50 protein-coding genes, 2 rRNA genes and 2 pseudogenes (2 of these 54 cut by a window edge) are annotated in these 57,671 nt (G+C 29.4%); 3 read left to right on the top strand and 51 right to left on the bottom strand.

The window, feature by feature from the left end:
• From NMG68_RS00475 to ptsP, 16 genes are all read right to left on the bottom strand, one after another.
• On the bottom strand, positions 1 to 1,878 hold the 5' portion of the coding sequence (locus NMG68_RS00475) for an AAA domain-containing protein (RefSeq protein WP_255034755.1). The gene continues 1,515 nt to the left of window position 1, outside the view; only the first 1,878 of its 3,393 coding nucleotides appear in the window; it begins with the start codon at positions 1,876 to 1,878; the stop codon falls past the left edge of the window.
• A gap of 21 nt (positions 1,879 to 1,899) precedes the next feature.
• Positions 1,900 to 6,408, bottom strand: a complete 4,509-nt coding sequence (locus tag NMG68_RS00470; RefSeq protein ID WP_255034754.1) for a PolC-type DNA polymerase III — start codon at positions 6,406 to 6,408, stop codon at positions 1,900 to 1,902.
• Between the two features lie 17 nt (positions 6,409 to 6,425).
• Complete coding sequence (locus NMG68_RS00465; RefSeq protein ID WP_255034753.1) at positions 6,426 to 7,244, bottom strand: site-2 protease family protein; 819 nt, start codon at positions 7,242 to 7,244, stop codon at positions 6,426 to 6,428.
• Between the two features lie 3 nt (positions 7,245 to 7,247).
• Positions 7,248 to 8,354, bottom strand: a complete 1,107-nt coding sequence (locus tag NMG68_RS00460) for an NAD-dependent epimerase/dehydratase family protein (RefSeq protein WP_255034752.1) — start codon at positions 8,352 to 8,354, stop codon at positions 7,248 to 7,250.
• A gap of 19 nt (positions 8,355 to 8,373) precedes the next feature.
• Positions 8,374 to 9,525 carry a phosphatidate cytidylyltransferase gene (locus NMG68_RS00455; protein WP_272416697.1) on the bottom strand — a complete coding sequence of 384 codons (1,152 nt, stop codon included), beginning with the start codon at positions 9,523 to 9,525 and terminating at the stop codon, positions 8,374 to 8,376.
• Positions 9,525 to 10,076: a ribosome recycling factor gene (gene frr, locus NMG68_RS00450; RefSeq protein WP_255034751.1), complete on the bottom strand. Its 552-nt coding sequence runs from the start codon at positions 10,074 to 10,076 to the stop codon at positions 9,525 to 9,527. The genes NMG68_RS00455 and frr overlap by 1 nt, the downstream gene beginning before the upstream one ends.
• Positions 10,077 to 10,085: 9 nt before the next feature.
• Positions 10,086 to 10,796 (bottom strand): UMP kinase, encoded by a 711-nt coding sequence (pyrH, locus tag NMG68_RS00445; protein ID WP_255034750.1) that lies wholly within the window; start codon positions 10,794 to 10,796, stop codon positions 10,086 to 10,088.
• A gap of 20 nt (positions 10,797 to 10,816) precedes the next feature.
• The gene (tsf, locus tag NMG68_RS00440) at positions 10,817 to 11,695 is read right to left on the bottom strand and encodes a translation elongation factor Ts (RefSeq protein WP_255034749.1); all 879 of its coding nucleotides are present in this window, start codon (positions 11,693 to 11,695) and stop codon (positions 10,817 to 10,819) included.
• A 48-nt stretch (positions 11,696 to 11,743) separates the two neighbouring features.
• The gene (uvrA, locus tag NMG68_RS00435; protein ID WP_255034748.1) at positions 11,744 to 14,593 is read right to left on the bottom strand and encodes an excinuclease ABC subunit UvrA; all 2,850 of its coding nucleotides are present in this window, start codon (positions 14,591 to 14,593) and stop codon (positions 11,744 to 11,746) included.
• On the bottom strand, positions 14,593 to 17,208 hold the full coding sequence (locus NMG68_RS00430) for a hypothetical protein (RefSeq protein ID WP_255034747.1): 2,616 nt from the start codon (positions 17,206 to 17,208) through the stop codon (positions 14,593 to 14,595). Before NMG68_RS00430 ends, uvrA begins: the two co-directional genes overlap by 1 nt.
• A gap of 8 nt (positions 17,209 to 17,216) precedes the next feature.
• Positions 17,217 to 17,546: a thioredoxin family protein gene (locus NMG68_RS00425; RefSeq protein WP_255034746.1), complete on the bottom strand. Its 330-nt coding sequence runs from the start codon at positions 17,544 to 17,546 to the stop codon at positions 17,217 to 17,219.
• Entirely contained in the window at positions 17,533 to 19,494 is a 1,962-nt protein-coding gene (locus NMG68_RS00420; protein ID WP_255034745.1) for an FtsK/SpoIIIE domain-containing protein, read from the bottom strand. Before NMG68_RS00420 ends, NMG68_RS00425 begins: the two co-directional genes overlap by 14 nt.
• A 17-nt stretch (positions 19,495 to 19,511) precedes the next feature.
• A complete protein-coding gene (locus NMG68_RS00415) occupies positions 19,512 to 21,239 on the bottom strand; it encodes a ribonuclease J (RefSeq protein ID WP_255034744.1) in 1,728 nt (575 codons plus the stop codon).
• A gap of 79 nt (positions 21,240 to 21,318) precedes the next feature.
• A complete protein-coding gene (gene rpsO, locus NMG68_RS00410; protein WP_255034743.1) occupies positions 21,319 to 21,591 on the bottom strand; it encodes a 30S ribosomal protein S15 in 273 nt (90 codons plus the stop codon).
• Positions 21,592 to 22,026: 435 nt separating this feature from the next.
• Positions 22,027 to 22,572: a sigma-70 RNA polymerase sigma factor region 4 domain-containing protein gene (locus NMG68_RS00405; protein ID WP_255034742.1), complete on the bottom strand. Its 546-nt coding sequence runs from the start codon at positions 22,570 to 22,572 to the stop codon at positions 22,027 to 22,029.
• A gap of 81 nt (positions 22,573 to 22,653) precedes the next feature.
• A complete protein-coding gene (ptsP, locus tag NMG68_RS00400; RefSeq protein ID WP_255034741.1) occupies positions 22,654 to 24,390 on the bottom strand; it encodes a phosphoenolpyruvate--protein phosphotransferase in 1,737 nt (578 codons plus the stop codon).
• Positions 24,391 to 24,469: 79 nt separating this feature from the next.
• On the opposite strand from ptsP, the gene NMG68_RS00395 reads away from it, so the two are divergent.
• Positions 24,470 to 25,285 (top strand): hypothetical protein, encoded by an 816-nt coding sequence (locus NMG68_RS00395; RefSeq protein ID WP_255034740.1) that lies wholly within the window; start codon positions 24,470 to 24,472, stop codon positions 25,283 to 25,285.
• On the opposite strand, the gene NMG68_RS00390 is transcribed toward NMG68_RS00395, so the two are convergent.
• The 4 genes from NMG68_RS00390 to lysS form a co-directional block, all read right to left on the bottom strand.
• On the bottom strand, positions 25,241 to 26,296 hold the full coding sequence (locus tag NMG68_RS00390; RefSeq protein ID WP_255034739.1) for a hypothetical protein: 1,056 nt from the start codon (positions 26,294 to 26,296) through the stop codon (positions 25,241 to 25,243). The two genes, NMG68_RS00395 and NMG68_RS00390, sit on opposite strands and share 45 nt — an antisense overlap.
• A 108-nt stretch (positions 26,297 to 26,404) precedes the next feature.
• On the bottom strand, positions 26,405 to 27,154 hold the full coding sequence (locus NMG68_RS00385; protein WP_255034738.1) for a DUF2470 domain-containing protein: 750 nt from the start codon (positions 27,152 to 27,154) through the stop codon (positions 26,405 to 26,407).
• An 11-nt stretch (positions 27,155 to 27,165) separates the two neighbouring features.
• Positions 27,166 to 28,299 carry a J domain-containing protein gene (locus tag NMG68_RS00380; protein WP_255034737.1) on the bottom strand — a complete coding sequence of 378 codons (1,134 nt, stop codon included), beginning with the start codon at positions 28,297 to 28,299 and terminating at the stop codon, positions 27,166 to 27,168.
• 83 nt (positions 28,300 to 28,382) lie between these two features.
• Complete coding sequence (gene lysS / locus NMG68_RS00375; RefSeq protein ID WP_255034736.1) at positions 28,383 to 29,861, bottom strand: lysine--tRNA ligase; 1,479 nt, start codon at positions 29,859 to 29,861, stop codon at positions 28,383 to 28,385.
• A gap of 95 nt (positions 29,862 to 29,956) precedes the next feature.
• Between lysS and NMG68_RS00370 the strand changes: the two genes are divergently transcribed.
• On the top strand, positions 29,957 to 33,433 hold the full coding sequence (locus NMG68_RS00370) for a hypothetical protein (protein WP_255034735.1): 3,477 nt from the start codon (positions 29,957 to 29,959) through the stop codon (positions 33,431 to 33,433).
• Between the two features lie 41 nt (positions 33,434 to 33,474).
• Here the strand turns inward: NMG68_RS00370 and rrf are convergent.
• The 26 genes and pseudogenes from rrf to rpsJ form a co-directional block, all read right to left on the bottom strand.
• A 5S ribosomal RNA gene (gene rrf / locus NMG68_RS00365) occupies positions 33,475 to 33,579 on the bottom strand.
• 67 nt (positions 33,580 to 33,646) lie between these two features.
• A 23S ribosomal RNA gene (locus tag NMG68_RS00360) occupies positions 33,647 to 36,550 on the bottom strand.
• Positions 36,551 to 36,945: 395 nt separating this feature from the next.
• On the bottom strand, positions 36,946 to 37,911 hold the full coding sequence (locus tag NMG68_RS00355) for an L-lactate dehydrogenase (RefSeq protein WP_255034734.1): 966 nt from the start codon (positions 37,909 to 37,911) through the stop codon (positions 36,946 to 36,948).
• Positions 37,912 to 38,075: 164 nt separating this feature from the next.
• The gene (gene map, locus NMG68_RS00350; protein WP_255034733.1) at positions 38,076 to 38,828 is read right to left on the bottom strand and encodes a type I methionyl aminopeptidase; all 753 of its coding nucleotides are present in this window, start codon (positions 38,826 to 38,828) and stop codon (positions 38,076 to 38,078) included.
• A gap of 4 nt (positions 38,829 to 38,832) precedes the next feature.
• A complete protein-coding gene (locus NMG68_RS00345) occupies positions 38,833 to 39,480 on the bottom strand; it encodes a nucleoside monophosphate kinase (protein WP_255034731.1) in 648 nt (215 codons plus the stop codon).
• Positions 39,474 to 40,958: a preprotein translocase subunit SecY gene (secY, locus tag NMG68_RS00340; RefSeq protein WP_255034730.1), complete on the bottom strand. Its 1,485-nt coding sequence runs from the start codon at positions 40,956 to 40,958 to the stop codon at positions 39,474 to 39,476. The genes NMG68_RS00345 and secY overlap by 7 nt, the downstream gene beginning before the upstream one ends.
• A gap of 11 nt (positions 40,959 to 40,969) precedes the next feature.
• Entirely contained in the window at positions 40,970 to 41,413 is a 444-nt protein-coding gene (rplO, locus tag NMG68_RS00335; RefSeq protein WP_255034729.1) for a 50S ribosomal protein L15, read from the bottom strand.
• A 15-nt stretch (positions 41,414 to 41,428) separates the two neighbouring features.
• Entirely contained in the window at positions 41,429 to 42,085 is a 657-nt protein-coding gene (gene rpsE, locus NMG68_RS00330; protein WP_255034728.1) for a 30S ribosomal protein S5, read from the bottom strand.
• 13 nt (positions 42,086 to 42,098) lie between these two features.
• Positions 42,099 to 42,458 carry a 50S ribosomal protein L18 gene (gene rplR / locus NMG68_RS00325; protein WP_255034727.1) on the bottom strand — a complete coding sequence of 120 codons (360 nt, stop codon included), beginning with the start codon at positions 42,456 to 42,458 and terminating at the stop codon, positions 42,099 to 42,101.
• A 6-nt stretch (positions 42,459 to 42,464) separates the two neighbouring features.
• Positions 42,465 to 43,016 (bottom strand): 50S ribosomal protein L6, encoded by a 552-nt coding sequence (rplF, locus tag NMG68_RS00320; RefSeq protein WP_255034726.1) that lies wholly within the window; start codon positions 43,014 to 43,016, stop codon positions 42,465 to 42,467.
• An 18-nt stretch (positions 43,017 to 43,034) separates the two neighbouring features.
• Positions 43,035 to 43,436: a 30S ribosomal protein S8 gene (gene rpsH / locus NMG68_RS00315; RefSeq protein WP_255034725.1), complete on the bottom strand. Its 402-nt coding sequence runs from the start codon at positions 43,434 to 43,436 to the stop codon at positions 43,035 to 43,037.
• 21 nt (positions 43,437 to 43,457) lie between these two features.
• Positions 43,458 to 43,643, bottom strand: a complete 186-nt coding sequence (locus NMG68_RS00310; RefSeq protein WP_255034724.1) for a type Z 30S ribosomal protein S14 — start codon at positions 43,641 to 43,643, stop codon at positions 43,458 to 43,460.
• Entirely contained in the window at positions 43,636 to 44,193 is a 558-nt protein-coding gene (rplE, locus tag NMG68_RS00305) for a 50S ribosomal protein L5 (protein WP_255034723.1), read from the bottom strand. Before rplE ends, NMG68_RS00310 begins: the two co-directional genes overlap by 8 nt.
• Complete coding sequence (gene rplX, locus NMG68_RS00300; RefSeq protein ID WP_255034721.1) at positions 44,193 to 44,522, bottom strand: 50S ribosomal protein L24; 330 nt, start codon at positions 44,520 to 44,522, stop codon at positions 44,193 to 44,195. The genes rplE and rplX overlap by 1 nt, the downstream gene beginning before the upstream one ends.
• A gap of 9 nt (positions 44,523 to 44,531) precedes the next feature.
• Positions 44,532 to 44,906 carry a 50S ribosomal protein L14 gene (gene rplN, locus NMG68_RS00295; protein ID WP_255034720.1) on the bottom strand — a complete coding sequence of 125 codons (375 nt, stop codon included), beginning with the start codon at positions 44,904 to 44,906 and terminating at the stop codon, positions 44,532 to 44,534.
• Positions 44,907 to 44,932: 26 nt separating this feature from the next.
• The gene (rpsQ, locus tag NMG68_RS00290; protein ID WP_255034719.1) at positions 44,933 to 45,190 is read right to left on the bottom strand and encodes a 30S ribosomal protein S17; all 258 of its coding nucleotides are present in this window, start codon (positions 45,188 to 45,190) and stop codon (positions 44,933 to 44,935) included.
• A 5-nt stretch (positions 45,191 to 45,195) separates the two neighbouring features.
• Entirely contained in the window at positions 45,196 to 45,648 is a 453-nt protein-coding gene (rpmC, locus tag NMG68_RS00285) for a 50S ribosomal protein L29 (RefSeq protein ID WP_255034718.1), read from the bottom strand.
• Positions 45,641 to 46,063: a 50S ribosomal protein L16 gene (gene rplP / locus NMG68_RS00280; RefSeq protein WP_255034717.1), complete on the bottom strand. Its 423-nt coding sequence runs from the start codon at positions 46,061 to 46,063 to the stop codon at positions 45,641 to 45,643. The genes rpmC and rplP overlap by 8 nt, the downstream gene beginning before the upstream one ends.
• 105 nt (positions 46,064 to 46,168) lie before the next feature.
• Positions 46,169 to 46,846, bottom strand: a pseudogene (gene rpsC / locus NMG68_RS00275) (30S ribosomal protein S3); the annotation flags it as partial.
• Positions 46,847 to 46,953: 107 nt separating this feature from the next.
• Positions 46,954 to 47,283, bottom strand: a pseudogene (gene rplV, locus NMG68_RS00270) (50S ribosomal protein L22); the annotation flags it as partial.
• Between the two features lie 10 nt (positions 47,284 to 47,293).
• Positions 47,294 to 47,557 (bottom strand): 30S ribosomal protein S19, encoded by a 264-nt coding sequence (gene rpsS, locus NMG68_RS00265; protein ID WP_255034714.1) that lies wholly within the window; start codon positions 47,555 to 47,557, stop codon positions 47,294 to 47,296.
• A gap of 22 nt (positions 47,558 to 47,579) precedes the next feature.
• On the bottom strand, positions 47,580 to 48,431 hold the full coding sequence (gene rplB, locus NMG68_RS00260; protein ID WP_255034713.1) for a 50S ribosomal protein L2: 852 nt from the start codon (positions 48,429 to 48,431) through the stop codon (positions 47,580 to 47,582).
• Between the two features lie 45 nt (positions 48,432 to 48,476).
• Positions 48,477 to 48,800, bottom strand: a complete 324-nt coding sequence (locus NMG68_RS00255; RefSeq protein WP_255034712.1) for a 50S ribosomal protein L23 — start codon at positions 48,798 to 48,800, stop codon at positions 48,477 to 48,479.
• Positions 48,801 to 48,802: 2 nt separating this feature from the next.
• Positions 48,803 to 49,432 carry a 50S ribosomal protein L4 gene (rplD, locus tag NMG68_RS00250; protein WP_255034711.1) on the bottom strand — a complete coding sequence of 210 codons (630 nt, stop codon included), beginning with the start codon at positions 49,430 to 49,432 and terminating at the stop codon, positions 48,803 to 48,805.
• Positions 49,433 to 49,470: 38 nt separating this feature from the next.
• Entirely contained in the window at positions 49,471 to 50,169 is a 699-nt protein-coding gene (gene rplC, locus NMG68_RS00245; protein ID WP_255034710.1) for a 50S ribosomal protein L3, read from the bottom strand.
• A 26-nt stretch (positions 50,170 to 50,195) separates the two neighbouring features.
• A complete protein-coding gene (gene rpsJ, locus NMG68_RS00240) occupies positions 50,196 to 50,561 on the bottom strand; it encodes a 30S ribosomal protein S10 (RefSeq protein WP_255034709.1) in 366 nt (121 codons plus the stop codon).
• Positions 50,562 to 50,805: 244 nt separating this feature from the next.
• Between rpsJ and NMG68_RS00235 the strand changes: the two genes are divergently transcribed.
• The gene (locus NMG68_RS00235) at positions 50,806 to 51,702 is read left to right on the top strand and encodes a DUF5378 family protein (protein WP_255034708.1); all 897 of its coding nucleotides are present in this window, start codon (positions 50,806 to 50,808) and stop codon (positions 51,700 to 51,702) included.
• Between the two features lie 32 nt (positions 51,703 to 51,734).
• Here NMG68_RS00235 and NMG68_RS00230 read toward each other — a convergent pair whose 3' ends face one another.
• From NMG68_RS00230 to uvrB, 5 genes are all read right to left on the bottom strand, one after another.
• Complete coding sequence (locus NMG68_RS00230) at positions 51,735 to 52,421, bottom strand: PhoU domain-containing protein (protein WP_255034707.1); 687 nt, start codon at positions 52,419 to 52,421, stop codon at positions 51,735 to 51,737.
• 6 nt (positions 52,422 to 52,427) lie between these two features.
• A complete protein-coding gene (gene pstB / locus NMG68_RS00225) occupies positions 52,428 to 53,405 on the bottom strand; it encodes a phosphate ABC transporter ATP-binding protein PstB (RefSeq protein ID WP_255034706.1) in 978 nt (325 codons plus the stop codon).
• Entirely contained in the window at positions 53,398 to 55,353 is a 1,956-nt protein-coding gene (pstA, locus tag NMG68_RS00220) for a phosphate ABC transporter permease PstA (RefSeq protein ID WP_255034705.1), read from the bottom strand. The genes pstB and pstA overlap by 8 nt, the downstream gene beginning before the upstream one ends.
• Positions 55,353 to 56,447 carry a substrate-binding domain-containing protein gene (locus NMG68_RS00215; RefSeq protein WP_255034704.1) on the bottom strand — a complete coding sequence of 365 codons (1,095 nt, stop codon included), beginning with the start codon at positions 56,445 to 56,447 and terminating at the stop codon, positions 55,353 to 55,355. The genes pstA and NMG68_RS00215 overlap by 1 nt, the downstream gene beginning before the upstream one ends.
• Before the next feature lie 109 nt (positions 56,448 to 56,556).
• A protein-coding gene (gene uvrB / locus NMG68_RS00210) for an excinuclease ABC subunit UvrB (RefSeq protein ID WP_255034703.1) crosses the window boundary here: on the bottom strand, positions 56,557 to 57,671 show its 3' portion. 877 nt of this gene lie beyond the right edge of the window; only the last 1,115 of its 1,992 coding nucleotides appear in the window; the start codon falls outside the window, past its right edge; its stop codon occupies positions 56,557 to 56,559.

Genomic DNA, 57,671 nt, shown 5'->3' with positions numbered 1-57,671 from the left:
ATAAACATCAACATCAGAGGTATAGTTTTCTTGAAGACCATCTAAAGCATTTTGTGCTCAATTTAATTTACTTAAAAAAACGCCTGAATGATTTTGCACATATCAAGAATTAAAATATTCTTTTTGACGTTTCTTAATATTAATTTCAATATTCTTTAGAATAGTTCTTTTAGTTGTTTCAGATTTATATGGTTCTAATTCAATAAACCTATTAATCTGTTGAGTTACCAACTTGCAAGATTCAATCAGTTTTTCATATGGTTTGAATAAAAAAGGAACACGGTAATGTTCTTTAACAATTCCTTTTTTAGCATATAGATGAATAGCATACATCAGTGTTCTGATGTCATCTGGATCATTTTGATAAATCTTAAGAAATGTAGAAAAAGTACTAGCTTTTCATTTGGTATCAATTTCGTTATATAAAGCAATATACTCGCGATGTTTTTCCATTCACTCTTCGCTTGTATAAGTTCTCACTCAATCATTAAATCGAACAAAATCATCGATTTTAATATGTTCAACATCCAATGGTTCAAAACCTAAAATCAAACTCAAGAAAGAATAACTATAATCACCTGAGCTGATTTCGTAGTTATATATTTTTTGGATTATGTTCGACATTTCATAATACTGTTTTAAGTAGTTTTTATCGAACTTTGCAGGTGGTGTGTTTAAAACATTATCATAATAGTTTTCCACAAAGTATTTTTCGTAATTAGAAAACTGACTATAAAATTTACCTGCTTCTTTGTTTAAATTTGGGATGTATAATGCCAGGTTTTTAAACTTTCCTAAACGGTTATATACAACTTCCATTGCTGTCGCTTTTTCTGTAACAAACAATGCAGTTTTATTTCTAAGAGCAATATTAATTAAAATATTCAGGATCGTCTCAGACTTCCCTGTACCAGGAGGACCTTCGATAACAACATCACCTTCAAGAGCATGTTTAACAGCTAATTGTTGATAAAAATCTAAATGCGATACTAAATAAATATCACTTAATGAATATTCATTAGCAAACTTTTCGTGGTTAAATAAAAGGTCTTTTTTATTATTAAAAGTTTCATCAATAGCACCTGGATCATTAACCAATATTTCTGTAAAATCTTTTAATAATTTATCGCCTTTTACGTCAAAAACACCTAAAACAACATTATTTAAAATATTGTTTACAGCGCCATTTTCACTTCATTTTTGAACGAACTCTTTTTTAGTTATATTTTGAAAACGATAAAGTTCGTTCGTTGGCATTTTTTTAAATCCAATATCTAAGGATCTAAAGATCTCAATTGCTTGATCAACATCTAATTTCGATTGATCATAATTGTTTTCAAACAAGATCCCCCGCTTATTTGTTTCAACAGCAAGTATTGTTGTGTTAATTAAGAATTCTGACCTATTGATTGATAAGATAATTTTTTGATACTGATTAACTTGTTTTAATTCAACTTCTGCGTATAATAACGGCGCTTTATAGCTATCACCTCATTGGTTACAACCTTCAATAATTGGCAACCCAATAAATAAGGAAGCATCACCTGTTTCTCTTTGTTGTTTCTTAATTTTTTTATGCAACTTACTAAATTCATTTGTATAGTACTTATACAATTCTCTAGAATTATCAAATTCAAAAAGTCGCATCGCATCTTCATCAGATAATTCTTTTAGTTTTTTTAAATCTAATTCTAAATGATCGTTGCTATTAAGATATGTAATGATCCCTTTTATTGAGAGATCAAAGATATTAGAAGTAGCCTTTAGTAATTCTGCAATATCCATTATAGAACTACTAGTAGAACCAATTCAAAAGCTCTTTGATTTAGTTTTATCGTTAATAAGTCGATTCTTTAATCAAGTTCAATCAGAAGCCATAAATTTTTATTATTATATATTTTAGTATAACCGAATTTTTTCATCCGGCTTCAAGTCGCCAAATACTTTGTACTCAGTGAAATAATCCCAGATTTTTTTTGATAATTTACATCTTGTTTTTAAATCTGCTTGAGATTTAAAAGCGCTTTCGTTACGACTTTTAACAATCAGTTTAGCAATTTCTTCACCTAGTCCTGGTATTACATTAAATGGTGGATAAATTTTGTTATTTTTAACGACAAAATTTAATGCATCTGAATGTTCTAAACTTACTTGTTCTAATTTAATATTACGTTGCAACATTTCAATATACACTTCATAAGTTGATAAAAGATCTTTTTCTTTTTCGGTAACTTTGAAAGCGGCATTAGTATTATTTCGTCGTGATTTTTCAATTCGTGTTGATATATCTTTATGCAAGCGCATAACTTCATTAATGCCACCAGTAACACAAGGAAGAATATCATGTTCTTTGATTTTAAATGAAAAGATTGCAGCATAAAACACTAAAGGATGATGAAGTTTAAATCACGCAATTTTTCACGCCATTAAAACATAAGCTGTTGCATGGGCTTTAGGGAACATATACTTAATTTTATTACAAGAATCAATGTAGTCTTCAGATACCTTAAATTCTCGCATGATTTCTTCGTATTGAGGTTTTAACTTCTTACCCTTACGCACATCTTCCATAATGCTAAATGCGATTTTTTTATCGATACCAATCGAACTTAAATAAGTCATAATATCATCACGACAAGCAATAACTTCATTAAGCTTATAGTTCTTTTCAAGAATTAGATCAGCAGCATTGCCAGCTCAAACATCTGTTCCGTGACTTAAACCAGAAACTCTAATTAAATCAGCAAAAGAAGCTGGTTTAGCTATCTTTAAAATGTCTCTTGTAATTTTAGTACCAAACTCCGGAATACCTAAAGCACCTGTCGCATTCGCTAAAATGTCGTTACCACTAAAATCTAAACAGTGTTCTAAATTAAATAATGATAAAACATCTTTATCATTATTAGGAATGTCTTCTGCTTTAACATTAGTTACATCATATAAAAACTTAAGAATTGTCGGGTCTTCTTGAGATAAAATATCTAGTTTTAATAAAGTATCATGAAGGTATTCATATTTAAAGTGAGAAGTTTTTCAATTAGAACTTTTATCATCTGCAGGATAGTTAATTGGACAAAAATCTTCAATTTCCATATCCTTAGGAAAAACTAAAATACCTCCAGGGTGTTGTCCTGTTGTTCTTTTGATTTCAGTTATTTCGCTAGCATACCAATCAGTTAAACGATCGATATCTTCAGGTCGATTTAGTTTTTCGAAATAATCGTACACGAATTTACGTGCAGTTTTTTCTTGCATGGTTGAAATCGTACCGCTTCTAGCTGTGTGCGATTCACCAAACATTTCCTTAACATAATCATGAGCTTTTAATTGGTAAAGACTTGAAAAGTTTAAATCAATATCAGGAATCTTTTCTCCATTGAACCCCATAAACGAGGCAAACGGAATATTGTGCCCTTCACCTTTCATTTCCCCATCGCAAGAAGGATTAATACAAGGTTTATTAACAAGATCATATCCGTCATCAATATCATTAATAAACTCGGTTTTTTTACACTTTTTGCAATAATAATATGGTTCTAATGGATTAACTTCTGAGATACCAGCTAATAACGCTACAATTGATGATCCTACTGAACCTCTCGAACCAACAATATAACCATCATCGTTAGATTTTTTAACTAGTAAATGTGCTAATCAATAAACAATTCCATAACCATTACCAATAATTGCATTTAATTCATATTCAATTCTCGATTTAATGATTGGATCAATTTGTTGACCAAATAATTCATCAGCTTTATCCCATACTAATTTTTGTAGTTTTTCATCAGATCCTTCAATCTTTGGTGGATGTAATTTTTGAGGGTATGGCAATAATTTATCGTCATCAAATAATTGCGAGATTTTCGCTCCATTTTGATGAATCAGTTTAGCTAAAATATTTGGTTCTTTGATGAAGTTAAAATCATTATAAACTTCCATTTTCTTACGTATATGTAAGTATGGTGTAATTAGTTCTCTTCTATTTTTATCTTCTAGTTCACGATCATAGAAATGGTGCAATCTTTTACCAGCCATCTCTGTGGTAATTAAGCAGTCATAAAATTTCTTCTGTTCTTTTCTTAAATAATGCGCTAAAGAACTAAATGTATATAAGATGTTTTCTTGTTCGCAGATCTTAATAATTCTATTAATAAGATCATAAACATGTTCTTGTTCAATATTACCTTTTGAAATTTCTTTTCTAAATAAAGAAGGTAAGGGAATCTGAACAAAATTATGATTTTTAATGATTTTTACAAGATTTTCTTCTGTGTCATATTTAGCAGCATGCACAATGTGACCATTAAGCGGATGAGATGAAACCAAAATATCGTCTTCGTATTTTTTAATATCAGATCAAAATAATTTAGGGGTTCCATAAAATTGATCTGTTGATGCTAAACTAACAAGTTTATATAATGCTTTCAAACCTTTTTGGTTCTTTGCATATAATAATGCTTTTCTAGCCCGAATACGATTAAATAAATTTTCATTTAATAAAGAATTAGATTCTTCTTGATCGTTTGAATCTGTTTTTTTGTTAACTTTTAAATTAGCAATATCATTAACTAATTTTTGTTTATCGTTTAAATCTAATAATGATCTTCAATTCTTAGCATAAACATTACTAAGCATAGCTATCAAACATTTAGATAAAACTTCGGTATCGTAATTAGCTCTGTGAGCTGCTTCCTTGTCATATTCGACATCTAGTTTTTTTGATAAGTTTTCTAGACTATATCTTTGATAACGGTATAGTTGATATGCTAATCTTAGGGTATCAAGCATTGGGTTATCAAGCTTGCCTAAATTGTATTTATCAAGTTTAGTATTAACTCAAATAAAGTCGAAATCAATACCGTTGTGAGCAACTAAAACATCGTTTTTTTGGATGAAATTCATGAACTGGTTAAGAACAGTTTTTTCATCTTCAGCATCAGCTAGATCGCTATCTTTTATCTTAGTCAAGTTTGTAGTTAATTCTGATAACGGTTTTTCATTTTTAATGAATTTTTCAAACTTATCTAGGACAGTAAATTCTAGTTGATTATTTGTTTTGTTAAGCGATGTTTTAATTCTTGTTGCACCGATTTCAATAATTTGCTCATAATAAGCATTTAAACCAGTTGTTTCAATATCATAAACAACAAAAGTAAGATCTTCAAGATTAAGATCTTTGTTGTTTTTTACAATAAATTCCGTATCGTCAAAGACATCAATTTCCAATCCATAATGAACTTTGATTTCAGGGCTTAATTTAGTTTTTCATGACACTAAATCAGGGAAGGATTGTACTACACCAGTATCAGTAATTGCGATGTCTTTAATTTGATTTTCTTCGCAGAATTTTTTCAAATCATTAACATCGTTAAGTCCGTCATGAGCACTCATTTTAGTGTGAAAGAAAAATTCATGACGGTCAGTATAATCTTCTGGCGTTGGTTTTAATCATTCAGGTACATCAGCTTTTTCTAAACGTTCAATATATGTATATAATTTTTGATCGCGAGAACTTCGAACTCTTACTTGAATTTTTACTCAATCACCAACTTTAAATTGATTAATATAATCGCTAGATAAATAATTAGCATTTCATAAAGAATCAAAAATTAAAATCGCACTATCTCTATCAGCTAGTCCGATTTTAATTCTTCTAAAATTTGGATTTTCGACATAATTAATCTGATAAATTTTAGCTCATAATGTTGTTAATGAAGTTGGTTCATTTTGATCAAATTCTATTATTGGTGTAATCTCAGAACTGTCAGGAATTTTATTGTATTCAATACATTCTTCTAGACTTGGGTATTTTGGTTTTTCTTTGCTAGTAATTTTTCTTGCTTGCGTCATCACTAATTCTTTTTGTTTTTCTTTTAGTTGTTTTTTATTAGCTAATTCAAGATCAAAACGAGATGTTAGTTTAATATCATGAAAACCTAATTTATCAAGGTAATCTACTATCTCATTATTTGATTCATCAAACATTGCTTTCATGTTTTGATTAGCAAAGACAATTTCATGCGTCCTATCATCAATACATTCGATTTTTTCCAAGAAAAAAGCAGGCTTGTTTTTATAACGACATATATCCTGAATACAGTTTTGTATTAATTCAGGAGTTCATAATGATTGTTTAATAGCAAAGTTAATGAATAGATAATATTCATTATTGGTATTTGTGTATAAGTTTGTTAAGCGAACTGCTTCTTCGTATAATTCTGGTGTTAATGGTTTTTTTAAAAAAAAGACCAATTCTATGGTCCTTTTAGACTTAGAAAGAGTGTGAATTGATTCTTCTGCGTTTAGTCTTAAATAATTAAGTAGTTGCTCAGATACAGAAAAGAATTTATTAAGTCAATTAATAGTGAAATGAATATCATGAACTTTGCTTTCGGTTTTATTCATTTTATTTATCCCCTTCTCTATCCGACTATTATTAAATTAATTATACTTCCCAGCGAAACTCAGATAACTAAAACAACACCAATCATTGTTGTTCAAGTTCATACTTTTTCATTCATTTCTTTTTTAGCAATTCTTTGATAAGTATATTGAAGAATCTTTGATCCATCTAATGGCGCGATTGGTATAAAGTTGAATACAGCAGTAGCTCCATTGATCGAAATCAATGTTGTTAATAATTCTTGGTATGATGCTGTTCTTGATGAGAATTTAATAACATCACCAGCGCCACCCATAGATCCGCCTCCTGTGTTTAATCCAGGTTTTCATGCTTCATATAAAACAAATCCTTTACCAATATTAATAAAAATATCTTTAAAGAATTTTGCTATCGCTAAACTCTGACCTTTAAATATTGTTTCAAATATCGCTAAGAAAAAACCAAAGGCAAAAAAATTAAAGATAATTCCACCAACCATTATTAATATTTGTTTTCAATAAGCAACTTTTTCTAATGAATAAGTACCTTTAGGTCTAGGCATTAAATAAAAGTTGTAATTCCTAGCATTTGGATCATCAATATAGGCTTGTTTAAGTTTATCGCTTTCAAGCATGACAAAAGCTCCAGCTAAAATCATTCGAAAACTAAAAATCATCTTCTTTTTACGAAGATAAAAAGAAAATAATACAGGACCTATGCCGATTGAGAATTCTTTAATATGCACTTTAAATATTTTAGCAAAAACATAGTGCCCTAGTTCGTGAATTGTTAAAGTCACTATGATCGAAAATATTAGTATAAGAATTAGCAGAGCTAAATTTGCGTAATATGAAATCATCTTTTATTTGCTTAAATGGGAGTATTTAGTTGATATCTCTTCTTTAATTTTAAATATTAAATCGTTTATTTGCCAAATATCATCAATTTTTTTATGTTTGTAGTTTCAATAAAAATCGATAATCAATTCAGATATTTGTAAAAAATTGATTTTGTTGTTTCTAAATAAGTTTAAAGCGAATTCATTGATACAAACTAAAACAGCACCTCTTGTAGTGCTTGGATTTTTTAATATATCATAAGCAATTTTAAATACAGGATATTGTTCAAAATCAATTTTTTCAAATTTAATCTGTTTTTGATAAATATCTAACTCTCTTACAATATTATTTTTATTGTTAAATTGAGTTAGTGCTGATTGAATTGATCAACGCATATCATTTGTACTAGCGTGTAAATGAATCGAATTATCTTGATAAATAACTCCCGCATGGATTGTCGATGTTTTTTCTACTACTGGAGTAATTTTAGCGATTTGAAACAAATGATACGCTTCAACAATTTCATAAACTTTATTGATAAAAGTAGCTGAATTTATCGAAATTTCTTCACCCATATTTCAATTTGGATGATTGATTGCATCTTGATATGTAATCTTTTTTAACTCAGATTTAGGTAAATTAAAATACCTTGAACCAGATGCAGTAATAATCAATTCTTTGATCTGTTTTTTATTTGTATTTTTAATTAAATCGTACAACGAAGTATGTTCAGAATCAATTGGAAAAATATTAGTTTTAGCGTTCTTTTTGATTAAGTTTAATTGTTTACCAGCGATTATTAAAGATTCTTTATTTGCTAGTAATAAATCTTTTTTCTTGCTAAGAGTAATTAATGAAGCTTCAATTCCCGCCGAACCATTAATTGCGTTAATAACAACTTTTGGTTTAGATTTATCAATTAATTCAATTAAGTCACTTTTTATGTTTTTGTTATGTTTATTATCACTATGACATAAAACATAGCCTGGATTTAATTGATTAATAATATTTTTTGCTTCAGAATGGTTTTTATAATAAGAAAAACCAACAAGCTCATAATTCAATCGACAAATAACATCAATTGCTTGTTTTCCAATTGAACCTGTAGCTCCAAGTACTAATACTTTCATATGATTATATTTATATTAATTAACTTACAAATATTCTAAAAATCATGAAAGCAATAAACACAAAACAAACACTATCAAAACGATCTAAGATGCCACCATGACCTTTTAGTATTGTTGAATAATCCTTTATTTGGTATTGTCTTTTCACATAAGAAAAATATAAATCACCAAGAATTGAAACAATTGATAAAAAGAAAATCATTAAAGCTACAAAGAATCATCAGAATCAAACAAATCTTTGGCTTTGTCAGTAAGTTGTTAAATAATAAATGTTAGCTATTAAATTATTTGGATCAACTTTATCAAGTGTAGTTTGTGATTCAGCTGCATTTTTTATAAATATCGGAATATTATATAGCACTGTAACAAACAACATTATTAATAATGTTGTAATTAATCCATAAATTGCTCCACCTCAAGTTTTATTAGGACTTATGTTGGGAACCATTTTGGTTTTACCAAATCTTTTACCAAATGCATAAGCAAAAGAGTCGTTCATACTTACTAATAATAGTAAGTATAAGAATGTAGTTCAACCATTATTTAATACTGTATAGGTAATTCCATAAATTCCACAAGAGAAAAAGATTCATAATCCAAATGCGTTTATTATGTCTTTTTTGTTGAAGCGATTAACTTTTTTTAACAAGTATAAGATTAATACAAAGTGGGTTATTACCATCAACCCCATTAATCCTAAGAAACTAAAATCAACCGATCCGCGGTAATTATTAAGTCATTCTAAAGATACATGAATCTTACTTGGTATATTATCAAGATCTTGATAGATGTTATGAAATTGTGTAATCGCTATGTTTGTAAATGTAATAACTAAATAAAATACTGAATTTACACCGATAAACCAATAAATAATTTTCTTATTAGTCCTGTAAAAAACATCGCCAATTTCTTTAATTCCCAAAAAGAAAGCAAGGAAAATAATTAAAGTACTAAAAACACTAAATGTTGTTCTTATCAATGCATTTTTAAGACTATCAACCAGGACGCCATTTTGTATAACAGGATAAAATGGAGATCAATCGTTATTATAATCAGCTAAAGCGCTAAAAAGCATCAATAAAATATAAAAACAAACAATAACAATAGCAATCATTATTCTACTGTTCTTGTTTGTTGTTCGGTTTTTAGTTTCTTGAATTCCTACATTCATTATAGGCTTAGTAAATCTTTTTCTTTTTTAGTTAAAATTGCATCAATTTGATCAATATATTTCTTGGTAATCTTTTCGATTTCACCCTCGAAAAACTTGTTCAAATCTTTATCAGCTATCTTGTCTGATTTAAGTTTATTAAGCGTATCTCTACGAACAAATCTAACTTCTTGTTTCGCTTTTTCACCAATCGCTTTAGCTTTTTTAACGTTTTCTTTTCTATTCTCTTCAGTTAGTTGAGGTAATTTAATGCGAATCTTATCACCATCAACAACCGGAGTTAAGTTTAAATTAGCTTTTAATAAAGCAGATTGAATTGGATTTACTTGAGATTTTTCGTATGGTTTAATTAAAATTTCTCTTGGTTCAGGAATTGATAAGTTAGCCATTTCAATTAATGGTGTTAATTCGCCATAATATTCAGCTTTAACATCATCAAGAATTTTAAGGTTAGCTCTTCCTGAACGAATTTTTGATAATTCACTTTCTAGTCAAGAAATTTTAGCATCAGCTTCTTTTTCAAAAAAATCAGAATAAATTTTAAATTCCATGTTTAAAAGTTAGTTTGTAATTGTTGTGTGTTTGTTTTTATTATCAATTGTTTTAATAATCGATTGATCAGCTTCGATATTAAAGATTAATAATTTTAAATTATGATCCATAGCCAAACTAAAAGCAGTTAGGTCCATGATTCTTAATTCTTTAGCTAACGCATCTTTATAAGATATTTTCTCAATAAATGTTGCGTTCTTGTCAATCTTAGGATCAGCAGTATAAACCCCATCAACACCATCCTTGCCAATCAGCACCATATCTGCATTAATTTGAATTGCTCTTAATACAGTTGCGGTATCAGTTGTGAAATGCGAGTTACCTGTTCCACCTGAGAAGAAGGCGATTTCACAATCGTTAAATATCTCAGATAAGCTTTTTGGGTTTATTTCTTGAGTTAAACCTTTAACTTCTAAAGCTGATAAAACTTTTGTTTTTAAACCTAATGATTGTAATTTAGATTCTAAAAGCGATGAATTAATAACAGTAGCCAACATACCGATATAATCAGCCTTGTTTATTTCAACACCAAAATCCTTCGCTAATTTTCCACGAAAGATATTACCACCACCTACAATCAATCCAATATTGTATTTTGATGATAAAGTTTTTAATTGGTTAGCCAAACTATTAATCTTGTCATAAGAGTAACAATCACTGCTGTTTTTATCTTGAAGCGAAGCTCCACTAATTTTAATAATTATGTTTGGCTTTTTCATCGTCTCTTTAAACCTCAATCTTATTTCATTTGAGCTTTAACTTCGTCCGCGAAGTTGCTAGCAGCTTTTTCGATACCTTCACCAACTTCAAATCTAACAAAGCTTAATAATTGAATATTTTTAGCTTTTGCAGCTTCTAAAACAGTTTGTTCTTGGTTGATTAAGAATTTTTGGTTTACTAAACAAACTTCTTCAAGGATTTTTTGAATTCTACCTTCAACAATTTTTTCTATGAAGTTAGCTGGTTTACCTTCTGCTAAAGCTTGTGATTTAGCGATTTCTTTTTCTTTTTCGATGAAATCAGCAGCTACATCATCTTTAGAAAGGAATTTTGGATTAGATGCGGCAATATGCATAGCTACATGTTTTAAGAATTCTTTATCATCAGTTTTAGAAGTTTCAATAATTACACCAATGCGATTGTTTGAGTGTAAGTAGATACCCAATGAACTGTTAGATTGTTCTTTGATGATTTGAACTCTTCTTAAAGAAATCTTTTCACCAATAATAGCTGTTAAATGAATTTGAGTTTCAGCAACAGTTGAACCACTTGCTAATTTTAATTTTTCAATTTCAGCAACATCTGTTATTCCTGTTTCGTGAATTAAATCAATTAATTCATTAGAAAATGCGATAAATTGATCATTTTTAGTAACGAAGTCGGTTTGCGAATTGATTTCTAAAACAGTTGCTTTTTGATCAGCTAATTTTAATTTAATTACACCTTCAGATGCAACATTATCAACCTTTTTAGCTGCTTTAGCAATTCCGTTTTCTCTTAATCATTTGATTGCTTGATCGATATCATTATTAGTAGCTTCTAGAGCTTTTTTGCAATCCATAAAACCAGCTTGAGTGCTAGCTCTTAATTGTTTAATTAATTCTGTAATTGATGCCATAATTTCACTAGTACATATTATAACATTTTAATAAAAATGAACTATCTGTTAATTTTTCATAATTTTAGCTAAATATTTAGCTGTATAAGATGAATCAGTATATTTGTCCACTAACTCTTGCGGCGTACCTGTACATACAACATAACCGCCTTCATCCCCGCCATTAGGCCCTAGATCAATCACATGATCAGCTACCTTAATTAAATCTAAGTTATGTTCAATAACAATCACTGAATCACCATTTTCAACCAAACGATTTAAAACGATTAATAATTTTTTAATGTCGTGAGAATGAAGACCGGTTGTCGGTTCATCTAATACATAAATTGTTTTGCCAGTTGCTTTTCTTTGGAGATGCTTAGCTAATTTAATTCTTTGCGCTTCGCCACCTGATAATTCTGTGGCATTTGTTGATAATTTTAAATATCCAAGACCAACATCACACATCAATTGCAGCTTACGATAAATTGATGGAGTCGATTTAAAGAATTCCAAAGCTTCTTCACAAGACATTTCTAAAACATCGTAAATTGATTTGTTTTTATATTTAATTTCAAGAGTTGCTTCATTGTATTTCTTACCATTACAACTAGTACATTTAACATAAACATTTGGTAAAAAATGCATTTCAATACATTTAACACCATCACCTTGACAATCATCGCATCGTCCACCAGAAACATTAAATGAAAATCTTGATTTTGTATAACCTCGAGTTTTAGCTTCAATAACATTAGCAAACACTTCTCTAATGTCATCAAACACACTGACATAAGTAGCCGGATTTGAACGAGGAGTTCTACCAATTGGATCTTGAGATACTTTTACAATCTTATCAATTGAATTAATACCAATTAATGATTTATATTTGCCTACTTCAACATGCTTATTAAATAAAGCTTTTTCAATTCCGTTAACTAAAGTTTGATTAACTAAAGTTGATTTACCACTACCAGAAACCCCAGTAACCACAACAAACTTATTTAAAGGGAATTCAACATTAATATTTTTTAGATTATTAGCACTAGCACCTTTTATAATAATTTTTTGACCGTTGCCTGAATGAAGTTTTTTAGGTATTTCTATAGTTTGTTTTTTAGATAAATATTGACCAGTTAATGAATCAGGATTTTGTTTAACTTCATCAACTGTTCCAGCTGCCACAATCTTACCACCATAAATACCAGCACCAGGACCGATATCAATAAGATAATCAGCAGCTAGCATTGTATCTTCATCATGTTCAACAATAATCAAACTGTTACCTAAATTCTTCATAGAAATTAAAGTATCAATTAGTTTATCATTATCTTTTTGGTGTAAACCGATTGATGGTTCATCTAATACATACAAAACTCCAGATAGTCTAGAACCTATTTGAGTTGCCAATCTAATTCTTTGAGATTCACCACCTGAAAGTGTTGCAGCATTTCTTGATAATGTTAGATATTCTAAACCAACATTAATCAAGAAATGTAGTCGATCTAAAATTTCTTTTAGAACGAATTTGGCAATCTTAGCTCTTTCTTCATTGAATTCTAAACCTAAGATAAAATCTAATTCCTTTTTAATGTTTAGATCTGTAAATTCAACAATATCTAAACCACCTATTTTTACGCTTAATGCTGCTGGCGATAATTTTTTACCATCACAAGTTTTGCACTTTTGTTGTGATGTATATTTTGAATAATAATCACGAGCCATTGAGCTATTAGTTTCTAGATGTCTTCTCTGAATTAATTTAGCAATTCCTTCAACATAATCAAGTTTTGAACTAACACCATTTTTAGATTCAATTATGATTTCGATCGGTTCGTCTGAACCCTCTAATAAATAATTAATCTCTTTTTTGGTTAGATTTTTAATTGGTGTATCTGGATCGATATCGTAGTGTTTTATTATCGAAGAAAAACGTTGTCAATCTTGCGATGAAGTATTAACTGTATTCTTGAAATAATCAATACCACCTTCGTTAATTGATAAATTTTTATCAGGGATAATTTTATCAACATCAGGTTCAAAAGTGAAACCTAACCCTTTACAGTAATCACAAGCACCAACAGGGCTATTAAAAGAAAATAATCTAGGTTCAAACTCAGGAATATTAAACCCGCATTGATCGCAAGAATGGTTTAAAGAAAATTCATATTTGCTGTCATCTGTAATGATATGAATTAAACCATTACTTACATTTAGAGCGGTTTCAATAGCATCAGTTATTCTTAATTTTGTTTGGTTATCTTTATTTAAAACAATCCGATCGATAATAATACTAATATTATGTTTTTGGTTTTTATCTAATTCTATTTTGTCATCAAGACTATAAACTTGACCATCAACCAAAACACGCATAAAACCTTGCTTGTGATATTTTTCGAATTCATTTTTAAAAGTACCTTTTTGCAGTTTAACAACAGGCGCTAAAATTTGAAGTCTAGTATTTTCTTCTAAATCTAGAACTTGGTCAATAATTTGTTTAATTGTTGTGGTTTTAATTTTACCGTGACCATTGACACAATAAGCATCACCAACTCTTGATCATAATAATCTTAAAAAATCATATATTTCAGTAACCGTACCAACTGTTGATCTTGGGTTATGAGAGGTTGATTTTTGATCAATAGATATTGATGGCGATAATCCTTCAATTGAATCAACATCTGGTTTATCATTGTTACCTAAAAATTGTCTTGCATAAGGCGATAATGATTCTAGATATCTTCTTTGACCTTCAGCATAAATTGTTTTGAATGCTAAAGAAGATTTACCACTACCTGATAAACCAGTAACTACAACTAATTGATTTTTGGGGATATCAATGTTGATATTTTTTAGATTGTTTTCTCTAGCACCAACGATGCTTATATAGTTAGATGTATTTTTCTTAGTTTTTTGCATTAGAACTCTTTAGTCCCTAAGTCGTTCATTAATTGGATATCAGAATCATTTAGAATAATTGCTGTTTGCGATTGATTTTGATATTTAAGTAATAATCCTTTAAACACATTGTACTCATGTTTGGTATTCAACTTAAAATTATGAACAAATAGAAGCCTTGGTAATTTTACAAATTTTGATAATAAATAAACTGTGATTGCGTCTGAACTAGATAAAAAAGAAAGGTAACTATAGTTAATTTCTTCGCTAATTCCAACATCTTTATAAGAACGGTAAAGATATAATTCAGTTAGAATTTTACGCAATTTTTTTGAATGATATTTTGTCGGTTTTCAATCAATAAATATATTGTAAATGTATTGTCATCGATTAATAATAGCTAAGTAATAATTCAACTTTGAACTAATCGTTTTAATATCAATTGCATTCTTAGTTTTTAAAAGTTTCTTTTTATATAAAACACGGTTTACTAATCGAACATTTTTATACAAGGTTTTAATCGTATTTCTTAACTTATTAAAACGATCAAAGTTCTCTCTTTTTTCATTAATTAAATTATTCGATAAATACTCTTTTTTATATTCCTCTTTTCGAACTTTATTAACTTTAATTAATTCTTTAATTGAATTGATTTTTTCTTCGATTTCTTTTTTATATTCATCTAAATTTAGTTTGATATGAGTGTTTGACTCTAAATCAGATTTAATATCTAAAAAATTTTGAACAATGTAGTTTTCATATCTGTTAGCAATAGCTGAATTAATCTTATTATTACTATCCAAATAATCTTTATATTCTTGTTTGAATTTTTCTTTTAACGTTTGACTATAACTCTTAACATCGAAATTAATCTTAGGGAAATTAGTTAAGCTATCTGTTTCAATTTCAATCTCGTCAATGAACTTTTTAATTTGACTTCAAATTAATCTTGTAGCCCAACGAATATTAATTAAATTACTATAAGAACTTACCAACGGACTCATTTGGTAAGACTTCATAAAATCTAATGTTAATTTAAAACCAAAAGCGTTAATGTAAAAAATTGTAGCTTGAATATCGTCGCGCGAAGTATTAGATAAATTTAAATAATAGCGATAAAGTTTTTTATAGCTATCAATCGAAATTTTGTAGATTGGATTTAAAACATTTTTCTTAAATTTAGAACTTCAATTACTTGAATAAACTGCTGATTGAAATTTATTGTTAAATAGGTTAAAGAAGTCATTGCAATCAGGTTGTAATTTATAAAGTTTAATCGATTCTTTTAAGTTAAGTTTTAATCTTCAAAGATATAGATTTTTATGAAAAAAATCATCAAGGTATCTACCAAAATTTAAGTTGTTTTCTTCAACCAATTCAACAATTAAATTATTAATATCTTGATCACTTTTATGAAGTGATATTTTAGCAATTTTTTTAAGTCGATATCTTAAGTCTGAATATAAAAAAGCAATTTGTTTTTTAGGAACTAAATCAATTAATTTATTTGAGTCTTCAATACTATCTGCCTTTTTATTAATAATTTTTTTGGCATTATTGATAAAGTTGTTGATAATATTGATATCAAGGTGCTTAATTCATTTAATTTTTTTAATTACTTTAGATAATTCATGAGCTTTAAACCATTCAATTAAGTAGTAAATTTTATCTGTATAACTAGATTCAATAAACATTTTTGACTGGTTAAATGAACATTGTTTTTTTAAACCTTTGACGTAATTATTTAAGATATTTTTAATATCGTTTTGTTGTTTTCTTTTATTGCTTTTTAAAGTTTTTATTTCCAACTTAACGCGTTTAATTTCATTAAGTTGCTCAACTGAATATGGACCATATTTTTTATTAATTTTCAAATTAATAATGCGTTGCTTTAAATTTTTAATTTGATCATCTAAAAAATATATTTGTGAAATCTTTTCAGATGTTTTTTTAGAATTTAGCAATTGATGGTTTTTTTCATTAATCGCTTTGAAATCCTCATCATAGTTCCTTAATGAATCAACTAATTCGGTATAATTTCTTTTCAATAAATTAAAGTGACTTAAATTAATATCTCTAGCATTATAAAACTGATCATTATATAACTTTATACTTTTTTCTAAATCAAGAAATTTATTATTATTTTCATCAAAAGTATTTAGCAATCTTTGAGCAATTACTTTTTTATGAAAACCAAATTTCGATCTTCAATAATTTAAAAACTTTTCTTTAATGTCTTTAATTAATAAACCGTTGTAAAAATTAGAAAACAAAGTAGTAATAATATTTTTATTACTAGTTAGTATTTCTTCATAATCTTTTTGATTAACATTAAGTACTAAAAGTTTAGCTTTTTTCTTAGAAAAAACTGATCGGTTAGATAAATATTTTTGGTTATCTAAATAAACTTCACCAACTAGCGGTTTGTTTGTTTTATTGAGAATTAAAAAGAGTTGATATCACGAATTGGCATGGGATGGTTTAATTTGAATTTTGTCATAATTACAAAATTTTATTTGATTAATTTCTTCTAATTTTTTTAAACCATCTTTGGTTCATGTGTAATAAAAAAGATAATGGATTTCAAAGAAAACCGGCTCGTGTTCTAAACTAAAAAATCCATTCATTAAGTCCATTTAATTACCTATATATGCTTATCTAATTCACTATTTAGTTTATCTTCAGCAATAAAATTTACGTGTTCGAATTTTTTCTCGCCGTTTTTAAATACCATATAAACTGGCACTACTTTAATTGCTCATTTATTGTCAGGATCATCTTCTGCTCAAATTTGTTCTTTATCAACATCAATTTCATAGCAATCGTATTGATCTTGTCTTTGTTCACATACTTTGTTAATGATTGGTGCGTTCATCTTACAAACACCACAATCTTCCCATGTAAATTTAACAAAAATTGGTTTTTTATTTGTTGAAATTATGTTTTCTAATTCTTTTAAACTAATGCTTTTCATAATTTGATGAGTAATGTCTCTTAATATCTTCTAATAAATAATCTTCTACAAAACAAGACAACCCTCTAGTTATCATCTCTTTAGATTTAGGATCAATAATGTAAAGATCGCCATTTTTATGTAATTTATATAAATCTTTTTTGTTGATTAATAGTTCTGATTCTTCATGCGTATCAAGTTTTAGACTGATAATTTTTCCATAACATTTGATCAGCTCTTCATCAACTAAATTAGCACCAACTTTATTAGTTACTAAAATTAAGAAAATATTGATCTTATTAGCTACTTTATAAATATACGAAATGATTTTAAAAATGTATGAAAAATCATGGTTTAAGAAATCATTAATATCGTTTATACAAATCACCATGTCTTTAATTTTTTTATCGGGATTTGTTTTGTTGTATTCATCAATTGATTCAACTTGGTTAGCTTCCAAAATCTTATTACGAAATTTAACTTCAGTCATAATTTTTTCAAAAAACTGACTGCTACCTTCAACTGAGTTAATTGTTGAATTTATTAAGTGTGGTAAATTGTTTAGTTTAGATAATTTTGAATTCGGAGAATCAACTATACATAGTTGTAAATCGTTTGGTGATTTATTAACTAATAAAGATGTGATGACCGAAAAAGTACATGCTAATTTACCTGAACCTAATCCTCCGACAATCAATAAATTTTTTTCTTTTTTAAGATCAAAATTAATTGGGTTGTAGTTATCATCAATACCGATCGCACAGTTTAATTCCGAATTATCAAAATCCTGCTTTAACATAACATCAGTTATTGATATTTTACTTTCATTAAATGCTCTAGTACTAAAGCAAACGCTGTTTCCTTTTTGATTAATGCTAACCACATTAGTTTCAAAAATATCAACTAATTCTTTATCTAAGTTTTTAATCTGTTTAATTTGTTTTCGATCAGCAAAATCAAAAGTTAAACTAACTTCAGTTGGACCACATTTTTTAACTGCTAATTCAGCTTTAATATTTTTTTCTTTAAATAACTTCTCTAGCTTGGTTACAATAATATCTAAAAAAGCTTGGTTAGCTTTTCTTTCATTGATTGATTCTTGTTTAATTTCTAAAGGTTTAATTTCTTTATAAACAGTATTATTGGCTTCTGAAAAAGAAAGTTCTTTAACATTTAGATTAGAATTTTCATAATACAGATCGTCGATCTGCTTTTCTTTAACAAAAGTTTCTTTAACAGGAGTTTCTACATTAATCGAATTAGATGTTTTTCATTTTTCATACATCGGTATGAAGTCATTGTTAATTACTCCACCTAAACTTCTAATTAATTTATTTTTTATTTTGACAAAGCCTTTTAGGTTGTAATAGAATCCAATGAAGAAAATAATGATAACAAGAAAAGTTATAGCAAGCCCAATGAAAATAATAATTGGGTATCTAACATTAATTACAACAAACAATGTATTGATTAATCCACCAGATATTAATAAAGGATTTTTATTATTTCTGTTTCATAATCACTCACCATTTAACCCTAATGTTTTAGATCATTCAGCAAAATAAAAATCAGAAAAATACTTATCCAATCCGTTAATTTCGGCAATTTTTTTTGAATATAAAACTGCATGAATCAAACCAAGAATTATTAACACAAAGATATCAACAAATAGAATAAACAATCAAAGTCTTTTAGATCTATATGTTATTGGTGTTATTCTGGTTTTGCGAAACATTAAAGCGATAAAAGTACCAAAAAATACTAAATAAACGATGTATTTTCCTGTTCCGAAAAACAATAGATCAAAGATTGCGCCATCAATAAACTCACCAAAATATGGCGCTCTTAAGAAAACTAAAAACAGAACAATCATTAGAAACGATGCAACCGTTATTCTAACAATATGACTTTTTTTAGAATCTGATCAGGTTTTAAGTTTAGTTAGCTTTTCTGTTACTTTAGCTTTCATATCGCTAATAATTATCCTTATTGTTCTAATTCAACAACACTAGTTATTACAGCTGCGTTTTTATATAAATTTTTCTCAAAAATCTTACCAACAACCTTGCGAATTGTTTTTTTGAAATCGTTATAATCACTTACTGAAATACGCTTTTTAGGAGTTTTTTCCATTTTATCTTTCATTTCCGAAATAAATGTTGTTTGAATTGTTCGGATCTGAGTTTTGCATTTATCAATCACTTCAGTTAGCTTTTGAGCTTCCTCGCTAACTCCATAAGTTTCAATATCAATAGGATCTAAGAATTCCATCTTCTTAGGTGACATGTACATTGATAAGGTTACAACTCCGTTACAACCCATTTGAAAACGTTCAGATAAAATTGTTGATTTAACATCTTGAACACCTGCGGTATCAATACATTTAGAATTTAAATGTAATTCTTCATGTTTATTACTTAACTTACCGTTGTTAAAACTTAATATTTCACCATTATATAAGAGAATTGGTCTTTGGTATTCTTTGAAATTTCCTGTTTGATTGACAACTTCTAAATATTTAACGAATTCTTTATATAATCCTTGAATCGGAATAGCAAATTGAGGTCTTAGCAAGTTTACTAAGAACTTATGATCTTCATTAGAAGCTTTAATAGGTAATACTTCTGAACTTAAACGTTTGTAAGTTACATCACATCTAGCAATTTCATCTAAAATTTTAGCTTCGTAACTTTCAAACCCTGCAATCTTAGGAGTTAATAAGATAAATCGATCTTCTTTTTCTAAAGTAAGACGTTTATCTTCACCAGTAGCAATTTTAGCTAATTGGTTATATAAGTTATGAGGAGTACCACTAACTACAATAATTGCTTCTTTCTCGTTATTCATTTCGCTGATTGGCATCGTTTGCAAATCACGAGAACTAAACATATTTTTCTTAATGATCGTGTTAAATAAGTTTATTGAAGCTTGGCTATATACTATGAAAGGTTTTTGTTGTTTTCTTGCAATTGTTGCAGCCGTAAAAATAGCATAAACATTATCATCATAACAAGCAATAATGCTACGCCCTTTAGAATCGTTAATGAATTTCTCAATTGCTTGCTTAGAGCGATGGTTTGGACTGGTATTACTAATATTTTTACCAACCTGACCAGCCCCAACGATTAATAAAAGCACTTTTTTATTAATCATCATCTTCAGATCCATTAAATCTGAACTGAAAGTCTTATTCTTATCATTAACAAGAATGAAATCATCGATATAAACGATTAAACCATCTTGAGTATTGATGCAAAAACCATAACTATATGGAATAGAAGAAAATACTCTGAAAGGTGTAACCTTTACATTTTCATTAATTTCGAATTCTTTTAAAGGATTTAATACAACGATATTAACTGATTTTTTAAATGGTTCAAAATCTCGTTGTTTTTCCATAATACTTTCAATAATTGTTTTACCAACTAAAGAGGTATAAATGTTAAGGGTTACAGGTTTTATTGATTTTAGTAAATATAATAATGATCCTAAGTTAGATTGAGAAGGGTAACCAATAAATAACCCCTTAACTTTCTTTTTGTTAATAGCTATATATGAATAATCAGGTATTAATTGCTCTACACCTAGTAAACTATTGATCGGTACTAAGCTACCTGTATTAAATAAATAGATATCATCATTAACTTCAAGTACTGAACAGTTCTTTCCTTGTTCGTCTTGTCCGCCTAGGGTGAAAAAATTAATTTTAGCCATATCTTTGAATTAATATGAATATATCAATAAAAATAAAAAAGGCACACAATTTTGTGTGCTCCATTTACTTTTTTACGAATTAAGAATGTCTTAATTCTAGTTCTGAAATCAAGTTTCTGTAAGCATTCAAATCGTTTTCTTTTAAGTAATTTAATAAAGTCTTACGTTTTGAAACTTTTGTATAAAGACCGCGTTTAGAAATGAAGTCTTTTTTGTTTTTTAACAAGTGTTCTGTTAATAACTTAATTTCTTCTGTTAAAACAGCTACTTGTACAAAAACACTGCCAACATCTGCGTCATTTTTTTGGAATTTCTTGATGATTTCAGTCTTTTTATCTTTTGATAATGCCATTTAATACTCCGAAAAAATTAGTGTGATATTGAGAACATCATTAAAATTATATCATATTTATTACTTTTTCTAATTAACATTAATGCATTTAGAAAAGAAAAATAAGAGCAACAAGCTCTTATTTTTGAATTAGTTGTTTTTAAATAATCCTGTTTGATTAAAGACCCCGGATTCTATGATCACTCAAGATAACCCACATACTCACTACCAACATTAATTCTTGCATGCTAATGAGCTTTTATTGTTTATAGATTAGCCTTATAATTAACTATTAGCTAATTAGCAATTACGCAAAAACTGTTTTTAGTAAATTTGAGTGCTTACTAAAAAACATAATAATAACTATTGATTAATAAATAATTTTATTACTCATTAGTTCGCAAAAAACTCAATGTTTTCGTTTTCAATAGATCTTATTTATTTTAATCTAGTTTTTTAATAATTTAAGCTACTCTTTATTAAATCATTATTAATGATTTCATTTTTAAATTTGTTAATAGCATAACTTACGCGGTGTTTATCGAGTTTATGTTCTTTAACAATATCACAAATCCTGCTACCTTGTAAAAACTCAACAATAATCTTGCGTTGATTAGGTTTGAATTTCTTAAGTATAATCCTTATTTCTTGTCTAACTTCATCTAACCTTAAATAATATTCAGGGCTTTTATGACAAACAGGTGGAACGTCTTCTTTATCTGATATGTAGTTAAGTATCTTTCTTTTGTTGGTCGTTTCTTTTTTAAAAATACTAATGATATATAAAGAAACATACTTACGTATATAAGCATCAAAATTATCATTTTTTGATGGATCAAAACGTTTAGATCCATCAATTATCGCAAGCGCTGATATCTGATGTAAATCTGATGATTCAAACGGTAAAGATGAGTAGTAGTTATAAAAAATTTTACTAGCTACTTTAAATGCGTATCAATAATATTTATCGATCGCTTTATTAATGTCTATTATGTTATTCATAATTAATCCATTTTTTTGTTTAATGAATTAATTATGATTGATATTAGAATTTTAGATTATCTATTTTTTCCCTATTTTTTACTAAGAAATTTCTAAATTATTTTTTGCTAAAAATTCCTTAACTTTATCAGAAACTTCTTGTTGATTTTTCAGATTTATTACTTGATCAACTAGTTCTTTGCAATCAGAATACTTTAAATTATTAATTAATTCTTTAGCTTTTAACATTGATGAAGCAGACATTGAAAACTCTTTTAATCCCATACCTAAAAGGATCGGAATTGCTAGTGGTTCTCCAGCCATTTCGCCACACATACCAGTTCAAACATTAGATTTTAAACCACCATCAATAGTCATCTTAACGATTCTTAATAATGCAGGGTTAAGTGGTTGATATAAATAGTTAACGTTCTTAGACATACGATCTACTGCAAATGAGTATTGAATCATATCATTTGTACCAATAGAGAAGAAATCAACATATTGAGCTAATATATCACTCATAATAGCGGCTGATGGAATCTCAATCATGATACCAACTAACGGTTTACCGTATTCTATTTTTCTTTCATCTAATTCTTTTTTAGCTTCTTCAAGAATTTCTTTAGCTTTTAATAATTCTTCAAGGTTAGCAATCATCGGGAACATAATTCCTAGACTACCAAATTTTGATGCTCTTAATAACGCTCTTAATTGAGTTTTAAAAATTTCAGGATTGTCATTAGTAAAACGAATTGCACGGTAACCTAAGAAAGGATTCATTTCTTCGGCAAACTTATAATAACTTAAGTTTTTATCACCACCAATATCTAATGTTCTAATAATTACTGTTTCATTGTTAGAGTAATCAAGAGATTGCTTGTAAGCTTTAAATTGTGTTTCTTCATCAGGTCAATTAGCTGAATCCATGTATAAGAATTCTGTACGGAATAACCCAACACCTTTAGCTCCGTATTCATTACCTTTTAGAACATCGCTTGGTTTTCCAATATTAGCAGCTACGATAACTTCATGACCATCTAAAGTAATTGCTTTAGGTGGTAAGTATTTTTTTAATTTTTCTTTGTTTTCTTCGTATTTTTCTTTTTCTTTACGAAGATTGCTAATATCAGCATCGCTTAGTTCGTTATAAACAATCCCTTTAACACCATCAATTGAAATCATATCACCATGATTAATTGTTTCAGTGATTGTTTTAAGACCTAATACAGCAGGAATTTCTAATGTTCTAGCCATGATAGCAGAATGAGATGTTCTACCACCGATGTTAGTAGCAAAACCTTTGATATATTCTTTATTTAATAAAGATGTTTCAGAAGGAGTTAAATCATCAGCTATCAAAATGACTTCGTGGTTAATTGATAATAAATCTGGTAAATCAACACCTAATAAATTAGATAAAATTCTTTTTTTAACATCACCGATATCAGATGCTCTTTCTTTTAAATAAGCATCATCAATAGCTTCAAACATCGCTTTAGTTTGATCATAAATTTTAGATAATGCTGTTGGAGCATTAGCTAAATTTTCTTTAATTTCATTTTGAATTTGATCAAACAACATTGGGTCATTAACAATATTTATGTGACCATCAAAAACGATAGCGATTTCTTCCCCTAACTTTTTAAGAGCAATTTCTTTAATTTCTTTTAATTGTTGCGAACTTTTTTCAAAAGCATTTTTAATAGATTGGATTGTTTCATCTATTTCAGATGCTGATATTTTTTTATCACTAAAGTTAAAAACCGGATTTTTAAGCACGTACGCTTGCGCTATTGCTATCCCGTTTGAAGCGCCTATACCATCGTATTTCTTCATATCAAAAATTTAATTAACAAATTAATTATATTTATTATTATATTTTTAAGCTAAAATATCAGAAATAATAAGCTCATAAATGAAGCTATCATTTGTTTTATATTTACGTAATTGTGCAAACAATTTGCAACAAACATTAGATTTATTAAAAAATGAAGAAACCATCATTTTACTCGATGAATCTGTTGATTTAACTGACCAAATACTTGAAAATAATAATATCGATAAAACGATTATTCACAAAGAAAAATTCAGAAATATTAATAACGCACTAAATTATTTATTTGAAAAATCATTAATTAAAACAGATTTTTATTATATTGTGGATGTTCGTAATATGATTAATGTTCATCTAGTTAAATCAATAAAAGACAGTTTAGTAGATAAATGTGTGTATTTCTGAAATTTAAAACGTTATCAAAACACTTATAAGCCGGTTATATTTAAGAAATTGTTTTGTGAAAATTTAGATTTTATTAATACCGTATTTTATAAAAAAGATATTCAAAAATTAGCCACAACTTCTAGTAATGAAATAACTTATTTTGAATTGTTATTTCAACACCTAGATGAAGAATTCAATTACAAATATTTAGAGCATTTTTGTTCAACAAACGAACCTGAATTATTCGATATGAAATTGCGTAAATATAATGCGGGTATTGAAGATCAATTAATAGCATTTTTAAACAAAATGATCGAGAAAAATCAACAAGAATATCTTTTACATTTTTTCGAAAATAATATAGATTTCCTTAAAAATATAACAAAGAGACATCTACGTTTTGAAATCAATCGTAAGATGTCTCTTTGGAAAATTGCTAATTGAAACTTGTGGAATTCTTATCAACTAATAACTAAGTATAAACCGTTGTTTAAGCTTGTTAAAAAGTAACGAATCACTTAACACTGCTTTCGTTTGATTAGATAGATATGAACTTGTTGTTTCATGAGTGTGTTCATGGAAAGATAAGATCAAGATTGCGATAACTAAACCTAAAGCAAACGAAATTAAAACTTTGTATCAATCGGCTGTTTTCATTGATTTGTTATGAATAAATTCTGGAACTAATTCAATGATTGCCATAAAGGTGATAATTACACCTCCACTAGCATTAACAATCGGTAATATCCAACCAACTTGTCTTAGTAATGGATTAACATAAGCCCCTATTAACATAATAGGAATGATCAATATTGTTGTGTAGAAGTTATGCAATGCAGCTCTAAATTTCTTTTCACCAAATTGAATTTGTCGATAATGAATAATGATAACTTCAATTAAAATGTGAATATTAAAAGAAACAATAAATCCAATGTTGATTTGACTAGGATCTAGAGTTAATAAAGAAACTGTACCACCTAAAACAAAGCCATCGATTGTTCTGTGTGATAACAACAGAATAATTACCAACCATGCAGCTTTGATATTCGGCTTATGTTCTTTCATCTTATGTTGGTAATCTTCATGTTCATTGGTAATATGTAATGAGTGGTTGTGCGAATGATTACAATGATCTTGCTTAGTAAAATGAATGTATAAAAATCTAAACGAGATAACTATTGTAAGACCAATAACAGCTCCACCAACAAGCATTCCTATCTTTATGAGGTTTTTATAAACCGTCTCGTAATGAATCAATGATTGCTCTACATAAACATTAGCACTTTCTGTAGCCTCAAACAATAATCCTAGCATTCCAATACTTATTAATAAAGCAGATGAAAATGCATAAAGATTTAGTTGTTGGTTTTGAGATAATTTTGGCTTTAGAAAAGTTAAACCAAAAATTAAGATTGTAGGAACGGTTAATAAAAAAGCGACATAAATAAGAAGGTTTACAAATGTAGCTAAATATTGATTACCATCAAAATAACTTGGTGTTAAGAAAATACTGTTATTCATTTAATTAATATTGATTAATCTTATCAGGTAAATTATACAAATTTTTTAAAGTTATTTATAAAAATTTTAAATAATTTTCTTAACTATTTTTAATTAACCTAAGGAAGGTTATTTTTTCATTATATGATCTTCTTCCATCTTAATTGGTATAAGCTTATGATTAACTACATCATAAGCCTTACCGAATCCAAATTTAGCTCTTCCTGTTTTTAAAATAATTTTAAACAATACAAATCCTTCGAATTTTTTAAGCATTTTTGCAACTTTTTCTTCAACAGGATTTTTCTCTAATTCATCAAGTAGTTCTTGAGCTAGATTAGGATTATTTACTTCTTCTAAATCCGCAACATATTGAACTGAATTTCTTAAAAACTCAGTTTTATCATCTTGTGAATTTTCTATTAATAAAACACCTAGGTTTTTGTTGTTATATTTTATGTTTTGATAATGTTGTGCAACCTTAGCTAAATATACATAAAAATCATCGTTTTTTCTAAACAAAACAGTCGAGCTGCAAAGCAATTCCTTTTGTTTATTTTGTGTTGCCAAATAAACACTTCTATGATTTTGTTTTAAAAAATCATTATATTCTTTTTGTACTGGTTCTAGATCGATTAAATATTGAGCATTCTGATGCATGCCAATAAGAATATACTTAATCTCACTCAAATTATTAGCTTTCTTATCATATGGAATTGTAAATTCCTTATTATTAACTTCAATTTTAAGCGATTCTAAGTCTAAATCGAGCAATTTAATTGATTGAATTTCTTCGTTTTTTACGTAGTGTTTGTAAATAATTTTTATCGTATCTAAATGATCAACATTCACGTGATCAATAATATCTTGTTTATTCATAATCTTCATAATTAGTTAGTTAAACCAATTTTAGTAATAACAACTATAATAATGATTATTAAAATAGAAGCAATAAAGGTACCTGCTATTACCGAACTTAAAATTGGGTGTTTGTTTCTAAATCTAGTCAAGAAATTCTCTTTCTTAACTTGAACAGTTTGATGATGTGAACTGTTATTTTTATTTTCTTCTTTTTTTGTTAAAGTTTTACGGAAGAAATCAACATCTTGATCTGAATGAACTACATTAGTAATGTATTGATCTAAATTAATATCAAATTCTTGCGGTCGTTGTTCGTATTGTTTAGGGAATTCTTGTGTCGATCTGTTGATTGTTCGAGGTGTTTTTTGGTTATGAAAAACAGTTCTGTGTATGTGTTCTTTTTTATGATGAATCTTACGTGTTGTTGAAGCGGTAGTTGTCGTGCTGGCTTTAGCTTTCTTAGTTTGATTTTGTAGCCCTTTTAAATGGACTTCTCGCGAAAATACGCCTCCAAGATGGATAACACCTTCAAAGACAAAAACACTTGTATTATCATATTTCTTTTTATCAACATGGCTTGATAAAACTGTGTAAGCACATTTAATTTCTTTTGCTGTTCAAGCAATTGTTTCTATAGGAGAATTTTCAGGATATTTTTGTTTTAAAAGATTGTATTTTTTAGTTATTTCTTCTTCAGAAGTTTTCTTGGTTACATCCAGTATCTCATATAAAGTTTTTGGAGTATATGGATCTTTTTTAGATGCTTTAGTAGTTGTCTGTCCAGCTGCTTTTTGTTGGTTATTGGAGGAAGTATATTGTTTTTTTTGTTGATTTTGTGAAGCGGATTTATCAGTTTTCTTATTATTTTTGTTACCAAAAATAATACTAATAGTATCTGAATAGTCTTTAGTATCTTCTAAATCATTTTCATCCTCATCATCATAATCGTAACCGTTTAAATCATAATCATAATTGCTTCGTGCTTCTTCATCACTTAAAACTTCATATGCTTGATTTATTTTTTGAAAACGTTCAACTGATTTTGGATCAGGATTTACATCGGGGTGATATTTTTTAGCGAGTTTTCTAAACGCTTTCTTTATTTCGGATGTGGTAGCGTTTTCACTTACTCCTAATATCTCATAATAATTTTGTTCTTCCACTCAAAACCTCAGTGTTTTGATTTATTGGCTAATAAATTATAAATAACAAAATTAAATATTTTAAATAATATAAATATATTTAATTATTCTTCTCTTAAATGCGGGAATATCAAGATATCTCTTATTGATGCAGTGCCTGTTAGCATCATTACTAAACGGTCAATGCCGATACCTAATCCTCCTGTAGGAGGTAGCCCATTTTCAAGAGCTTCTAAGAAGTCTTCGTCCATTTCAGAAGCTTCGTCATTGCCTTTTTGTTTTTCCTCTAATTGTTTTTCAAATCTTTGTCTTTGATCAATCGGATCATTTAACTCACTAAACGCATTAGCTATCTCTCGACCAAAAATAAATAGTTCGAAACGTTCTGTATATCTTACATCTGAATAATCTAATTTAGATAAAGGCGAAATTTCTACTGGATGATGAGTAACAAAAGTTGGTTCAATTAACTTCTTTTCACAGAATTCTTCAAAGAATAAACTAGTGATATGACCAATTGTTTTTTCATGTTCTTTAACATGAATTTTATGTTTATTAGCCAGTTCTAAAGCTTCTTCTAATGATTTAACATGCGTAAAATCAATGCCAGTTTCTTGTTTGATCAAATCAGTCATTTTAATGCGTTTGAATGCTTTAGTTCAATCAACAGTTTGATCATTAAATGTAGTTTGTTTAACATCAACTGCGTTTGCTACATATTTAATAATAGACTCAGTCAACTCCATCATATAAACATAGTCAGCATAAGCAACATATGTTTCCATACTTGTAAATTCCGGATTATGCGTTGAGTCCATCCCTTCATTTCTAAAGCATTTACCGATTTCAAAAATCTTATCGAAACCACCAACGATAATCTTTTTAAGAGGCAGTTCAGGAGCAATTCTTAAATAATAATCACGATCTAAAGCATTATAGTGAGTAATAAATGGTCTGGCAGCAGCACCACCGATTTGCGAATGCAAGAAAGGTGTTTCTACTTCAAGAAAACCTTTTTCGTTAAAGAATTGTCTCATCGCAGTGATAATTTTAGAACGATAGATAAAACGTTTTCTAGATTCTTCATTGTGAATTAAATCTAAATAGCGTTTTCTTGATCTAATTTCTTCATCTGCAATTCCGTGAAATTTTTCTGGAGGAATTCTTAATGATTTAGAGATAATCTTTAATGAATCGATATCCAATGAAAGTTCATTAGTATTAGTTTTCATTGGTTTACCGGTAGCTGTAACGATATCTCCTAAATCTAAATATTCTTCAAAATACTTAAATACATCAGGTTGTTTGTTTTTGTTAATATAAAGTTGAAATTCAGAGTAAAAGTCTTGAATCAAGATAAATGTTCTTCTTATTCCCATTACTCTTCCGCTAACAGTAATTGGCTTATCCAAATTTATTTCAGCCAATTCTTCTTTAGTATATTTATCAAATTGTTCTTTTAAAGTTTTACTGTTGTGAGTGTTATCAACTTTCGTTACTTCGTATGGATTTTGTTTTGATTCGATTAATCGATTTAATTTACCTAAACGGACTAATTCCTGATCGTTAAGTTTTCTAGACATAATTCTTTATTATAATGCTTTATTTTTATTATATATAAAATTATTTATCATATTTTTTAGCTTTTTACATTTTTTTCTACATATATTGATTAGAGATGAAAAAAGCTTATAAATTATTAAATATCTTAACTATGCTATCTACAATTTTTCTTGGTAGTTTTAGTTTTATAGATAATAACAAGATTAGTATTAGCGATCTTGATGAACGGATATCAGCTGATCATGGTGCAAAAATTATCCTAAGAGCAAATAATGGAGATAATGCTAGCATTGTTTTGGATCGTGATCGGACAAAAAATACCGTTGAAAGTGTAAAGAAAAAATTGTTAGATGCAGTTGATTACCAATTTCAAAAATACTACAAAAAAGTGGAGGGTTGGGTTCAAGAATTTGATGATTTTTTTAAAGATCTATATCGCATAGAAGAGGTTCAATATGTAAGAACTAGAAATTCTCCTTATTACGATAAAAATCTTACGTTGCAGGAATATATTGATAAAAGCTCGCTTGATTGAGCAAGTGAAAGTAAAAGCTCTTACGAGAAATTAGGCTTACTTAAGCCTATTACAGATTTTGGTTATTACAATAGGCCTTATAATGTTGATTTGAATTTTGAAGCCAAATATATACCTAAAATAGGATACACTTACGAGTTTACTAATAATTACAGTAGAGTAAAAACACCATATGAAGTGCCTAAATATGAACAAACCACAATTCCTCTAGAAAATAAAATTTTAGAACATGGATTTGTTCCATATAAAAAAGACACTTCTTTAAATGGGGTCTTTAGCAAGATTTCTGGCACTGAAAACGAATATTACGCTTTAACTAATTTAAATTATAGTAGTGACGAAATAACTATTAGAGAGCATTATTATAGAAAATGACAACCCACTTTTGCTGACTTAGATAAAAATAATTTTGATAAGAAAAATATTAAAGAATTAAGATTCTTTAGATGAAAAATTCGACCAATTAAGGCATATACGCATAAAAAGTTTACTAATATCGAAACAGACGATTTTTTTCCTAAAAATAGCAATGGAAGTTTTAGTAGAAAAAGACTTTTATTTTTTTGAAAAGATCCAACTATAGATAAATGAAGAATTATAAATAATAGCGAATTAAAAGCAATCTCAACTAGATGATCTGAAACAAAGTCTAATTACAAAAACATATTAGAAAGAGAAAACTTTTTTGATTATTTTTACGGGCAAAAATATGAACCCAAAACTATAAGTGTAGATATAAATCATTCAAGGAAAAATGTAAGCCCAAAATATAACATTTTTGCCGACTATTTTACATTTCCTTATTATATTTATTACAAAGGAATACATTATCAATTCTATAAAGAAAAAGTATATAACGGTTGAGAAAATTTAGTCAATTTATTTGTCAATAATTTAAAAATAAATACTAATAATCTTAAGTTAAAAGATAATTATGTTTTCTCTAGAATTGATCAAAATTTAAAATTTGGTTTTTCGTATAATGACAGGTTTTTAAAACTCATTGATCATCTTAGAAAAATAGGAAAGTATAAAGTAAGTTCATGAAAAAATAAATTTAAAAATCTAGCAATTGATTATGCTGATTTAAATTCTATAAAAGCTAATCCAAATACGAATTATTTCGATACTTTAATCGAAACAAAAGGATTAAATTATGTAAGTCAATTTCAAAAAGAATTATTTAGTTTTTTAGGTATTACCGTAAGCGAAATTGATGATACTCAATACGATTTTTTAATGAAGTTACCTGAACTATTTGACTTCTTCAATAATAGTGCGAAATTGATAGGAGATGTTTATGTAGGATCTAATAAGATATCAGATAGAGTTCTAATGTCAGATGGAAATACTATTGATATAAACCTTAATAGTTCAGAAATTACTAACATTATTCCACCATCTGATTTAAATAGAAATTTTGTTCAAATCAAGATTAATAATTTACGTATTCAAAGCTCAAAAATTAGCGAATTTAACGGTAAATCTGTAGATTTTTCAACTATTGAAAATGATAATAGGTATTTCAAAATCGATGATGTTTCACTCAGGTTTTCATTGAATTATCGCTATGATTTTTTGAATATAAATTTCAAAAATTCCATTAAAGAATTAAATGATTTTAATGTTAGAACTTATGAATCATTATATGCTGAAGATTTCGATAAAAAAGTTGCTGTTGAACGATCTATCGATACTAATGATATTTTAATTGATGTTTATAAGTCAGCATATCAGAATTCAAATAGTATTTATATTAATCAAGACGGTGTTTATTCCCCTAGACAGAATATTTGAACTAAGGATGAATTGAATTTAATAACAAAACTTGCTAACAAATACAATTTCAATTTATTACCTAACAACATCACAGGAGAATTCTGATTAATAATAAGAGTTTTAAATGGTAATGATTTTACAATCCCTGGAAGCGAGAAATATCCTGAACTTATACCTAATAAGCTTTACTTTTTAAAAAATGATGAAAATATCAAATCAAAGTTTTATTTGGTTAAATTTAAAGCTCATAATAAATTAATTGATATAAATAAATCACAAGTTAGTTTTGAAAATGATGATATTTCTAAAATCAAATTGAGTTATTTAAATAATGACTTTGTTATCAATCTTCAAACAGATTATGAAAATAATCTTGTTTCAGATCAGACAATTAACTTAAAAATAAATGATGAGTTTTCAATTAAAGTAGATGATAGTATTAAGTTGATCAGATTAATTGAACCGCTTCTTGCTTCTAAAGGATTAAAGATATTAAATAATTCAATTCAAACAAGCGAAAATAATAGAAATATAAGTTTTACGCTATACTCACTAGATAAAATTCAAAAAACAGCTTTTAATCCGATAACTAACTTCGATATTGTATTTGAAAAAGAAAATAACAATATTTTTAAAATTAAAGGTAAGTATGACAATAACACTATTTTTAATGTAGATTATAAAGTTAGTATTAATCCCGAAAAGGTATCATTATATTTAGTAGATCCTAAAGTCTTTGAATCAACTCCGGTGTCTGTTTCTAAAGATAAAATTACTGAATTGATTAAAACAGAGATAAATAAATTTGATTTCATTATTAAGTCATGAGATGGTTTTGATGCATCAAAAAATTACAATGAATTATTGTTAATTAATCCCTCAAGCGATTCAAATGGAGAAACTGAAGATGAATCAGGAGATATATCAAGGGATGAAATTTTTAGAAACGATCGTAATATCAGTAACGAAAACCAAACTGATAATCAAACCAGATCTCAAACAAATTCTAATAATCAATCTAATAACGAAATCAAAACATTAAATAAATCTAATAAAAATAACAGTAATGAAAATTTTTTAACTAATAACAATGGCAATCATGATATAGACAAAAAAGCAGGTTCTATAATCTTTGATTTAAGCGATAAAAAAACTTTAATTATCTTTATTGTCAGTATTTCATTAATATCATTAAGTTTTGTTAGCGGTCTAGTTTATGGGATTATTAAATTAAAAAGAAAAAACAAATTAAAAAGAAATAAAACTAATAAAAATTAATAAAAAACACCACTTATAGTGGTGTTTTAATTTTTTGGTTTGCGTGATATTTTCCTATTCTCACCTAAGCTACCTTCGGCTCCATGATGCTTAACTTCTGGGTTCGGAATGGGACCAGGTGTTTCCATCACGATATCGATATCACACACATCGCTCTTTGAAAAACTAAATACAACAAATCATAATGATTAAAACAACTAATGTTTTATGATCAAATCTAAGTCCTCGAATTATTAGTACTAATCAGCTAAATACCTCACGGCACTTACACATTTAGCCTATCAACGTCGTAGTCTACAACGATTCTTACTCCATTGCTGGAAGGAAGATTAATCTTAAAGTCGGTTTCACACTTAGATGCTTTCAGCGTTTATCCGTTCGACACGTTGCTACCCAGCGGTGCAGTTGGCACTACAACTGGAGCACAAGAGGTGTCTTCACTCCGGTCCTCTCGTACTAAGAGTAAATCTTTTCAATCTTCCTGCGGGCACAATAGATAGGGACCAACCTGTCTCGCGACGGTTTGAACCCAACTCACGTATCTCTTTAATCGGCGAACAGCCGAACCCTTCGAACCTGCTTCAGCTCGAGGATGAGATGAGTCGACATCGAGGTGCCAAACACTGCCGTCGATGTGAACTCTTGGGCAGTATCAGCCTGTTATCCCCAGAGTAGCTTTTATCCGTTGAGCGATGGCCATTCCATACTGAACCACCGGATCACTATGACCTAATTTCTTACCTGTTCGACTTGTAAGTCTCACAGTCAAGCACCCTTATACCATTACACTCTTAACACGATTTCCAACCGTGCTGAGGGTACCTTTGCACGCCTCCGTTACCTTTTAGGAGGCGACCGCCCCAGTCAAACTGCCCGCCTAACACTGTCCTATTGCTGGATAACAGCAACTAGTTAGAGAAGAATTTAAACAAAGGTGGTATTCCACTGGTGACTCCACAACTCCTAGCGAAGTTGCTTCAAAATCTCCCACCTATACTCTATATGTCTAAACTCTGCCCAATATTAAGTTACAGTAAAGCTTCATGGGGTCTTTCCGTCCCGTTGCGCCTAACGGGTGTCTTCACCCGTACCGGATTTCACCGAGTCTATAGCCGAGACAGTCAAGAGATGGTTACACCATTCAAGCGGGACGGAATTTACCCGACAAGGAATTTCGCTACCTTAGGACCGTTATAGTTACGGCCGCCGTTCACTGGGGCTTCAGTCGCGAGCTTTGATTGCTCTAACACGCTTCTTTAACCTTCCAGCACTGGGCAGGTGTCACCCCATATACATCATCTTGCGATTTAGCATAGAGCTGTGTTTTAGTTAAACAGTCCCCCTCGTTCTTCACTGCGGCTCAACTTTTACATTGAGCATCCCTTCTTGCGAACTTACGGGATGAATTTGCAGAGTTCCTTAGCTATAGTTCACTCGCTAACCTTAGGATCTTCTCCTTGACCACGTGTGTTCGTTCTCGGTACTGGAAACAAATAGTTAACTCAGAAGCTTTTCTTGGAAGCGTGATGTATGCATCTTCGCTACTTGCAGAGCGTTCACTCGTATTCATAAGTTGTCCTTAAAAAGAGCGGATTTGCCAACTCTTAAGACTTCTTATTTAACCCCAAATCCAATAATGGGGATGCATTAACCTTCTCCGTCACTCCATCAGCTATTTGTTTGTACAGGAATATTAACCTGTTCTTCCATCGACTACGCATTTCTGCCTCGCCTTAGGTCCAGACTAACCTCGGAAGGACGACCCTCGTCCAGGAAACCTTAGTCAATCGGTTTGAGAGATTCTCACTCTCAAGCGTTACTTACACCGGCATTCTCACTTAGATACAGTCCACCAATCCTCACGGTTTGACTTCACCCCATATACAACGCTCGTCTACCACTATCTAAATAAATAGATAATCCATAAATTCGGTAATATGCTTAGCCCCGTTACATCTTCGGCGCAAAAACACTCGACAAGTGAGCTGTTACGCACTCTTTAAACGATGGCTGCTTCTAAGCCAACATCCTTGCTGTTTAAGTATTTTAACAACCTTTTCCACTTAGCATATTTTAGGGACCTTATTTAATGATCTGGGCTCTTCCCCTTGTGACAATGAAGCTTATCCCCCACTGTCTGACTGCAAGAGTAAATTAATTGGCATTCGGAGTTTAATTGTATTCAGTACACCAAGGCGGCGCCATCATACATTCAGTAGCTCTACCTCCAACTAATCATTATCTTACGCTAGTCTTAAAACTATTTCGACGAGAACCAGCTATCACGGATTTCGATTGGAATTTCACCCCTAGTCACAGGTCATCCGCTGTCGTTTCAACGAAAGTCGGTTCGGTCCTCCATTAGATGTTACTCTAACTTCAACCTGCCCATGACTAGCTCAACCCGTTTCGGGTCTATAATAACAAACATATGTGTCGCTCTATTCAAACTCGCTTTCGCTTTGGCTTCCCTTCTAAAGGTTAACCTGCTTGCTATCATAACTCGCCGGCTCATACTTCAAAACGCACGCCATCACACATTAATGTGCTCTGACACGTTGTAGGCATATGGTTTCAGAATCTATTTCACTCCCATCCCTGGGTTCTTTTCACCTTTCCCTCACGGTACTATACGCTATCGGTCACTAGTTAGTATTTAGGCTTGCCCAATGGTCTGGGCGAATTCCATCAAGATAACGTTTCTCGATGTACTCAGGATACTGTTAGGTATTGAACCAATTTAAGATACGGGGCTATAACCCTATATTGCGTAGCTTTTCAACTACTTCTCCTATCAATTCAAAGTCCATGTCACAGTCCTATAACCCCAAGATAAATCTTGGTTTGGCCTCTTCCGCTTTCGCTCGCCACTACACACGGAATCTCTTTCGATTTCTTTTCCTGTTGCTACTGAGATGTTTCACTTCACAACGTATCGCTTTTAGACCCTATGAATTCAGATCTAAATAATTAATATCTCTATTAATCAGGTTCCCCCATTCGGACATCTACGGATTATCGCTTCCAACCAGCTCCCCGTAGCTTTTCGCAGGTTTGCACGTCCTTCATCGCCTTCTAGTGCCAAGGCATCCACCATAAGCCCTTAGTAACTTATGTATTTGATCCATTAGCTATTTTTTGAATCTATATTATTGAAATTTGATTTGATACTCTAATCAAATTTCGGACTAGAAAGATTTGTCGTATTCAGTTTTCAAAGAACAATGTAGCCGTTTAGCACGACTTAATAATTTTATCAAACTTTTTAAGAATTGTCTATATTATTTTTATTTTATTTCTGTTTTTTCTCTATTTCTTATCAAAAATGTCAGATTTTAAAATATAATTATATTTTAATTAGCTAATACCGATAAATGAAACAATATAAAAACACGCGAAGTTCTCGCGTGTTTTATTAACGTGTTTTATTAAAAGAAGTATAAAATGTATAGAGTTTTTGTCGAAATTAACTGTTAATTGGTTAAAAATTAACTAACTGAAAGGCTTTGTTATTATTTACCAATAATTTCAAGAGCGTCTTTAGTAACTTTTTCAATATTCAATGCACTCTTATCAAACGCTTCTTGTTCTTCTTTAGATAATTTAACTTTAGAATGAAGTTTTCATCCATGAGCTCCAATAATAGCTGGAACTGTGAAGTAAATACCAGGAGCTACATATTCATTATCCAATTGAACACCAACACCTAAAATTGTATTCATATCATAGATGTAAGCTCTTGTAATTAATGACATTGATTGAGCAATGCCGTAGTAAGTAGCTTTTTTGTACTTAATAATTTCGAAAGCTTCTTTAACTACTCTAGGGAAGATCTCTTTAACGTATTCTTCAGTAAGTTTTCCTTCAGCTATTAATTGACTTACAGGAACATTACCAACTCGCATAACTGATCAAGGAACAATAGCACCAGAACCATGTTCACCTACTACATAACCTTCAACTGAATCAGTATTAACACCTAAAGCTTCAGAAAGCATTTTTCTTGTTCTCATTGTTTCTAATAAACAACCAGTTGAAATAACTTTATGTGGATCGAAACCAGTAATTTTTTGATAGACACCAGTCATAACATCACAAGGGTTAGTAGGAATAATACTTAATCCTTTGAAATTAACTTTTTTAAGTTCCATACCGATATCGTTAAGAATTTTAACGTTTGAAGTCATTAATTGTAAACGGTCAGTAAATACTTCACCTTTCTCATTTGGAACAGTTGGAATTGAAGCTGTAATAGCTACTACATCCGCATCTTTTAAATCTTCGTATGTACCAACTTTGAAAGTGCTTCCATTTTGACTTTTTAATGCTTTAGCATCACGTAAGTCTCGAACATGCCCTTCAGCTAATTTTTCATTTTTATCAACAAGAATGTATTCAGCTTGAACGCCTTGTTCTAATAAATCAGAAATATATGTAGATCCAACAAATCCACATCCGATTACACCAATTTTTTTCATATATTATGCATCTCCTGTATTTAGGTACTATGACTTAATTCTATGAAAATATTTTTTTCAAAATGATATTTAATGAAAAATTATTAAAATAATTTAATGTAAATATTTAAAAAATAATCTTAGAAAATAAATAAATTTATTTTTTTTAGTTTATAAGAAGGACATTAAAGAGTAATAATTTCTGCTTTATCTTCAGTAATTAAAACCATATGTTCTCAATGACAAACGAACTGATTTTTTTTGACAGGTTTAACTGATCATTGATCAATTGGATCAATATAATACTTGTTATCCCTTTCAAAAAACATCGGTTCAATACATATCACCATTCCAGGCGAAAGTTTTGTACCTTTGTTTAAAGATCCATAATTTAAAATCATTGGATCTTCATGAATCTTAATCCCACAACCATGACCTCCGAAATCACGAATAACGCTATATCCGTGTTTTTTGGCATATTGTTCAGTTCAATAACCTAAATCACCTGTAGTAGTTTGGTTGGGAATAATTTTTTTAACTACTTCTAAAATACAATTATATGTAACTTCAGAAAGTAATTTTTGTCTTGGATTTACATCAGGACCTAGCACTGTAAAAGCTGAATCGCAATAATAATTATTTAATTCAATCCCGATATCAATTGTAAGTTTATCTTTGCTAGTAAAAATCTGATCATTAGCTACCCCATGAATAATTGTTTCATTTAAGGATAGGCAATGATAACCCTTAAAACCTAAATAACCATGATAGCAATTGTTTGCGTTTTTGCTAACCACAAAATCTTTTAACATTAAATCGATTTCTTTTAAAGATTTATTTTTTAGTTCTTCATAATCGAACTTCTTAACAATTTGTTTATAAATATCAGCGGTTTTTTTAATATTTTCGATTTCAATCTGGTTCTTTAGGTAAATCATTTAACTATTTTTTATTAACAATATTTAAAACAAGTTCGTACAATTCTTTTAAATCGGCATTAGCATCAATTGTGTACAATAAATTCTTGTTTTTATAGTACTCAATAACCGGTTTAGTTTGTTCGTTATAAACTTCGATTCGTTTTTTAACAACAGAAGCATCATCATCTTTTCGATGCAATAATTCAATTTTACAAACATCGCATTGGTTATCGACTTTTGGTTTAAACTCTTCTGAACTAATGTTGTAAATTCTCTTACATTCAGGACAAGATCTGCGCGAACTTAATCGATTAATAATGTATTCTCAATCAGTTGGTTCAAGTAATATTGCATGCGTGATTTGAACTACATCATTTAAATAATCACATTGATTTAATGTTCTTGGATAACCATCAAAAATAATTTTCTCTTGATCCTTATTTTTATTGTAAAAATCTTTAACAGTTTTGTTAGTTAGATCATCTGGAACATAAATTCCGTTGTTAATACAGTTTTTAATTTCCTTACCTAATTCACTGCTTTCATCTTTAGCATAAAGGCGAAATAAATCGCCGCTTGATATGTGAAAGAAATTGTGATTTTCTTTTAAGTAAGATGAGATGGTTCCTTTACCAGTGCCAGGGGCACCTAGAAATAATAGTCTTATCATAGTTGGCTAACCTCTAATGGATCATTAGAATCTTTCTTAACTTCAGCTTGTTTAGTTTGATCATTTAATCCATATTGATCATGATGTAAGTTGGGTTTGTTTGCGTAATCGTTTAATGATAATTCATTTTCAATTTTATTAGCAATATCTTTACGCAATCTTTGATACGAAGTCGTTGTAGCAGCTGAACGTAATGAACGATAAAGTTCCATGCTAGCAGAAACCATAATAATAATTCCAGTACCACCAAGCGACAATGTTGTAGGAACATGTAGCACTAATGAAATTATATAAGGAATTACTGCAACAACTGCTAAAAATGGCGCACCAATAAAATTGATTCTCATTAAAACTTTAGTGATGTGTTTTTCAGTATCAAGACCAGGTCTAACCCCAGGAATGAACTTATGTGACTTGTTAAAGTTTTGCGCTATTTGTTCTGGGTTGATTTGAATATAGCTATAGAAGAATGTAAATATAATAATTAAGAACACATATAAACTAATTCCAACTGGAGTTCTTAGTGATAAATAGTCTTCTACAAATCATCGACCTTCAGATTGTGGTTGGAACTCAGCAATCGTAATCGGAATCGACATAATTGATGATGCAAAAATTACAGGAATAACCCCAGCAGCATTTAGTTTAATTGGTAAGAACGGTAATTTTTCAGTCCCTAAAATCATACCTTCTCCCGTTTGTTGAATCGGAATTTTTCTGGTTGATGAATTTACAAATGTTACTGCTAATAACAATACTAAGAAGGCAATAAAATATAAACTGAAATTGATAGCTGCTGTTAACATCGGAGTAGTTGTAATAATTACACCACCTAATACGCGGTACATTACGATGAATCCGTCTGGTAATCTAGCAAGAATACCTGAAAGAATTAATAATGTAATCCCATTACCTACACCTTTTTTAGAAATAATATCTCCAATAAAGATTGAGATGTAAGTACCAGCAGTCATCGTGATAATATAAAATGCTTGGTGAGCTATATCATCATTATCGAATTTAATTTGACCGTTCTGTTGATTTTTAATTAATGCGATAATCGCAAAAGCTTGAACCACAGCAAAAGGTAAAGTTACAAAACGAGTAATTAATTCAATTCTTCGTCTTCCTAATTCACCTGATTTCGCTAATTTACTAAGTGGCGGAATTAAATCAGTCGATAACAACTGCATAATTATTTGCGCTGAAATATATGGAGATATTCCTACTGCAAATAATGACAATTGACTTAAACCACCTCCACCTAATAAGTTGAATAGATCAAAGAAGTCACTAACACCTGAATTGTTGTTATTTTTATCCTGCGAAATTGTAATTCCAGGAAGCGGAATTACACTGATAACTCTAAATAACAAAATCAAGAATAATGTGACAAAAACAGAGATTACAAAATCTCTGTTTTTGCACAATTTAATGATTTTTTGACCTAAAAGATTTTTTGAGTTACTTTTTACCATCTTTTAATAGCCTAGATTAGTTCAAAACTACCGCCAGCAGCTTGAATTGCTTTTTTAGCACCTTCAGAAATTTTATTGATTTTTAAATCAATTTTTTTCGAAATTTTGTTACCGATTACCTTAACAGGTTCATTAGTTTTAGAACTAATGATACCGTGTTTAACTAATACTTCACGGTTGATAGTTGTTTCTTCAAGTTTAGCTAACACATCAAGAGAAATTGCTAAAGTTTGCTTTCTGAATCCAACTGTTTTAAACCCGAATTTAGGTAAACGTCTATATAAAGGAGTTTGACCTCCTTCAAATCCTGGACGAGTGTGACCTGATTTACGAGCCTTTTGACCTTTTTGACCACGACCAGAAGTTTTACCTAAACCAGAACCGTGACCACGCCCAACAACTTTCGCTTTATGATTTCTTGATTTGGGAGTACTTTTTAACTCATGTAATTTCATTAATTTAACTCCTTATTATAATTCTTTAATTGATTTGTTTCTTAATTTAGCGATTTGTTTAGGTGTAAATTGAGATTTAATACCAGCAATTGTCGCTCTCACCATGTTGATTGGTGTGTTTTTACCTAAGTTTTTAGTATAAACATCAGTATATCCAGCAAGTTCTAATACAGCACGGATAGCACCACCAGCAATAATTCCAGTACCTGGAGGCGCAGGTTTAATTAAAACTTTAGAAGCACCTGCTTTACCAATTACTTCATGGAATAGAGTTCCGTGTTTGTTGATTGGAACTTTTTGAAGATTGTTTTGAGCTAGTTTTAACGCTTTTTTAATAGCATTTGGAACTTCTAATGCTTTAGCTGTTGCAAAACCGATACTACCCTTACGGTCAGCAACTAAAGCTAAAGCGCTGAAACGCATTGTTCTACCACCCTTAGTAGTTTTAGAAATTCTAGAGATTTTTACGATTTTTTCTTCGTATTCGCTCTTAGTTCTCTTTTCGTTTTTTCTCTTATTTCTTTCGTCAGAGTGTCTTGAAGAAGCTTTCTTGTTGCCTTGGTTGTTAGATCTATTGCTATTAGCTTTGTTAGCTTGTTGGTTAGCATTAGGTTTTTTAGCTTCACCGCTATTGTTTTTATTTGGTTTTTTAGTTTGTTTAATATCTTCCATAATTTTAATTATCCTAGAATTTTAAACCAGCTTTTCTTGCAGCGTCAGCAAGTGAAGCGATTCTTCCGTGGTATTTAGAACCACCGTGGTCGAAAGCAATCTTTTCAATTTTTAGCTTGAGAAGTTTATTCGCAATGTCAGTACCAACAATAGCTGCATTTTCTTTATTTCCGTTCGCTAAGTCTAAGCTAACAGAAGAACTTGAAGCAATAATTTTGTTTGTAGTGAAATCTCATACTTGAGCTGAAATGTGAGCATTAGATTTCACAACGATCATAACCGGACGATCGTTATCAATTTCGCGAACCTTTTTAATCACTCGTTTATGACGCATTTGACGTCTTTGGCTTCGGTTCATATTAACTTGTTTCATAAGTTATTATTTTTTCCCTTCTGCGGTTTTACCAGCTTTACGAATAATTTGTTCGTCAAGGTATAGAACACCTTTACCTTTATAAGGTTCTGGTTCTCTTCATTTACGAACTTGGATCGCAAATTCACCTACTTTTTCTTTATCAACTCCAGAGATAGTAATTTCAGTGTTTTTTTGAACATCGACTTTTAAATCTTTAGGAATTTCGATATCAATTGGGTGAGAGTAACCTAATTGTAAATTTAATACATTACCTTTTAAAGTTGCCTTATAACCTACACCGATTAAACGCAATTCTTTTTTGAAACCAACTGTTACACCGGTTATAGCATTAGTAATTAATGCGTTGTATGTACCGTGTAACATCTTAGTTTGTTTAATTTCGTTAGCACGAGTTAATTTAATGTTACCGTCTTTAATTTCAATATTAATACCACTATTTTGTGCTAACTTAAGATCTAATTGACCTAATGGACCTTTAAATGTTAATAGTTCTTTAGTTTGGTTAATATTAACATTAGCTGGAACTGTAATTATTCTGTTACCAATTCTTGACATAATTTATATTAACCCTTTCTATCAAACGTAAGCAAGAACTTCTCCACCAATTTTTTTCATTCTTGCTGTTTTGTCAGTCATTAAACCTTCGTTAGTAGAAACGATAGCAATACCTAAACCATTTAATACTCTAGGTAGTTTGTCAGCTGATACATAAATTCTTAAACCAGGTTTAGAAATTTGTTTAATACCGTTTAATGAGCTAACTCTGTGTTCGTCAAATTTTAATTTGATTTTTAAAATTGACTTTGTTTTTTCTTTGTTATCATAGATTTCATAACCACGAATGTAACCTTCGTTAAGCAAGATGTTTAAGATTGCAACTTTCAGTTTTGAAGCTTCAGTTTGTAACTCAACAATCTTAGCGCGGTTAGCATTGTTTATTTTAGTTATGATATCTGCTACTGGATCAAAATGCATATTTTTACTTAACCCCTGTTCCTATCATGATGCTTTTTTTACACCTGGTAAGCTTCCATTGTAAGCAAGGTGTCTAAAGCATAAACGACAAATACCAAATTTTCTATAAACAGCGTGAGGACGGCCGCAGCGTTTGCATCTACTGTATGCTCTTACTTTAAATTTAGCAGGACGTGATTGTTTAACTTTTAGTGATGTTTTAGCCATTTGCTTGTTCCTTATTCTTAATTAAAGGCATTCCTAATTCTAATAATAATCTGTAGTTTTGTTTACTATCATTAGTTGAAATTACCAAGGTTACATCGAATCCACGAATTTTTTTAACATTATCGTAGATAATTTCTGGAAAGATAATTTGTTCTTTAATTCCTAAAGTGTAATTACCTTGACTATCAAAAGCTTTATTCGATAAACCTCTGAAGTCCCTTACACGAGGAAGAGCGATGTTGATTAATTTTTCTAAGAAGTTTCACATTCTTTCACCTCTTAGTGTAACTTTACAACCGATCGCTTGACCTTGTCTAATTTTGAATGAAGCGTTAGAAGAATGAGCCTTAGTAACTATTGGTTTTTGTCCGCTGATTGCTTGTAATTCAGATTGAGCTAATTCTAATAATTTAGCATCCTTAGTAGCATCACCAACACCCATGTTAATTACAATCTTTTCAATCTTTGGAACTTGCATTACTGATGAAAGTCCAAATTCTTTTTGTAATAATGGAACGATTTCTTTCTTATATTTAGTTTTTAAATTCATTATTGACCACCTACAAGATTATTTGTTTTGCGAGATAAACGCACTTTTTGGTTAGTTTTTGGATCAGTTCCATATTTAACTTTGGTAGGTTTTACCTCTTTAGCTTTAAGATCTAATAAAGCTAAATTAGATAAATGGATTGGAGCTTCTTTTTCAATCACACCACCTTTTTGATTTTGGGCGTTTTCTTTTGTGTGACGTTTAATCATATTCACGCCTTCAACTATAGCTCGTTGTTCTTTAGTAAAAACTTGTAACACAATACCTGTTTTTTGTTTATGTTTACCAGAAATTACAACAACTTTATCACCTTTTTTAATACGTTGCATCTTTAACTCCTATAACACTTCACTCGCTAAAGAAACGATACGGTTGAATCCTTTTTCCCGTAACTCACGAGCTACCGGTCCAAAGATACGTGTTCCTCTCGGAGTAAAATCTTCACGGTTTTTAATGATGACACAAGCATTATCATCAAATGAAAGATGAGTTCCGTCTCTTCTTTGAGCACCTTTTTTAGTTCTAACAACAACAGCAAATAAAACTTGTCCTTTTTTTACTGTTCCAGATGGAATCGCGTCTTTTACTGATACAACAACGATATCACCAACAGAAGCATATCTTCTTTTAGAACCGTTTAATACTTTAATTACTCCAACTTCACGTGCGCCGGTGTTATCAGCCACGTTCATTCTCGTCATAAACTGAATCATTAGTTCAAATTCTCCTGTTAATAATATTATTTAGCGCGTTCTAGAATTTTAGAAATTCTTCAACGTTTAGTTGCTGATAAAGGACGCGTTTCCATAATTAAAACTTTATCTCCAACTCCAGCTGCATTTTCACCTTCTTCGTTATGAACGTGATATTTCTTATGAGAAATTACCAGCTTGTGATAAAAAGGGTGTCGGTTTTTTGATTCAACCTTAACTGTAACAGTTTTTTGCATTTTATCACTGACAACAACACCCATTAAAACTTTTCTTGAATTACGCATTTAAATTATCCTTTTTTACTTGTTTTAGCTTTAACAATTTTTTTATTAGAACTTTTAACTGTTTCTGATTTTTTAGGTGTTGTTTTAACTTTTTTAGCTTTAGGTTCTGGTTTTGGTGCTGCTTTAACTTTTTCAGCATTAGCTAAACGCTTTTCTTTATTCTTCTTATCTCTTGCTGCTTTAAGTTCTTTAACTTTTTTAACTGCTTCTTGGATTTCTTTTTGCTTAGCTTGTTCTTTTGCAAAACTTGAAACCATTTGATTGACATTAATTTTAACGTTTCTTTCAGTTAGAATAGTTAGCACTCTTGCTAAAGTTAATCTAGTTTCTTTAATAATGTGAGTTTTGTCTAATTCACCTTGAGCTAATTTAAAACGATATTCTAATAAACGACCTTTTAATTGAGTAACTAATTGAGTTAGTTCTTCAGTGGTCTTTGCTCTTAATTCTTTATTCATTCTTAGCACCTTCTCTAGGAACAATTTTTCATGTAACACCAAGCTTGTGACCAGCTCTTGTTAAAGCTTCTTTCATTTGCGCTTCTGGAATGTTAGCAACTTCAAACATAACAGTTCCTTTTTTTACAACAGCCACTCAGAATTCAGGGTTACCTTTACCTGAACCCATTCTCACTTCTAGTGGTTTTTTAGTTTTTGACATATGTGGAAAAATTCTAATTCACATTTTTCCAGTTTTACCAAGGTGTTTTGAAATCGCAATACGCGCACTTTCAATTTGTCGTGAATCAATTCAAGCACCGCTAGTAGCCATAATGCCGTATTCACCAAAAGCAACATAAGAATTACCTTTAGCTTTTCCCTCATAACTTACATTATGAGGCTTTCTATATTTAGTTCTTTTAGGTTGTAACATGTTACTTTACTCCTTAGCAGGTTGATTTTGTTGTGTTTTTGGTTGTCTATTTCTTTGGTCTTTAGACTTGTTGAAGTTTCTTCTTCCGTGATTGTATTCACTACCTTTTGGTTTAATGATGTGAATTTGTTTTTTATAGAAATCTTTACCAAAGATTTCACCACGATTAATTCAAACTTTAACACCGATAACACCATAAGACATTTGAGCTTCTTCTAGCGCATAGTCAATATCAGCTCTTAAAGTAGAAAGTGTAACATTACCTTCGATATACATTTTGTCACGAGCAATTTCTACTCCGTTTAAACGACCAGATACTAATACTTTGATACCTTTTGCTCCAGCTTTAAGAACTCTTTTAAGCGCTTGACGCATTGCAGTTCTTAATGGTGTTCTGTTTTGAATTGCATCAGCTAATTCACGTGCTACAATCTTAGCACTTAAAGAAGGATTACCAACTTCAAGAACATCAACATCAACTTTAACATTTCTACCAACAATTTTATTAATTGCTAATACGATAGTTTTGATGTTAGCAGCTTCTTTCCCTAAAACGATACCAGGTTGAGAAGCATAGATGAACACACGGATATTAGCTTGAGTTCTTTCGATTTCGATATTAGAAATGAAAGCGCTGTGGAATTTTTTTAATAAATAGTTTCTGATTTTTTCATCTTGAACAATTCAGTCACCTGTTTGTTCATTAGTTCTAGCTATTCAGCGAGATTGTCAGTTTTTATTAATTCCAAATCTTAAACCGTTCGAGTTAACTTTTTGACCCATATTTATTTTTTATCTCCACTTAGTGATTGCTTTCTCTTAATTTGACCAGCAACACGTTTTTTAAGTCTATTTTTAATTGCTTCTACTTCTAATTTTCTTTCGTTAATGTCGTCTGATAATTTGATTACAAAGTTTGTTGATCGTTTTCTAATCATATCAGCCGAACCTTTAGCTCTCGGTAAGTTTCTCTTAAGAGTTGGACCTTGATTTGCTACTATTTCATAAACATATAGTTTATCAGCTAACATAGCATGGTTGTTAGTGGCATTAGCGATTACTGAATTAAGTAATTTTAAGATAATACGAGCACCTTTTTTATCAGTATTAACTAGAATATTTTGAGCTTCAATAATTGATTTATTTTTAATCAATTGACAAACTAATCTAGCTTTTTGAGGTGATATTCTTACTCTGTTTTGTCTTGCAATTGCAATCATATTCTATCTCCTATCTATTAGAGCTGTGTCCTTTAAATGTTCTTGTAGGAGAAAATTCACCTAACTTATGACCGATCATATCTTCAGTTACATAAACATTAATGAATTTTTTACCATTATGAACAGCAAAAGTGTGACCAACAAAATCCGGAAAAATAGTACTTCTTCTAGATCAAGTCTTGATTATTTTCTTTTGTTTTTGAGCATTCAAATCTTGAACTTTCTTTAATAAACTAGGTTCAATGAATGCACCTTTCTTAGAACTTCTTGACATTAATTAATGACCTTTCATTTTCCTATTTTGAGTTACGTCTACGAATTATTAAGTTAGTAGACGATTTCTTATTATTTCTTGTTTTAACACCCATGTGTCTTTTACCTCAAGGTGTTCTTGGAGCGTCGCGACCAACTGGACTACGACCTTCACCCCCACCGTGTGGGTGATCGTTAGGGTTCATAGCAGAACCACGAACAGTAGGGCGAATACCTTTATGTCTAGATGTACCCGCTTTTCCTAAAAGCACTAAGTTGTGATCAACATTTGATGCGATACCAACCACTGCTCTACAGTTCTTAAGGAATTTTCTAACTTCTTTAGAACCTAATTTAAGGTTAATATATTTACCTGTATCATCTTTACCTAAGATTTGAGCATAAGCACCAGCACTTCTAGCTATTTGACCACCTTTACCAGGAGTCATTTCAATGTTATGAACCATTGTACCTTCTGGAATATATTCTAAAGGCATACAGTTACCAAGCTTAATGTCGATTTGTTGTGAAGATGAAACGATTTTATCACCTACTTTAATTCCTTCAGGAGCTAAGATATATGATCTATAACCATTTTCATAAGCCACTAAAGAAATGAATGCACTTCTATTTGGATCGTATTCAATTGATTTAACTACAGCAACTTTGTCATCGTGTAGATTTCTCTTAAAGTCAATGATTCTGTATTTTCTTTTAGAACCACCACCTTTGTGTCTTACAGTAATTTTACCTTGGTTGTTTCTACCTGAGTTTTTCTTTTTATTACTTACTAAAGATTTTAATGGGCTTTGACTTGTTAAAACCTTTTTGTAATCGATTGAGATCTTATGATGAATACCACTGTTAGATCTATTTATTATCTTTTTTACTGGCATAACTGCTTATTATTTTTTTTCCTTAAATGCTTTGCGCCTGTTTAATTATTTTGAATTTGTTGATTCGTTGTTTTCTGGTTTTTCACCAGTAATTGCCACCTCAACTCCATACGGAACTGTGATGATAGCGATTTTTTCTAAACGAGAATAACCTGGATTTTGACTTCCTGTACGGATTCTTGCTGGTTTTTTAATTTTTGTATTAACAGCAGTTGGGGTTACTCCATAGATTGCTTTAAAAGCTTGTTTAATGTAATTTTTGTTAGCTTTTGGATTTACTAGAAAAGTGTATTTTTTAGGTTCTGACATCATAATGCCATAACTCTTTTCAGTAAGTACAGGTTTAATAAGAACGTCTGTAATTTGCATGATTAATTCAGCCTTTCAACTCAGTTTTTAATTGCGCTCTTTTGAGCTAATACACAATTAGCATCAATTAAGTCTCTCACTGAAACTTGGTTTCATAATTTGTATGAAACATTCGGTAAGTTAGCGCTTGATTTTTCAAGGTTTTCATTCTTTTCAAAAGCAACAATTAATACTTTTTTATTAATATTTAGTTCTTTTAATAATTTAACAATTGCTTTTGTGCTCGGTTTTTCCTGTTTAATTGAATCAACTAAACCTAAGAATTCTTGGTTATTAACTTTAGAAGTAATTGCTGATTTAAACGCTAATTCACTTACTTTTTTATTAACCTTAATTTTGTAATTTCTATTTGGTTTAGGACCAAACGCAATACCACCGCCTACATAGTGAGGGTTACGAATCGAACCTTGTCTAGCACGACCAGTGTGTTTTTGTTGGTAAGGTTTTCTACCACCACCGCTAACTTCACCTTTTTTAAGAGTTGAATGAGTCCCTTGAATTTGTGATAGATTTTCAGCAAGAATTGCATCAAAAATTGCTTGTTTATGAACTTCATTTACAAGAAGTTTTTGGTTTAAGTCGATTTCTTCTTGAAGTTTACCAGATAAATCGAATAATTTTATTTTAGACATAGTTTTTAAATTTCCTTAAATTTAAATTATTCTTATATTTATTTTGCAGCTTGTTCGCTTGCAACTTTATTCATTATTAAATTGTAAGAAATAACTTTATTTGGGTTTTTCTTTGAAGTTGAAATTCTTACTTTAGCGTAGTTAGGACCAGGGATGGCACCTGAAATCATTACTGTATTAACTTCTGGTAAAAATCCAACGATTGATAAGTTTTGAATTGTAACAAGTTCGTGACCATAGTGACCAGACATCTTTTTACCTTTCATAACTCTTTGAGCTTGAGACCCTCCACGACCAGCTTGAACTGAACCTTGAAATCTGTGAGGATATCCAGCACCGTGACCTTTAGAACCGATCTTAAAATTTCAACGCTTAATAGCACCAGTGAAACCACGGCCTTTAGTTTTAGCTTGAACATCGATTACTTGACCTTGTTGGAATAATTCTTCAACTTTTAGTAAGTCGCCAACATTGTGACCAGTCATTCCACGAATTTCTTCTAAGTTTTTGTAATTTTTAGAATTAGCTTTTTTAAATTGCCCTAATTCTGGTTTGTTTAAGTTTTTTTCGTGTGTTTCATTAAAACCTAATTGGATAGCATCATAACCATCTTTTTCTTTAGTTTTAACGCTAATTACTTGGTTAGGTTCAACTTTAACTAAAGTAACAGGGATCAGACGTCCGTTTTCTTCGAAAACCTGAGTCATTCCAACTTTTGTTCCGAAAATTCCTTTCATATATTATTTAACTCCTATCAAATTGTTTATAAGTAGATACGTAATTCAACTCCAGAAGGAATTACAAAACGTTTAAGTTTTTGAATAGTTTCATTCTTTAGTTGTTTAATAATTATTAAACGTTTGTGAGTTCTTCTTTCGAATTGTTCTCTTGAAGACTTATCAACGTGCGGAGAACGAATGATTGTAAATACTTCTTTTTTAGTTGGTAATGGAATTGGACCGTGAAGTTCTGATCCTGTTTCTTTTACAATCTCAAAAATCTTTTTAACTGATTGATCTAATAATCTACTATCATAAGATTTTAGTTTGATTCTGATCTCTTTAATATCTTTTTGTTTTTTTGATTCTTCGCTTGAAGATTCGTTAGATTTTTCTTTTAATTCTGCCATTTGTTGTCCTTATATTATTTAATACAACGCTTATAAAAAGTTACCTGATACTTGACAACGCTTTTTAGTGTATCAGCAATCTTTTCAAAAGCTTAACTTCTAAATTATATCAAATAATTATTTTTAATCCATTGGAATTTTGAGATATTTTGTAAAAAACCTTTATGATATTAATCATTAGCTGAGTTTAGTTCTATCTAAACTAGATATTATTCAAACTATATTGATATAAATATATAAGAAAATGAAATTAGGATCTATATTAATGATTGTGGTAACTCTATGATTTTTATTAATCATATTTACCTCAAGATTCTTTAAAAGATTTGAAAATAATCGTTGATTTTGGTTTATAATCGGCGGCTTCATGTTCTTTTACATGCTGATAGCCAGACAAGTACAGTTTATAATTCCTAGCTGAAACGCGTCTGATGACGGAAGCACAATTGCTGTTTCAATTAGGCACTCAAGGTTATTGTTATTAGATATTTGTCCGTTCTTCTCAATATTTGCTGGCTTATGCTTAATGTTTATAAAGAACAAAAAAATTGTTAGATCTCTAGCTCCCATAGCATTATTTGGGGGTTTAATTACTTTATATGGAGAATTATTTAGGTTAGCTAATAGATATTCTGGTTTAGATGTTTATAGATTTATCTTTATAGGGTTCGATAACGATCAAATTTATTTCATGCTCCATGTAATGACAACATCAGTAGCTTTGATGCTTTTATGTTGAACAACAGAATGAAGTCCAAGAGATATCTTAAACCAATATTTATTTATGGCGATTTATGTAAGTTATATAATTGCTTGTACACAATTAGATCGCAAAGTGTTGGCTAACTCAAACGGTATCATTCCTACTGATTGATATCCTGGCGGAGAATACCAATCAGTAGCCAATATACTAAAAGTTCCTTTCCCTCAAGTTATCCCTGTAGGTGTTATGATCGCTTTAGTATCAATCAACATTATCTGAGGTATTCGTTACGGAATTCAGGAACTTAACAGAAAGATAATTCAACCTAAACTAGCTAATAAAAAACAATTTAAATTAGATATCAAATTACTAGTTAAAAATTTAAAATACTCTTATTTAAATTGAAGAAAAAACAATAATAAAAAAAGCGTTATTTAAAACGCTTTTTTTATTATCCTTAAATCGTCTTTTTATATCTTTTTATCGAAGAAAAACGATGATTCTTTAATATATACAAAGTATTCAACAATATTAACTAAATGATCATTAATTCTTTCAATATATTTAATCATAAGAATCATATCAATTAGTAAATTTAATTGTAGCTCATCATCTGAATTTAAATCATATTGTTTAAACATTCTTAAGTATCTTTTATATTTAGATTCAAATTCTTGTTGACGAATATCAGCAAACTTATAAGTATCTTCTGCCTCGTTTTGTTTTAAATGTTCGATAACATCTTTATAATTTTTAATTACATCTTGTTGCAAATCAATTACTATATCTAATTTTTTGTTTGATATATTGTCATTATTATTTAAGAATTTAGCGACATTATTAGCATAATCGCATATTCTTTCAATGTCGTTAGAAGATGAAATTATAGCAATAATAAATCTAAGATGTGATGCTTGTGGTTGTTCTTTAGATATAATCCAGGTTGAATCATCTAATAAATCAGCTTGCTTGATATTTGAAATCTTTTCCATCTTAAAGATTTCTTTAACAACTTCTTTGTAATCTTCACCGTTTCGATATTTATTTAAGGCTATTAATAATTTTTCGTGGATAGCTATACCATGATCGATATATTCATAGAACTTATTAATTAATTCTTGCTCTGAATACTTCAAAGATTTGTAATTTCTTGACATATAATCTTATCCAATCCTTCCATTAATATAGTCTTTTGTTTTATCGTTTTTAGGCTGTGTAAAAATTTGTTTTGTTGTTCCTTGTTCAAGAACATTACCCTCATAAAAAAAGATTGTTTCATCGCTAACTCTTTGCGCTTGAGCCATTGAGTGAGTTACGATAACAATTGAATAGCTTTTTTTAAGTTTATGAATCAACTGTTCAATTTTATTAGTTGCTATTGGATCTAACGCTGATGTCGGTTCATCCATTAATAAAACTTCTGGTTTTAAAGCGATAGCTCTAGCAATCGATAATCTTTGCTGTTGACCGCCCGATAAGCCGTGTGCTGATTGAAATAAAATATCCTTAACATCATCTCATAAAGCAGCACCTTCTAATGATTCTTTAACAATTTGATCGATTTCTTCTTTATTTTTTATTCCGTGTGATTTTAATGCGTAAGCAATATTTTCATAGATCGATAAAGAAAATGGCGTTGGTTTTTGAAAAACCATTCCTACATTAGATCTTAATTCTAATTCTGGTAATGTTTTTGAATATATGTTTTTAGATAAGAAAAAAATACTACCAGTTTTGATAACACCGTCAGTTAAATCATGCATTCTATTTAAAGAACGGATAAAACTAGATTTACCACATCCAGATGGTCCGATTAATGCTGTCACTTTGTTTTTCTTGATATTTAAATTAATATCTTTTAATGCATGTTTGCTACCATTTGAATATCAAAGATTATAGTTATCAACTTCAAATATATTATCAAAATTATAATCGTCTTTAAAGTGTATTAAATTAGGATCTTTATTTTTATATAAAATTTTATATTTTTTAATATTAGCGGTAATTTCGCTTAATTTTGAACGATCGTTTAGTTTTAATATTTCTTTTTTCTCTAAAATTAAAGACTTAATTTTTTCTTTGTATTGAACTTTCTTTTGAAGGTACAATTCTTTAGTTTTTGGATCTATTTTCTTACGCATTATTTAACCTTTTCTTATTCTTTTTCCTTGATTTTAAATTGTCTATTCAGATCATCAGTTTATATTTATTTTTAAAGATATAAGGAATGAGTAGATTGCTAATAATGATAAATATAAATATTAACAATATTGACATAAAGGCGGATTCAAACATAATATTTTGTGCATTAGCTTTTGTTGAAAATAGTTGACTATAAATTCTTACTGTTAATGTTTGCCCTCATAAACCTAAACTGAAGTGATTAGATGATGATAAACCTGCAGTTATATATAAAGGTGCGGTCTCTGCTAGTATTCTTGAAATAGTAAGAATTATGCTGCTTAATATATCTTCTGTTACTTGCGGAAGAATAATTTTTAATATTGTTTGTGATCTTGAGATGCCTAAAGCATATGACGCTTCTCTTATCGAATTAGGAACGGATGATAGTGCTTGTTGTAACATTCTAATAAATGAAGGTATTATAACAAGAGATATTGTAAGAATTCCAGCGAAAATCGAATTCGAACTCTTACCACCAATTGCTAGTCCTAATGTTTGAATAAAGAAGGTTAAACCAAAAATACCAAATAATATTGATGGTGTGGAACCTAAAGCATCAATGAAGAATAAAATAATTCTTTTAACTTTTTTGTTTTTTGCATATTCATTAATATAAATAGCTACAAATAAGGATACAGGGAATGAAATCAATATTCCAAAAAATATTATTACTAAGGTATTTATTGTAGCTCTACCTGTAGAGTTAGCTTCGAATGAAGTTATGGTTTGTTCTGGACTAAATATAGCGATAAACCCGTGATAGAAAGTATAAATAATTATTCAAACAATGAAACTAATACAAATACCTATACATAAAAACTCTATAGCTAATTTTCATCCATCATAAATTTTTATTTTAATGTTGTTCTTATGTAATTTAAAAAAACTATCCCATCTTTTGTTTAGGCTTATGAAGTAAATAAATGATTTACTTATTCTATAAGGGATAAATAAAATAACATTAGCTAAAAAGGTTTCAATTTTTATGACTCATGGGTATTTCTTTTTGGTTGAACTTCGATTAATAAATAAAACAAAAATGTTAATTATTATCGTAAAAATGAATAAAACTATACCAAATAGATATAAAACACTCCTAAGATTTTCTGAACCATTTTCAGCAAAAAAGTTATATGAAATTATTGCTCCAATTGTTTTAAGACCTGATTGAATAAATTCACTAAAATTTGAATTACTTATTATGTTGTAATTTTGAGATGTTAATATGAAATTTAATGCCATTGATTCACTAATGGCTCTAGATAAAGCTGTTAACAACGATACATAAATACCGTTTCTTGCTTCTTTCTTAAAAATTTTATAAATTGATTTGGTTTTAGTTGTACCTAATGCTATAGATGCTGATAATAAATTTATATCAACACTTTCCAACGAATTATAGCTCATCGCTACTATCGTAGGAATAATCATAAATGTAAGCATTATTATAGCAGTTATTAGGTTTCAAGATGTTTTTGTTTTAAAAATAAATTGAACTAAAAAACCTAAAGAATTTGCGGCAAAAAGACCAAAAACCACTGAAGGAATACCAGCAAGAATATTGATAATTATTCTGAATATTTTAGTTAATTTTTTCTTTAGCCTAAATTTTATAAAAATGGCTGTATTAATGCCGATAGGAGAAGCTATTAATAACGATAAAAATGTAACAAATAATGTAACGCTTAGCGGAGCTCAAACACCGGCTTTTTCTTGAACTAGATTAAAATCAAGTTTAAAAATACTTGATCCGTATGATTGTCATCCAGGGATAGATTTATAAAATATAAATGAAAAAATTCCAATAAAAATAAAAGCAAATAATCAAGCAGTTGTAAACGCAATAATTTGAAATGTTTTGCTTCTAATATTCTTAAATTGATTAAATTTAAATGTATCTGTCATTAGAACTCAACCCCAAACCTAATAGGATTAAAAGAATAATCACTTGTTCAAAATAAATCTTCATTAGCATCTAACAATTCATTTATAGTTTTATTTTTAAGGGATTTATCAATCAAAAACATTTGTTTGATTTCATTATCAGATAGATGTATTAAACCTTGACTTTTATATACTTCATCTACCTTTTCTTTTATAGAATAATTTGAAGAAAACACGGTAAATTTGATAAATTCTTTAATTGATTTTAATTTTTCCTCATTATTATTTTTTAATGAAAAAACAATGTTATAAGGTCTAGTTCATTTATACGATGAATCTCTTACCGATTCTATAGTAGGAGTAACAACTTTATCGTTTATTTTATAGTTAAGAACTTCAAATCCATCCTTATGAATTGCATCTATATTATTAAGAATAAACCCTAAAGATAGATATGTCATAGAACCTACTTTTCTAGCATTTGTCTTAAAAAAATTATAGGTTTCAACATTCGATTCACCTGTAGTAATCGTATTTGACCCATAATCTATTAACCCTTTTAAGGTCTCAAAAGTAGTTTTATCAAGTTCATTATCTTTTATCAAACCTGAATTATGCAAAAAAGCTTCAGCAGTCCCTGAAACAGATGCTGCTCCAGATCTAGCAAACGGTATAACGTTAAAATCTTCTTTAATATTATTTCCAAAGTAAAAGTTTGATAAAGATACATTATTGTGTCCAGCAAATGCTTCATATATTTTCGATATATTATTAGCATCTACATAAAAGTTTTTTGCATCTAAATTATCAGGTTTTTTGTATATTATTGCGATTGCGTCTTTAGCAAGTGTTACAGTTTTTATTTCTTTTTCTTTTCAATCTTTAGAAAGCTTTTTACTAGATAAAACTTGTTCTCTAGGACTTCTAGAAACATTCCCTATATTTGCGGTATCATCTAGAACGCTTGTTATTCCCGATGTAGATCCACCTGCTTGTACTGATATTTCAACTGGTTCATACTTAGCATATAATGCCGATAATGCATCGATAAAAGGTTGAACCGATGATGAACCCCTTGTATTAATAACAACAAAATTTAATGAACAAGAACTCATTAAATAAGATAGTGAAACAACTGAAAAAAATACCGATATTTTCTTCCTAATAAGAGGTTTCATTTTTAGTTATAATTCCATAAGGGATTTTAACAAAAAACAATATTATTTATTTATTATTCTTATTTAATTGATTTGTTTCTAATTCAATAATTAAGTCTCTAAGACTTGCTGCTTCTTCATAGTTCTGATTTTTCGCAGCTTCTAGCATATCTTTTCTCAATTCATCAATCATTTTAATGAATTTATCACCCTTAGCTTTAGTTTTACGAATTGTTTCTTCAATTTGTTTGTGAGATGCTTTGTTTTTTAAATCATCATATATAGGTTTAACAATAGTTTTAGGTGTGATTTTATGTTTTTTATTAAATTCTATTTGAATTTCTCTTCTTCTATTAGTTTCATCTATTGCTATCTTCATAGCATTAGTCATTTCATCGGCATACATAATAACACGACCGTTTTCATTTCTTGCTGCTCTACCTATTGTTTGAATTAAAGCTTTATCACTTCTAAAATAACCAGGTTTATCTGCATCAAAAATACAAACTAAAGAAACTTCAGGAATATCTAATCCTTCACGCAACAAGTTAATCCCGATAACACAATCGTATTTTCCTCTTCTAAGATCGTTAAGAATTAATGATCTTTCTAGTGTTTTTAATTCGTTATGAATATAAGCACACTTAAAATTACGTTCTTTTAAATATTCCGTTAAATCTTCAGCCATCTTAATTGTCGTAACAGTTATAAATGTTCGTTCATTTTTGCTTTTTTGGTTTCTTAATTCATTCATTAAATCAGTAATTTGATCAAGTCTTGAACGAACTTCAATTGTTGGATCTAATAATCCAGTAGGTCTAACAATTTGTTCAATAATTTCATTATCAGATAATTCTATTTCTTCTTGATTTGGTGTAGCTGAAACAAAAATTACTTGGTCAGCTTTAGAACTAAATTCGTCATAATTTAATGGTCGATTTTCTAAGGCTGAAGGAAGTCTAAATCCATATTCAACTAATGTTGTTTTTCTAGATTTATCAGTATTATACATCCCTTTTACTTGAGGGACTGAAATATGGGATTCATCGATCACCATTAATCAATCATCACCAAAAAAATCAAATAGAGTTCAAGGCGTTGAACCTTTTTCTCTTAATTCTAAATGGAATGCATAGTTTTCTATTCCATTACAAAAACCGAATTCTTTAATTGAGTCTATAT

Source organism: Mycoplasma bradburyae (assembly GCF_024338845.1).
GTDB lineage: Bacteria > Bacillota_I > Bacilli_A > Mycoplasmatales > Mycoplasmoidaceae > Mycoplasmoides > Mycoplasmoides bradburyae.
This window is presented reverse-complemented; position numbering and strand designations above follow the sequence as displayed.